Below are 57,671 nucleotides of genomic sequence, written 5' to 3' on the forward strand. Positions count from 1 at the left end.
AGCGATTATTCAGAACAAACCAGATTCGAGGCAACGAATAGAAAAAATGCCAACTGGCCAACGCCGGCAACGCTATGCCGACGTAGGATCGAAGCGCCGCCCGTGCGCTTAAGTCCGCTTGGTCATGCTAGAAAGAGCATATGGTGGATGCCTTGGCACTAAGAGCCGATGAAAGACGCGATAAGCTGCGAAAAGCTTCGGGGAGGGGCAAATACCCTTTGATCCGGAGGTGTCTGAATGGGGAAACCCGCATGAGGAGCCCTCATGCATCCCTGCGCCAATCCATAACGCAGGGAGGGGAACCCGGCGAACTGAAACATCTAAGTAGCCGGAGGAAGAGAAAACAACAAGTGATTCCGTAAGTAGCGGCGAGCGAACACGGAGGAGCCCAAACCGGGGCGCGTGCGCCCCGGGGTTCGGACCGCGGAAGTGATTCGGGAAGGCTAGCAGAACGGCTTTGGGAAAGCCGGCCAGAGAGGGTGAAAGCCCCGTAAGCGAAAGCCTGACAGACACGGCGGTATCCAGAGTACCACGAGACACGAGAAACCTTGTGGGAAGAGGCGGGGACCACCCCGCAAGGCTAAATACTCCTTAGTGACCGATAGCGCATAGTACTGTGAAGGAACGGTGAAAAGAACCCCGGGAGGGGAGTGAAAGAGAACCTGAAACCATATGTTTACAAGCTGTGGAAGGGCCTTACGTGCCCAACCGCGTACTTTTTGTAGAACGGTCCGGCGAGTTACGCCGGCTGGCAAGGTTAAGGGCTAAAGGCCCGGAGCCGAAGGGAAACCAAGTCTGAATAGGGCGAAGGAGTCAGCCGGAGTAGACCCGAAACCGGGTGATCTATCCATGTCCAGGTTGAAGTTGCCGTAAAAGGCAATGGAGGACCGAACCCACATCCGTTGAAAAGGGTGGGGATGAGGTGTGGATAGGGGAGAAATTCCAATCGAACCCGGAGATAGCTGGTTCTCCTCGAAATAGCTTTAGGGCTAGCCTCATACGAGTCTTGCGGAGGTAGAGCACTGAATTTCCTAGGGGGCGTCAAAGCTTACCGAAGAATATCAAACTCCGAATGCCGCGTAGATGATGTATGGGAGTCAGACTGCACGAGATAAGTTGGGCAGTCGAAAGGGAAAGAGCCCAGACCTGCGGCTAAGGCCCCAAAATGTGTGTTAAGTGGAAAAGGATGTGGGATTTCGAAGACAACTAGGATGTTGGCTCAGAAGCAGCCATGCATTCAAAGAGTGCGTAATAGCTCACTAGTCGAGAGGTCCCGCGCCGAAAATGTCCGGGGCTGAAACACACTGCCGAAGCCCGGGGATGTACCAAGTACATCGGTAGAGGAGCATTGGATGCGGGAGGAAGCGGCACCGGAAGGAGCCGTGGACCGCATCGAAGAGAGAATGCCGGAATGAGTAGCGAGAGGAAGGTGGGAATCCTTCCGGCCGAATATCCAAGGTTTCCAGAGTAAAGCTGATCTGCTCTGGGTAAGTCGGGGCCTAAGGCGAGGGCGGGAGCCGTAGCCGATGGACAACAGGTTGAGATTCCTGTACCGCGATATGACAGAACTGTGGGGACACGCGTGGAAAGCATAAGCCGGGAATGGAAAGACCGGCGCAAGCGGGGCAGGGGCTGCATAGGCAAATCCGTGCAGCGTAACCCGAAGCCGTGACGCGTACCGAACTGCAAGTAGGGAAGTATGCGAGCCATGCGTCAAGAAAAGCCGCTATCGCTCATATCGCGCCCGTACCGCAAACCGACACAGGTAGATGAGGAGAGAATCCTAAGGCCGACGGGAGAAGCATTGTCAAGGAACTCGGCAAAATGACTCCGTAACTTCGGGAGAAGGAGTGCCATAGAGATATGGCCGCAGAGAATTGGCCCAAGCAACTGTTTAGCAAAAACACAGGTCTATGCGAAGCCGCAAGGCGAGGTATATGGGCTGACGCCTGCCCGGTGCTGGAAGGTTAAGGGGAGAGGTTAGAGCGATCGAAGCCTTGAACTTAAGCCCCAGTAAACGGCGGCCGTAACTATAACGGTCCTAAGGTAGCGAAATTCCTTGTCGGGTAAGTTCCGACCCGCACGAAAGGCGTAATGATTTGGGCACTGTCTCGACAATGCACCCGGTGAAATTGAAGTACCAGTGAAGATGCTGGTTACCCGCGCCAGGACGGAAAGACCCCATGGAGCTTTACTCCAGCTTGATACTGGGATCCGGTATTGCATGTACAGGATAGGTGGGAGGCTAGGAAGCGGGGACGCCAGTCGCCGCGGAGCCGCTGTTGGGATACCACCCTTGCAGTGCTGGGTTTCTAACCAGCAGCCGTGAACCGGCTGGGGGACAATGTCAGGCGGGGAGTTTGACTGGGGCGGTCGCCTCCGAAAGGGTATCGGAGGCGCTCAAAGGTCCTCTCAGAATGGTCGGAAACCATTCGCAGAGCGCAAAGGCAGAAGAGGGCTTGACTGCGACACCGACGGGTGGAGCAGGTACGAAAGTAGGACTTAGTGATCCGGTGGTATAAAGTGGGATTGCCATCGCTCAACGGATAAAAGCTACCCTGGGGATAACAGGCTTATCACTCCCAAGAGTTCACATCGACGGAGTGGTTTGGCACCTCGATGTCGGCTCATCGCATCCTGGGGCTGAAGTAGGTCCCAAGGGTTGGGCTGTTCGCCCATTAAAGCGGTACGCGAGCTGGGTTCAGAACGTCGTGAGACAGTTCGGTCCCTATCCGGCGCGGGCGTAGGATATTTGAGAGGAGCTGTCCTTAGTACGAGAGGACCGGGATGGACTGGCCGCTGGTGGATCTGTTGCGCCTCCAGGCGCATGGCAGAGTAGCCAAGCCGGGACGGGATAAACGCTGAAGGCATCTAAGCGTGAAGCCCCCCTCGAGATGAGATATCCCTGGCGTTAAGCCAGTAAGACCCCTTGAAGACGACGAGGTAGATAGGATAGAGGTGGAATTGCAGCAATGCATGGAGCTGACTATTACTAATCGGTCGAGGGCATGACCAGAGAGGCTGGAAGGCAGAAAAAGACTCGGAGTTGGAGTTTCGGATGGAAGTATTTCCCGTATGCGGTTTTGAAGGTATATATGAAAAGTCCAGGAGTTAATTTCCTGGACTTTTTTGCTATTTAAAATCTTTTTCAAATTCATCCAATGCAGCCACAAGGAGGGCTGAGGAATATGCCATTGTCGGACCACCTCCAAAAGCCGTGGCAACCGTTGCCGCTTCAAGGATTTCCTGTCTCGTGCACCCTGCTTTTAAAGCATTGTACGCATGTCCTACAATGCAATACTCGCATCTGGAATATACGGATATAGCGATACAGATTAATTCTTTGTTCTTTGAGGAAATGCTCCCTTCGGAAAGCGCGGCTCCGATGAAGCCTGATAAGGAGCCGAATGCTTCTGGATTAGAGTCGCCTAAGGCCTTCATACCGTAATTGGAATCTTCTAATATTGCTCTGACATCTTTCATAATATAAATATCCTCCTGTCTTTTCTATATAACAGTATAATGAAAGATGGAAGTTTTTGTCCAATTGATATATAAAAAGAGAGAAGAGAGATATAGGAGCCATCTATAGCAAGTTCAATATTTAAGAAATATAGTAATATATGGTATAATATTTGTAACTATCTGAGGGAATGAAAGGTATTATACATGAGGGAAGAGAATCACAAGAAAGATGCACGGCTAATTGATCTGGCAGGATCAAAGGGGAAGAACATCTGAAACACTGGCTGAAAAGAGTAATGATAAATTGCGGCAAGAAGCAGTTTGAAAACGCATATCGGAAGCGACTTGAGGATTATATGGCGAACGCGGGCGAGTATGAGTTCGTGTTCTTTAAGAACGACTCAGGCTTATCAGTGATTATTCCGATGAGAATTTCCAGATGTATATCTGGAAAGATGCTGATCCGGAGAAATACTATAACAGTTGTATGATAGAATTTGATACGCCGACTGAAAAAGTATATGAGATGCAGACGCAGAGGCAGTGCTATGAGTAGGCGCTGCCAGCAAGAATAAAACAGAATAAGGAGCACGCGGCAAGATTGCCGCGCGCTTCTTATTCGTTGCCTTAAGATTCCTGCCTAAGTGCTAAGATATGATTGATAAGCAGCGTAGCAATATCATCCTTGCTCATCAGTTCCAGTTCGGTTACGCAATCCGGAGTGATCATGGTGACAATATTGGTGTCGGTCTCAAATCCAGCCCCCTTCACCTTCAGATTATTGGCAATGATCATATCCAGATTCTTCTTCACCAGTTTCTTCTTGGAATTCTCCAGCATATTTTCGGTTTCCATAGAGAATCCACAAAGGAACTGGCCGGGCTTTTTGTTATCACCCAGAAATTTCAGAATATCGTCCGTGCGCTCCAGAGGGATGCTAAGTTCAGCATCCGATTTCTTGACCTTTTCATCTGCAACCTGGGATGGACGGTAATCGGCAACGGCAGCAGCCTTGATGATGATGTCCATATCCCGGCTTCTGGAAGTGACGGCATCAAACATGTCTCTGGCAGAAGTGACAGGAATCACATCGACGAACATCGGCGGCTCTATAGCGGTTTTTCCGGTTACCAGCGTAACCTGCGCCCCCCTTAGCATACAGTCCCTCGCAATGCTGTATCCCATCTTTCCCGAAGAGTGGTTGGTAATGTACCTGACCGGATCAATGGCTTCCCGGGTAGGTCCTGCGGTAACGAGAACCTTTAAGCCCAACATATCTTTGGGGCAGGCACAGCATCTGTAAATGTGCTGGAGGATGAATTCAGGCTCCGGCATCTTCCCGGCTCCGGTATCCCCGCATGCCAGCCTTCCGCTGGCAGGATCTATGATTTCCATACCGTACTTTCTCAACGCTTCCAGGTTGTTCTGGGTCACCGCATTCTCATACATTGCCGTATTCATCGCCGGCACGATGATCTTAGGACATCTGCAGGCCAGGAAGGTAGTCGTCAGCATGTCATCAGCCATGCCATGGGCAATCTTGGCAATCACATTGGCAGTTGCCGGGGCGATTACGGCAACGTCCGCCTTCTGGGCAAGAGCAACATGTTCGACATGGAATTCGAAATTCCTGTCAAATGTGTCGATCACGCAACGGTTGCCAGTGAGCGTCTCAAAAGTAATCGGCGTAATAAAGTTTGTGGCATGCTCGGTCATAAGCACATGGACCTCGGCCCCTGATTTGACCAGCATGCTGGCCAGGCTGGCGCTTTTATATGCGGCAATTCCTCCGGTAACGCCCAGGAGGATCGTTTTTCCTTTTAACATAGTATGTTTCCTTTCTGTATGATTTTCATATTACTATAACTATAACCTGTTTTGGGACGTGTTGCAAGAAGTCCTGTGTGAAAAGGACGGGTGAATAAATATGTACGTCAGCTATATGTGGAAAAGAGTTGCTTAATATTGACCCGGGTGTTATAATTACAACGTAATTGTATTGTATCCTGCACAGCAGGAATGATAACAAGGAGGAATTGAATAATGAAGACAAAGAAACACGACACACGTTGGATGGTCAGTGTTGCACTTATGGCAGCGATTGTCATCGTGCTGGCGAACACGCCGCTGGGGATGATTCAACTGCCGATTATTAAGGCGACAACTGTACACATTCCGGTAATTATCGGAGCGATTCTGTTAGGCCCATCAGCCGGAGCAATCCTGGGCGCCGTATTTGGCGTATGCTCATTGATCAGCAATACGATGGCGCCAACGCTTTTATCCTTTGCATTCTCTCCATTCATGAGTACTACAGGGATACCGGGAGCACTAAAGGCAATCTGGATTTCAGTAGGATGCAGGATCTTGATTGGAGTAGCGGCAGGATGGCTATGGATTTTACTGAGCAAGCTGAAGGTAGGCCAGTTGATAGCGCTTCCAATCGTAGGATTCATCGGGTCAATGGTGAATACGGTGGCGGTTATGGGAAGCATTTACCTGCTATTCGCCCAGGAGTACGCGCAGGCCAGGGAAGTTGGCGTAACCGCGGTATGGGGCCTGATTATGGGAACGGTGACTGCATCAGGAATACCGGAGGCAATCGCGGCGGCAGTGCTGGTACTGGCATTAGGCAAAGTACTGATTCAGGTATTTAAGAAGATGAATATAAGAATGATGAACACCCAACTAGCCAAGTAAGAAGTTAATATAAAAAAATAAGGGGCTGTCGGTTTGTGATATGCTCCCTTCTAGGTAGACAAGTGAAATAATAAAAACTTGTCACTTAGGAGGGAGCATACTTTATGTCAAAGAAGACGATATCTGCTAAAGATAAAATATCTGCGGTTATGCTATATTTTGAGGGAAATGTTTCCCAGCATCAATTGGCAGAACGGTTAGAGGTGAGTCTTGCTACTGTCCAACAATGGATTCGTAATTATGAATCTATGGGGGAAGATGCATTCCTAATGAAACATTATAAACGATATTCAAAAGAACTGAAACTCCAAGCGGTGCAGGAATATTTTATAGACGTAAATGATAAACGAGTGCTGCGGATATGTCGTAAAAAAGATATCAAATCAACTATAAAATACTCAAATAATGGTTGTACAGGACAAGCTGCTAATCCACAGTATATTGCCGAAAACATCCTAAATAGAGAGTTCACAGTGATATGCCAAATGAGAAATGGCTTACTGACGTCACGGAATTTAAATATTATGTCGGACCCGTAGTACACAAAATATACTTGAGCGCTATATTAGATCTATATGAAAAATCCGAATGCACATCCACTTTGCCATAGTGATAGGGGATATCAATATACAAACCGATCATTTCATAATAAACTAGAAAAAGCAGGCATGACACAAAGTATGTCTCGTGTAGGTAAATGCATCGATAACGGTCCTATGGAAGGATTTTGGGGCATTCTCAAACGAGAAAGATATTATGGTAAACGTTTTACTGATAAAGAAACACTTGTAAAAATGATTGAAGATTATATAGATTACTATAACAACAAACGCTTGCAAAGAAATCTTGGAGTTTTAACTCCAATGGAAAAACATGAAATCTACTTGCAAGCCGCATGAAAAACTGCCAGCAGATAATCTACTGGCAGAAAAAATCTTATATTTTTTCATTTGTCTACTTGACGGGAGCAGTTCAGTTCCCGACAGCCCCCCTTTTAATTAAACTGCAAGCTTCAAAATTTCTATAAATTCTTTTACATGCAGTGGTACATAATGTCCTACCGGAGCGGTGTCATTATGTGTAGCTCTGTCTGCCATTTCTTTGAAGTGTGTATCGTCGATTCCCATTTCTGTGAGAGAAGTCTTCAGATTCAGTGACTGGAAGAATTCTTTTAATTTGTCGGCTAAGATGTAAGCCATTTCTTTTTCTGTGTAGTTGTATGGATCTATATCGAAGACACGTTTTGCAAGTTGAGCAAGTTTGTAAGGTTTTACTTCTGCCATGTATTTGCACCATGCTACAAGAACAACTGCCATTCCTTCGCCGTGAGTGATGCCATACTGAGCGCTGATTTCATGCTCGATTCTGTGTGAACCCCAGTCAGCGGCACGTCCGGTATCAAGGATTCCGTTGTGTGCAACGGATGCAAGCCACTGAATCTCAGCACGTGCATCGTAGTTTGCCGGGTCTTTCATCAGACGTTTTGCATTGATGATTGCTGCCTGAATGGCACCTTCGATCATATAATCAGTTGTATCTGTGTGAGCAACGTCAGAGAAATATCTCTCTAACAGGTGGGAAAGGATATCAGCGCATCCGCAGGATGTCTGATATGCCGGAAGCCCCATGGTATATTTCGGGTTCATGATTGCAAATTTCGGGATGATCATGTCATCTTCGAATCCTAATTTCATCAGTCCGTTGGAAACGATCGCTGCATTAGATGTCTCAGAACCACTTGCCGGAAGTGTTGTGATTGCTCCAATCGGAACTGCTGTTTCAGGAGTGGCGGATCCATCAAAGAAATCCCATACATCTCCATCATAAGGAATACCAAGTGCGATAGATTTTGCTGTGTCTACAGAACTTCCGCCGCCGGCAGCGAGTACGAAGTCTGTTTTATGTTCTTTACATACTTTTACAAGATCACGGATCAGTTCGATCTTCGGGTTTGGAACAACTTCTCCACATTCCTGGAAATCAATTCCAAGACGGTCACAAGCATCTTTGATAACATCCCAGATACCAAGTGTTTTAATGAAATCTCCACTGTATACGAACATCAGAGAAGTTACTTTGTATTCTTTTAAAAGATCATACATATTATTTTCAGCTCCGTCACCGAAGAAGATGCGAGCCGGGTTTCTATAGTGAAAGTTTAACATTTGTATTGCCTCCTAAGGGTTTTATACCTGATTAATAGTATTTAGCAATAACAAATGGGAATGTTGCACTGCTGCAATTTATCTTCCCATACATCGGGCAGACGTTTATCTGTGATGATCATATCAATATCCTTCAAATCTGTAATCTTATATTCCGCAGTATCTGAAAACTTTGTATGGTCAGCGACCAGATAATGTTTACGTGATTGAGAGATGAAAGCCTTTCTTACCTGGCTTTCGCTCATATTGTTGTCGAGCAGACCGTGAGTTAAGTCGATGGCTGAGTTGCTGATGAAGCACTTATCTGCAATGTAATAGGATATCGCATCGGTGGTCTGATATCCTGTAAATGAATTGGAACGTTGACGGAATGTGCCGCCAAGTGAAATAAGCTTCAGGTTAGAAGACTGATTGCTAAATAAATTAATAATACGAAGAGAGTTGGTGATAATGATCATCTTCTGATTCCTTTGCACAAGTTCTTTGGCCAGTGTTAGGCAAGTCGTGCTGCAATCAAGGAAAATAGTATCGCCTTCTTTGATGAAGCGATTGATTGCGCAGGCGGCCAGTCTCTCTTTTTCTTGTGAGAAAAAAGTCTCACGTAACTGTACAGGTGCACCTTTGTCATCCGCATCCGGAAGGAATGCTCCGCCGTGGATTCTTTTTAATTTGTTCTGTGATTCCATCTCTTTTAAATCTCTTCGAATGGTTTCTTCACTGCAATTAAGCTTTTGACTCATTGTGGAAATTAAGATGCTTCCATACGTATGAAGCTCTTCTTCCAAATGTTTTTGTCTGTCAATCTTTAACATAACTCATAAATCCTTTCAACACATTTATAGAAAAAATGCATAACTATATTGAACGCAGTTATATAATACCAAAAAATCCCTCATTTTTCAACACTAAAAAATAAAAAACAGTCAAATGTTGTGAAAATGACGGTAAAAGTCAAGAAAAAGCCAAAGAAAGTAAAAAAAATAAACAAAAATATTGTTGACAAATGTGTATAAATGTTGTAATTTGTTGCTATAGCAAAATAACTGAAGGAGGGTAAACTTAATAAAATGTGATTTTGAGGGGAATTTAGGAAAAATGACATTTTATGTTGAATGCAGGAACTAAGCAACAAGACACAATATTAATTACAAGCGGACGTTATTATAATGAAACAAGGAACATTGACCACAGACCACAAGATGATTCAAAGTTTCATTAAAAAGAAAAATAAAAATGTAACGTTAAAAAGGTATGTAAGAAAGGAAGAGTAAAATGGAAAACGCTAACAACAAGAAAGGAAGCTTTATGGGGTTATTACCTCTGGTAATTTTCCTGGTAGTTTATTTTGCAATGGGTATTGGAACTGGAGATTTCTCTAACTTCCCATTAATGATCGGTATTTTCTTGGCATCCGCTATTTCATTATTTATGAAGAGCCCGGTAGCTGAGAAAAAGACATTCACAGAAAAAGTTGTTATGTTCTGTAAAGGTGGTGGAGATGACACATTGATCCTGATGGTAATCATCTACATGCTGGCCGGAGCATTCTACGGAGTAGCAAGCGGAATGCACGCAACAGATACAGTAACAAACATCGGTATTTCAATCCTGCCGGCAAACATGATCCTTCCGGGATTATTCTTAATCGGTTGTGTTTTAAGTTTCTCAATGGGAACATCAATGGGTACTGTAGCAGCCCTGATGCCAATCGCAATTGACATCGCATCTAAAACAGGCGTAAGCGTAGCATTTGTAAGTGGTGTTGTAGTAGGTGGAGCAATGTTCGGTGATAACCTTTCATTCATTTCTGATACAACAATCGCAGCAACAACAACACAGGGAATCGGAAACAAAGAAAAATTCAAAGCAAACATTTTCATGGTTGGACCAGCAGTGCTCATTACAGTAGTAGCACTTGCTCTGTATCCAATCGATGCAACTAAGATTTCTACAGGTGGATCTATCAACCTTGTAAACTTAGTTCCTTACATTTTAATTATCGCATTATCTCTTGCAGGTATGCATGCAGTAATGGCCATGACAATTTCTGTTATTTCAGGAATGATCATCGGAGTTATCCACGGAGACTTCTCGTTTGTAAAATCATTCACAGTTGTACATGATGGTATGACAAGTATGCAGGACATGGCAGTTATCGCTATCTTCGTAGGTGGTCTTGTAGCAATCATGCAGTACTTAGGTGGGATTGACTGGTTACTGAACAAACTGGCTAAAGGAATGAAATCTAAAGTCGGTGCAGAACTTAGTATCGCAGCGCTTGTAAGTTTAGTAGACGTAGCAACAACAAACAACACAATTTCTATCATCGCAGTTGGACCGATCGCAAAAGATATCTCAGAAGAGTTTGACATCGCTCCGGCAAGAACAGCTAGTATTCTTGACCTGTTCTCATCTGCATTCAATGGTTTAACACCATATGCAGGACAGCTTCTGACGGCTGGTGCAATGGCTAAGATTGCTCCGGTAGCTATTATGCCATATGTATGGTATGACATCCTTATGATCATCTTCGGTGTAATCTTCATTGTAATCGGACGGCCGAAATTCAAAGAAAAAGCTGCAAAAGCTTCAAACTAAGAGCGGAAATAAAAGACAGAAATTAAATGTTAGAAAGCAGGAATTTGAAAATGGATAAATATTCAAGGCATTTTTTGCTGAACGTTGATACAGCAAAAGAATATGCAAAAGAAAAAGTTGGATATTTTAAAGATGATGAAACATTAGAGGCAATCGAGATCGGTGATGGTAACATCAACTACGTATTTAAAGTTTGGAATCCGGAGACAGGTAAATCCCTGATCATCAAACAGGCAGATACAGTTCTTCGCTCTTCAGGAAGACCGCTTGATATGCATCGTAATAAAATTGAAGCAGAGATCCTTGGCATTGAAGGAAAATTATCTGAGGGATATGTTCCGGAGATTTATCTTTATGACGAGAATATGTATGCATTATCTATGGAAGATATTTCCGCATACAAGAACCTTCGTACAGAGATGGAAGCAGGAAAGGCTTTCCCGAAACTTGCAGATGATATTGCAACTTTCATGGCGGACACACTGCTTCCGACAACCGATCTGATTCTGGACAGAGCCGAGAAAAAGGAAAAAGTAAAATTATTTACCAACCCGGAACTCTGCGATATTTCAGAAGATCTGGTATTTACAGAGCCATATTATGATTATAAAGGACGTAACATCATCCTGGATCAGAACATGGATTTTGTAAAAGAAAGGCTCTATGGAGACCAGGAACTGCATGCAGAAGTAGGACAGCTTCGCGATGACTTTATGAATCATGCACAGGCATTGATCCACGGAGACTTACATTCTGGTTCTATTTTCGTAAATAAGGAAGGAACAAAAGTCATTGATCCGGAATTCGCATTCTACGGACCAATGGGTTACGATATCGGTAACGTAATCGGAAATCTGTTCTTTGCCTGGGCAAACAAATATTATACAGATTCTGAAAATACAGAATTCCTGACATGGATTGAGAGCACAATCGGAGAAGTTACAGATAAATTCAAAGAGAAGTTCTCAGCAAAATGGGATGCGCTTGTTGAATTCCCACTGTATAAGACAGAAGGATTCAAAAAATATTATACAGATAAAGTAATGGCAGATTCTTTCGGATATGCCGGTACAGAAATCATCCGTCGTGTTGTAGGAGATTCTAAAGTAAAAGAAGTTACTTCTGTTACAAATGTAGATCTTCGTATACCGATGGAAAGAACTTTGATCCAGATCGGTATCAAACTGATCAAGGAAAGAAGAACTCTGAAAGACGGAGCAGCAATCAAAGCTGTTGGTAAAGAGTATTTAAAATAAGTAAATAAAATCACTTTCCGGACCGGTTAAACGTTCCGGAAGGTATCTATTAGAAAAGGAAGATGTATGATGAAAAGATGTGATCAGGATTTGGCTTTCATGCTTCAGTATGAAAATGTAGCATGGTATGAAAATGGAAAAGTAAGAATATTAGACCGTAGAATTTATCCGACAGAGGTTAAATTTGTTGAGTGCACAACCTATAAAGAAGTTGCACAGGCAATCACAGATATGGTTACACAGAGTGCAGGACCGTATACCGCAGCCGGCATGGGAATGGCACTGGCAGCACATGAGGTAGAAGGTAAGATAGAAGAAGAACAGATCAAGTTCTTAACACAGGCTTCTTATGATATCTCACATGCAAGACCGACGACAGCAAATCGTATGGGAATTATTACAGAAGGTTGTCTGAAAGTTGCGAAAGAAGCATTGGCGGAAGGAAAGAGTGCAGTAGAGGCATGTTTCAACAGAACCGTTGATTCTTTGAACAGAAGATATACAACAATGGGAAAAGTCGGAGAGAATCTGGCAGCTTTGTTCCCAAAGAACGGAACCATCCTTACACAGTGCTTTGGAGAAACAATCATCGGTATGATGCTCCGTGCAGCAAGAAAGAACAACAATGATGTAAAAATTTTCTGTGCAGAGACAAGACCATACTTGCAGGGCGCAAGACTGACATCTACATGCTGTGCGCAGATGGGATTTGATACAACGGTTATTACAGATAATATGGTAGCTTATTCTATGCAGCATAAGGGCATCGATCTCTTTACTTCAGCAGCAGACACCATTGCAAGAGACGGCCATATTGCAAATAAGATCGGAACCTTCCAGATTTCCATTTTAGCAAAATATTTCGGAATTCAATATTATGTAACAGGAATCCCAGATAAAGATAAGATGTATGGAAAAGATATCGTTATTGAAGAAAGAAATCCTGCACAGGTACTTTCTTACCGAGGTATCCCGAATACAATTCCGGAGGTCAAAGGAATCTATCCATCATTTGATATAGTACCGCCACATTTGATCAGTGGTGTTGTAACAGATAAAGGTGTTTACGTACCATATCTGTTAAATGATTACTTCAAGGGTGAAGTAAAAGATTTCTATTAAAATAATGTTATAAAAGAGGTATGAGCAATGGTTACATGTATGAATAAAGAAAGAAAATATGGTTCTGTCATTTCCAACGGAAAAGTCTCGGTAGATTGTGATAATCCAGGTTACAGGTGTTCCGGAGGAAGTATCCAAAGATATAGCGCAGAGAGCCTACGATGATTGTCTTGTAAAAAGTAATCTTTCCAAGGAACTTGTATTCGAACCACTTGGGGAGTAGACTTAGTAGGAAATAAAAACGACAGCGAACAGGACAAAAGTAAAAAGGAGAGAATGAAAAAATGAAGTTATTAATCAGAGCACCTTTTATTGAAAGTGAAAGAAAGAGACTGGAAGCTTATTTTGATGAGATCGTATATGCTCCATGGACAACTACCGGTGAACGTTATTATGAAGATGAGATGCTGGAAGTTCTGAAAAAAGAACAGCCGGATGCTCTCATTACAGAACTTGACCGTGTAACAGAAAAAGTATTGAACGGATATGACAAACTGATCTTCATCGGAGATTGTCGTGCAAATCCGGCAAACATCGATGTGGAAGCATGCAAGAAAGCAAATGTACCTGTTCTTTGCACGCCGGCAAGAAATGCGCAGGCTGTAGCAGAGATGCTGTCAGGACTTCTTGTAAGTTATATGCGTAATCTGGTTCCGGCAGTACAGTGGATCAAAGATGGCAAATGGGTAGAAGGAACGACACCTTACTATACATGGATGGGAAATGAGCTTTGCGGAAAGAAAGTCGGATTCGTTGGTTTTGGCGCAGTCGGAAAACATGCTGCAAAGATTCTGGAAGCATATGGATGTGAGATTTCATTCTATGATCCATTTGTAGATTTTGTAAAAGACAGTTACAAGAAATGTGAACTGGAAGAAATCTTTGAAAATTCAGATATTGTATCCATTCATCTTCCGGTACTTGACAGTACAAAAGGAATGATCAATGCAGAGTTATTTGCAAGAATGAAAGAAACAGCTATTTTCGTAAATACAGCAAGAAGTGCGGTTGTGGATAAACCTGCTTTGATGGAAGCATTAAAGACTAAGAAAATCCGTGGAGCAATCCTGGATGTATTGGAAGTAGAGCCTCCGACAGAAGAAGCACTGGAAATCGCAAGACTGGACAATGTACTTTTGACACCACATATCTGTGGAGCAACTTATGAAGTAACCGATCATCAGTCCAGAATTATGACAGACCGTATCGATGCATGGATGAAAGAGAACAAATAAGGAGAAAAGCAGATGGAAACAAATTATCTGGTTGTAGACATGGGAACCGGAAATTCCAGAGTGGGACTTGTCAGTGCCGATGGAACCATCTGGGGAATTCGAAATTACGAGAATCAATATTATAAAGATAAACAGTATGAAGATGCACAGTATTTTCTCCCGGAAGAATGGGAAAACAATCTCTTAGGCGGCTGTAAAGAGCTGCTTAAGGAATTCCCGGAACATCCGGTGCGTGCGATTACTTCATCCGGAGCCAGAGAAAGTATTGTCCTTTATAATAAAGTAGGAAAAGCTTATCTTGGCCTTCCGAATATTGATAATAGAGGCCGTGCATGGATGGCAGAAATCGAAGACCGTACATTCATCTATGAAAAGACAGGCCGTTGGGTAACCGAAGATTTCCCGGCAGCAAAACTGATGGGATACCGGAAAAAGTATCCGGAAGAGTTCGCAGGCATTGCAAAAATCACAAGTTTGAGTGAGTGGATCGGTGAAATGTTTACCGGTAAACTGGTTATCGAGCCGTCACAGGCATGTGAGACACAGTTCTTTGATATTGAGTCAAAAGAATGGTCAGAAAGACTTTGTGGAGATTATGGAATTTCCATGGATATTCTGCCGGAGATCGCAAAAGCCGGGGATAGCCTTGGCAAGATTAAAAAAGAAATGGCAGATGAGCTAGGAATCAGTGAAGATGCAGAATTTATTGTCGGCGGAGCTGATACACAGATCGCATTAAAGAGTGTTGGGATGGGTGTAGGAGATGTTGCGGTTGTATCCGGAACGACTTCACCGGTTGCTACGATTACCGATTATAAATATTACGACAAACAAGAACGTTGCTGGACAGACTCCAACCTTGGAGGAGAAACCTATCAGGTTGAGACCAACCCGGGTGTTACAGGATTAAACTACCAGAAGATGAAGGCATTTTTATTCCCGGATGCCTCTTATGAGGAAATGGAAGAAGAGATGGCAAAACAGACAGAGTATTTATGTACGGCATCTTTTTCATCCTTATATTTCTCAGAGAAACGATCTCTGAAAAAAGGTGGATTTGTGATGAAAGCACCATTTGAAACAACAATGAAACCAATCCATCTGATCTGGGCGGTGGTAGCCGATATTGCATGTTCCATCTATGTACAGTACAGAAGCCTGTGCGAGATGACCGGACATGAAAAAGATTATATTTTAGGATGCGCGGGTGGATTTCAGTCGAAGATGCTATGCCAGCATCTGGCAGATCTGACAGGAAAGAAACTGGTCATCAGAGAAGGTTTCAGCCAGGCATCCATCAATGGCTGTTTGAGAATCTGTAATGCATATTACGGAATTGATTCAGAAACAGAATCGGAGCAGGCAGCAACAATTTATACACCAAAAGAAGACAGCCTGATTCAGGAGTATTATAAAGAATGGTTGAAAAACCGTGAGATGTTAAATCCTTAAAGGGGAGTTAGCATAGATTATGAAAAAGCAATATGAAATTAAGTAAGAAAGAGGGAAAAAACAATGTTAATGCAAGAAGAAAGAGAACAGATTGTAGCATATGGTAAAAAGATGAGCGCTGACAGATTGACATCTGGAACAAGCGGAAACATCAGTATTTATAATGCAGAGAAAGGTCTGATGGCAATCAGCCCATCAGGAATCGGATATTTCGATGTAAAACCGGAAGATGTAGTTATCATGGACCTGGAAGCAAACATCGTAGATGGAGACAAGAAACCATCCAGTGAATGGGCCCTTCATACAGCAATGTACAAAACAAAACCGGAGTGCAGAGCCGTTGTTCATACACACTCTATGTACTGCACAGTATTTGCAACACTTCGTCAGCCACTGAGAGCTGCACACTATGTAATCGCAGATGCTGGTGTAGATGAAGTACCATGTGCTCCATATTGCACATATGGAACACACGAACTTGCAGAAGCTGCTTCTAAGACAATCGGTGACAGCAACGCAGTACTGCTTGCTAACCACGGTATGCTTGCTTGCGGCGGAAACTTAAAGAGCGCATACTCTCTGGCATGCGGAATGGAATTCTGTGCTGAGTTAGAGTATCGTACAAAGACAATCGGTGGTCCTGTATATCTGTCAAAAGAAGAAATGGCAGAAGTACTGGAAAGCTTCAAGAGCTATGGGCAGCCGAAAAAGAAAAACTAATTTATCCGACAATTCACATATAATATAGCAATAACCCCCCATTCCCTTAATAGAGCGGTCTCGGAAACTCTTAAAGCCCGAATTTCCGCTCTTTTTTGGTTCCTTCTTTTTTCTCTTCCTCCATATCTCAGGCAAGCGTTACATTACATTCTTGCGTTTAATGAGGATGAGGAAAAATATATAGGGTTGAAAGAAGCCATGTACTTAGGTTATGAAGTGGCATGTTACTTTCAAAGATGGCAGGTTGTATATGATTAAAACTATGTGAGAAATAGGGTATTTTACTATTATTTGTAATCCTTGCCCGAAGAAACAAACACAATGGAGTTATCCTCCAATTTTGACAGAAAATTAATCTGGATTAACAAAGATTTAACCAGGGAAATAGGAAAGATTTTACAAGAATCATTTAAAGTACATAATGTAGGAAATCATTCAAAAAAAATGAAATGAAAGAAACACAACAAGACAGGAGGGGGTTATGGCCTACGAATATTTATGGTTTGATTTAGGGATGACACTGGTTGAAACATCCAGGAGTATTCGCTATCAGAAAGTTCTGGAAGATTTTCAGATAGTAAAGGAAGAGAAGGAAATTCGGAAAGCATATCACATAACAGATAAGATTTTTATGAGAGAGTACCCACATGTTCTGGGACAAAGTCCGGAGAAGTTTTTCCCGTGGTATCTTGGCGTGTTGAATTATGAACTGAATATCAGAATATCTATTCCGGAAGTTTATGAGGCACTTATGGAAAAGAAAACAAATGAGAGTCAGCAGTGGAAGTGCATCCAGGGTGTAAAGGAAACGTTGGAAAGACTAAAAGAGCAGGGAATGAAATTGGGGTTGATCAGTAATTGGGACTCCACGTGCAGGGAGGTGCTAAAAAATAATGGATTGGATCAGTTACTGGATACAATTGTGATTTCTTCAGAAATAGAAATAGAAAAACCGGATGTGAAGATTTTTGAGTATGCACTGAGTATTTCTGGAGCAGACAGGAAATTATCGTTGTACATTGGAGATAATTATTATGACGACGCCATAGGCTCTGCAAAGGCAGGCATAGATTGTATCCTGGTGAATCCTTATGGGACGCTGGGGATGGAAGAAATCAAAAATATTGAGATTATTCCAAGTGTGGCAGAATTGGAATCAGTTTTAGGGGGTGTTTCAGTTTAACAGCATGGAAGTTGAATTTAAGGAAAAGAGTTTGTGCGAAAGAATTGATCTGGTATATGAGAAGTTGACAGAAGCACAAAAACAAATTGCGATTTATTTAAAAAAGAAATGGGAACAGGCATGTCTGATGTCAGCAAAGAGTCTGAGCGAACAGGTTGATGTAAGTGAGGCAACAGTACATCGTCTGGCGGCAAGTCTGGGGTATGACAGTTTTACAGATATGAAAGAAAAGATGAAAGAGGAACTGCTGATGAACCGGGCGGTCACCAATATGAGTTTTCGGAATCGCGGAATTTCAGAAAACTGGCTGGATGAATGTTTGCAGACAGAGATGGTCAATCTTGTAAATACTTATCAGCTTAACCTAAAGGATAAGATTTCACAGGGAGCAGAAATGCTGCGAAATTCAAGAAGAATTTACGTGATCGGTGATAAGCAGGGACTGGGGACTTCTTCATATTTGGGATTTGTATTAAATTATCTTCTGGGCAATACAGTTCATCTGACCCTGGCCGATGTTTATGAACAGATTGGATTTATGGGATCTGAAGACGTATTGATTGTGATTGGATTTCAAAGATATTGTCCAAGGACTCAAAAGGCAGTGGAGCTTGCCGCAGATAGAAATGTGAGAATTCTGGCTTTTACAGATTGTAATCTGTCACCTTTTGCTCAAAAGGCAGAAATATCCCTATATGCAACGATGGACTCTACCTATTTCTTGGATTCTTATACTGCAGTTGTTTCCATTGCACAGGCACTGATTGCAAGGATCGTCATGAAAGACGAGGAAAGAATCCGAAAGAATGTAGAGGCTACCGAATATGTTTACAGGAGATTCCGGGAATAAGCAGAGGAAGGATGAGAAGATGAAAATCACGATAATCGGATGCCAGGGCGCTTATCCGGACCAAAATCAGGCAACATCCGGGTATTTGATCGAAACCGAGAATGTCCGTGTACTTTTAGATTGTGGATGCGGAGTGATTTCCCAGATACAGAATTATATTTTACTGGAAGAACTGGATGCAGTAGTAATCACACATTATCATCCAGATCACTGTTCGGATCTGGGATGTTTACAATATGCATCTATGATTCTGATGCAGTTTGGAAAACGAAAGAAACCTTTGGCGGTATGGGGACCGGGAGAAAATGAACGGTTATCTTATGAAGAATACTGTACAGGAAACAGTTATTTGGAAGAAGATGTTTTTCAGATTGGAGACTTGGTATTTGCCAGTCAGAAAAATGTGCATGATATCCTGTCTTATGCTATTCGTGTAGAGGATAGAAAGGGGAGTTCTCTTGTATATTCCGGGGATACAGGATATTATGAAGACCTTTCGAAGTTTGCGGAAGGCACGGAACTATTTTTATGTGAATGTTCTTTGTACAACTGGCAGAAAGGGAAGACTCCAGGACATATGTGTGCAGAGGAAACGGGAATGGCCGCGAAAAATGCAAAGGCAAAAAAACTTTGCCTTACGCATTTGCCGCCATATGGAAACCGACAGCAATTATTGGAAGAAGTAGGTCATAAATATCAGGGGGAACTGGTATTAGCCAGTTCTGGTATGATATTTAGACAATAAAGAAACATGCTTCAGAGAAGAGTAAGGAGAAAAGTAAAAAATGAAATCAAAATTAATTTTCAGGATCTTAACAGCAACGATGGCAGGAGTAATGATGGTAACTGCGGCAGGGTGCGCTTCGGGAAATCAGGATAAAGGAACAACAGAAGAGTCTATTGTAAGAATGGCTGTCAGTTCAGAGCCGGATAATCTAAATCCGATGAAATCTTCTGCAACAGATACATCGGCTATGATGATGAATGTGTATGAAGGACTGCTCTCTTTTGATAAGAATGGAAGTTTTATTCCAGCTCTGGCAGAAAGTTATGAAATCACAGATGACGGAATGACTTATGAATTTCAGTTAAAAGAAGGGATTCAATTCCATAGTGGAGATGAATTTAACGCAGAAGATGTAAAATATACATATGAAACATTAGCCGGATTAAATGGAGAATCCCCTTTAAATGAGACACTGGCAAGTGAACTGGTGGCGGTTGAAACCCCGGATGATTATAGCGTGCAGTTAAAATTGAACAAGGTAGATGCTGGTTTTCTTTCTAAATGTACGATTTCAATCCAGCAGGATGGATATACACAGGACAGCACAAATCCGAATGGAACAGGTCCATACAAGTTTAAAGAATATGTACAGGGACAGAAGCTTGTTCTGGAAAAGAACGAGAACTATAAAACGATTGAGACAAGAATGCCGGAAATTGACACTGTAGAATTTAAAATCATGACAGACAGCAATGCGGTTTTGATGGCATTAAAATCAGGAGATTTGGATATCGCATCCGTAGATGCAAGAAACTTTTCTTCTTTAGGGAAAGACTTTACATCGGTAGAAGGACCTCAAAATATGGTGCAGATCTTTGCATTGAATAACAGTGTAGAACCTCTGAATAAAAAAGAAGTGCGTCAGGCAATTAATTATGCGGTGAATAAAGAGGAGATTATCCAGACAGTCATGGAAGGACACGGAACACAGTTGGAAAGTTTTCTGAGTCCAAGTATGAAGAATTACTATAATGATGATATTAAGGGATATGATACAAACATTGGAAAGGCAAAAGAACTTCTTGCAGAAGCTGGTTATCCAACTGGATTTACAATGACGCTTACAGTTCCATCCAACTATCAGACACACATAGACACAGCGCAGATTTTAAAAAGTCAGTTGGAAAAAATTGGGGTTACAGTAGAAATCCAGCTTGTAGAATGGGCACAATGGTTGGAAAACGTTTATAATAATGCACAATATGAATCTACAGTAATTGGACATAGTGGAAAGCTGGATCCACAGGATTTTCTGAACCGTTTTACAACAACATATGAAAAAAATTACTTCAAATACTCTAATGAGGAATACGATGCTAAAATTGCAGAAGCCGCATCTGTAACAGATGAAACAAAAAGAGCGGAAATATACAAAGAATGTCAGCAGAAGTTAGCAGATGATGCCGCAAGCGTATTTATTCAGGATCCAAGCATCAACTATGCAGTTCGTAATACAATCACGGGAATGCAGATCTATCCGGTCACGTTCTTTGATATGGGAAGCCTTCGCATGGCAGAGTAGACAGGAGGGAAGGGTTTTGATATATGCAGTGAGAAAAGCGGGAACATTTGTGATAACGCTGGTGCTAGTATCTATCTTAACTTTCGGTGTGTTTCAAATTCTTCCGGGAGATCCGGTAGATATCATACTAGGTGTGGAAGCAGATCCAATGCAGGCAGCAGCTCTGACAAAGGAGCTGGGTTTGGATAAGCCCATAATGGAGCGATATTTTGATTGGGTATTTGGTGCGGTCAGGGGAGATCTTGGAAATTCCATACGATATCAGGTGCCCGTGGGAGACTTACTGAAAAGCAGTCTGCCAGTCACGGCATCATTGGCCGTACTTTCCATTCTGTTGACAATATTGATTTCTGTACCGGCAGCAGTTTTTCTGGCAAAAAATCATCGGAAAAACTCTGCGATGGTATTGTCTTCGGTAACACAGTTTGGGATTGCGGTTCCATCATTCTGGATTGGTATTTTATTGATTATGCTTTTTGCAGTGCAGTTTCATATTCTTCCATCCGGAGATTACACACCATTTTCAGAAAATCCAATAGAATGGCTGAAATCCCTGATTCTTCCTGCATGCTCAATTGCGGTTGGAACAACAGCAACAATTATCCGATATTTAAAAAATACCATTTTAGACCAAATGGGATTTGACTATGTACGTACAGCGAGAAGTAAAGGGATGACACAAAAACAGGTATTGTTTAAGCATGTGTTGAAAAATGCATTACTTCCGGCAATCACCATCCTGGGAATGATGATTGTGGATGTTCTAGGCGGGAGTGTGATTGTGGAAAATGTATTTAATCTTCCGGGAATCGGACATTTGTTGACATCAGGAGTGGGGAACAGGGATTTTCCATTGGTGCAGGGGCTTGTATTTTATTTGGCCATTACAGTTTTAGTGATTAATCTTTTGGTGGATTTTTTATATACAGTTGTTGATCCAAGAATAAGGGTAGGTGGGTGAGAAAAAATATGAAAAGAAAATACATAAGAAATAAAAATTTTTGTATCGGCCTGGGAATTGTGGTGTTTTTATTTGTGATGATGTTTATCAGCCTGTTTTATACACCATATCCTCCAGATGCAATGGATACTGCCAATGCATTTGCAGTTCCATCAGCAAAACACCTGCTCGGAACAGATAATTTTGGGAGAGATATTTTGAGTCGCTTGATGACAGGATCACAGACTGCATTTTTTGTTGGAATAGGAGCGGTCACGATTGGATTGAGTGCCGGACTCTTACTGGGTTCTGTTTCCGGATATTTTGGAGGATGGATTGATGAAATTGTAATGCGTTTAATGGATACGAAGATGGCATTTCCAGGAGTAATTCTGGCATTAGTTCTGATTACGGTATTTGGAAGTGGTGCATTGAATACTGCTATAGCTCTGGGAATTATGTCTATTCCAAAATTTTGTAGAGTTACGAGAAGTGGATTTATGCAGATCAAACAGTTGGAATATATCAAAGCGGCAAGATCAAGAGGGGCATCGCGCTTCAGAATAATGGTACTACATATTCTTCCTAATATTTCATCATCGTTAATTGTTACTGCAACATTGGGATTCTCCGGAGCAGTATTATCAGAAGCAGGACTTAGTTACCTAGGACTTGGGATTCAGCCGCCTACAGCGAGTTGGGGAAAGATGCTATATGAAGCACAGGCATATTTAATAACAAACCCCTTCTTAGCAGTTGTTCCCGGAATCATGATTACTATTATGGTATTGGGCTTTAATCTGCTTGGGGATGGACTGCGTGATCTTACGGAAAGACAGGGGAACTAAGAAAGGAAAGAAAAGAGATGACGGAGTGCAAAGAGCATATAAGACTGGCTGTAAAAAATCTATCTGTAGAAATTCGTACTGGAGGGAAGGATTGTAAAGTATTGAACCAGATAAGTTTTACAGCGAAACCGGGAGAAATCATCGGGCTGGTAGGAGAATCCGGATGTGGAAAAAGTATGACTTCTCTGGCCATTATGGGACTTCTTCCATCTGGTGCATGTGTTTCCGAAGGGGAAATCCAAATGGAAGGGAAAGACCTGTTATCTTTGAGTGAAGCAGAACTATGCTCAGTCAGAGGCGGAGAAGTTGCAATGATTTTTCAGGAGCCAATGAGTGCATTAAACCCGTTAATTCCGGTAGGAAAACAGATCGAAGAATGCTATCGGCTTCATCATAAAGCTGTATCAGCCATACAGACCAGGGAAATTACGCTGGATATGATGCGAACGGTAGGATTGTCCCGTGTGGAGAGTTTGTATCATGAATTTCCACATCAGTTATCAGGAGGAATGAAGCAGAGAATTGTGATCGCTATGGCATTGATCAATCGTCCTCGGTTGATTATTGCGGATGAGCCAACAACAGCATTGGATGTGACAATTCAGGCACAAATTCTGGAACTGTTGAAAAAAATGAATGTGGAATATGGATGTACAGTTCTGTTTATCTCCCATGATCTGGGTGTGATTCGAACTGTCTGTGATCAGATTGTTGTCATGTATGCCGGAAGGATTGTAGAGCAGGGCAAAACGGAGGAAGTTTTAAAAACACCCGGACATCCTTATACGAGGGGGCTTCTTTCTTCTATTGCGGGAGCGAAGAATAAAGGGGAGGAACTGTACAGTATTCCAGGGTATGTGGAGCCTTTGGAAAAAAGGGAAGAGAACAGATGTCCTTTTGTGAAAAGATGCGAACGAGCACAGGAGGTCTGCCATATTACCTGTCCGGATATGAAGGAAATACAGGGCAGAAAGGTAAGATGTTTCTACGAAGGAGATGGAAGAAGTGAGTAATGTAGAAGTGCTGATCGAAGCAAGAGATCTTTGTAAATATTATCCTGTAAAGGCAAAGAAAATTTTTGAGAAGAATAAAAAAGTACGGGCTGTGGAGAAATTAAATTTGTCCATCAGAAAAGGAAGTACTTTTGGTCTGGTAGGAGAATCCGGATGTGGGAAATCTACAACGGGACAAATGCTTTCTGAAATCGTTTCGGCAACACAGGGAGAGATTTTATATCAGGACAAACCACTCCGTGAAATGAACCGTATGGAAAGAGCCGCTGTAAGAAAAAAAATCCAGATGGTATTTCAGGATCCATATTCTTCCTTAAATCCCAAAAGAACGATTGAATGGACTTTGGAAGAGCCATTGAAAAGTTGTACCAAATTAGGAAAAAAGGAAAGGAAACAAAAGGTACAGGAAATATTGAAAATTGTTGGCCTGGATGAAAGTTATGGGCAGCGTTACCCCGGGGAATTAAGCGGAGGACAAAGACAAAGAGTCAGTATTGCTGCAGCTTTGATCCTGGATCCGGAATTTGTAATAGCAGATGAATCGGTTTCCGCTCTGGATGTATCTGTACAGGCACAGATCCTGAACCTTTTACAGAAACTGCAAAAAGAGAAGGGATTGACCTATTTGTTCATTTCCCATGATTTGAATGTAGTACAGTATATGAGTGATGAGATTGGGGTGATGTATCTGGGGCATCTGGTAGAACTGGGAGATGCACAGGAAGTATGTAGTCATCCGGCGCATCCGTATACAAAAGCACTGCTTTCTGCAATTCCGGAAGTAGAAGGAGTACGAAAAGAAAGAATTGTACTGGAAGGTGAAGTTCCAAGCCCTGCAAATGTTCCCGAAGGATGTCCATTTCATACCAGATGCAAAGAGGCACAGGAACGGTGCAGAAAAGAATATCCAGCTCCAAGAAAAGTAAAGGAAGGGCATGTTGTGTGCTGTCACAATGTAGCAAAGGTGTAAAACAGACATGAAATTAGGTGTAATTTCAGATATTCATTTAGATGTTAACGAACAATATCCAGTAGTAGAATTATTGGCAAAAGAAGCAGAAAGAAGAAAGCTGGAAGGATTGCTCCTGGCAGGAGATATTTCCAATGGTCCAAAGAGCACGCTTCGACACCTGGAACAAATGAAAAAAAGGCTTCCGGTACCATTCTGGTTCGTACCCGGCAATCATGACATGTGGGACCAGGAACAGGAGTATATGGACTCATGGCAAATATATGAAGAATATAAAAAATATGAGGAGTGCCTGTGTGGAAAATCAGTACAGGTTGGAAACAGTATTCTGCTGGGAAATATTGGATGGTATGATTATTCATTTGGAGATGAAGCTTATTCAATAGAAGATTTCCAGAAAAAAAGCCGCAATGGTCGTGTATGGCAGGATAGTATTTGGGTCCGGTGGAATCGTGATGACAGACAACTTGCAAAAGCAATGTGTGAAGAACTGGAAGAGATCATAAAAGAACACAAAGGAAAAAGGACGATCTCCGTTACGCACATGATAGCGCTTCCAGAGTTGAAAGTACCTTTGGAACGAGTGAACTGGGACTATTTTAATGCATTTCTGGGCAGCAGAGAATTGGGAGAGATGTATGAAAGAAATGGTGTGTCATGCGCAGTGATGGGACATGTACACTATAGAAAGCGTATACTGAAAAATCAGGTGGATTATGTCTGTGCCTGCTTAAATTACCATACAGAATGGCAAACGCAGGATCCGGGAGAGGAACTCAGAAAAACGATGCAGGAGATAGAGGCATAAAGAATAGAAAGAAGCATGAAAGGATATTAAGAATAATCCATGTTAATCTGCTTGTGATTTTGAAAGAACATTCGTATATCTATTTAACAATATAGTATTATTTTTAACGTGTATTTCTATATAGATTTGCACGTTTTTCTTTTCTCTCAAAAAACTCTATATAAACACTATAGAACACTTGACAACAGTTTAAAACTGTTATATACTGTTTTGAGAAAAAGGAGGAAGGATATAAAGAATGAAAATTATAATCAATACTTCCTTAATGGTTCCTATCTATGAGCAGATTGTAGACCAGATTAAAATGCTCATACGCAATGGGGAATTAAAGGAAAATGACAATCTTCCATCTGTCCGTGCCTTGGCTAAAGAATTAAAAATAAGTGCTTTAACAGTTAAGAAAGCATACGATAATTTGGAAAGCGAGGGCTTTACTGTAACAGTACATGGTAAAGGAACATATGTAGCGGCTACAAATACAGAACTTCTTCTGGAAGAACAAAAAAAGGAGCTGGAAGCGGATTTAGAGCAGGCTATTCAAAAAGGCAGACGTTGCGGTATTTGTGATGAAGATATAAAAAGTTTATTTGAGTTAATATTGGAGGGGTGATATATGTTAAAAATCGAACATTTAAAAAAGCATTATACTAATTTTTCTCTTGATTGTTCATTAGAACTTTTGTCTGGCTGCGTGACTGGTCTAATCGGACAAAATGGAGCAGGAAAAAGCACGACATTTAAAGCAATATTGGGATTGATTTCAACTGACGGTGGAAACATTGCAATACTTGGAAAAGATATAAAAGATTTTACGGCAAAAGATAAAGAAGAATTGGGCGTTGTATTGTCTGACTCTGGTTTTAGCGGTTATCTGAAAATAAAAGATATTATCCCTGTATTGCAGAATATGTATACAAAATTCGATAAGTCTTTCTTTATTGAACAGGTACAGAAATTTCAATTACCTCTTGATAAGCAGATAAAAGATTTCTCCACTGGAATGAAAGCAAAACTAAAAGTGCTAGTTGCCATTTCACACAACGCAAAACTGCTAATACTAGATGAACCGACATCTGGTTTAGATGTAATTGCAAGGGATGAATTGCTTGAAATGTTGAGAGAATTTATGGAAAAAGATGAAGAACGCTCTATTTTGATTAGTTCTCATATTTCCAGTGATTTAGAGTCGCTGTGCGACAATATCTATATGATACATGATGGTAAAATCATTCTGCATGAAGATACGGACGTACTTCTTAGTGATTATGCTTTGTTAAAAGTGGACGCAAAACAGTATGACAAGTTGGATAAACAGTTTATCTTACGTTCCAGAAAGGAAGCATATGGATATAGTTGTTTGACAAACCAGAAACAGTATTATATGGAGAATTATCCTAAAATCGCGATTGAAAAAGGCACAATAGACGAAGTCATTACTATGATGATAAGGGGGAGCGAACAATGAAAGGATTATTAGTAAAAGATTTTAAATTGATGATGTTGCAGAGAAACTTCTTTTTGCTCATTTTAGTGATTGTAATTGGAATGATGGCATTTACTGATGATGTAGTATTCCCGTTAGGTTTTTTGAGTTTTGTTGTATCACTGTTTACATTAAGTACAATAAGTTATGATGATTTTGATAATGGTAATGCGTTTCTATTCACATTGCCTATCACCCGTAACGATTATGTAATTGAAAAATATTCCCTTGGTTTGCTATTTGGGTGCGTGGCATGGATTTTAGCAACTGTTTTGGGTGTGATAGCAACGGTATTTAAAGGAACATTACCTATTACAGATTTAATGCTGGCTTCATTGATAATTCTGCCTATTATGATTGTTATTCAAGCAATCATGATTCCTTTTCAACTTAAATTTGGTGGTGACAAGGGAAGAATAGCTATGATTGGAGCATTTGGAGCTTTAGCATTAATCGCTCTTGTTATCGTAAAAGGAGCAAAAGCCATTTTCAATATTGATTTAGTTCATTTATTGGACACTTTACCAACTGTAAGTATGGGGATGTTGGTTGTCATTGCGGTCATAGTTGCCTTGGTACTGTTACTAATTTCTATGAAAATTAGTCTTTCGATTATGAACAAAAAGGAATTTTAAAGGGGGAGCTTATGGATTTAACAATATTAGCTGTTGTACTACTATTATGTGGCGGTATTCCTTTAAGAAACAAGATATATAAAGAGCGTAAAAAGAAAAAGGAAGAAAATAAGAAAGATATATAAAGGGGCGATATTATGGAAAAAATTTTATGCATAATTGCTTTAATCGTATTTGTATATTGGGTTTTCATCAAACGTAACAGAAAAAAGTAGTTACTGATATGAAAGGGGAATAAAATTGAAAAATACTTGGCAATGCCCTAAATGTGGGGCAACAGATGTAGTCCGTATTCCTGATAATTCTAGTCGTCATGCCAGCGGAAATAATATATACACAAGCACCCATACTTTGTTTGGAAAAATTCCTGTAATACGTTATGTTTGCTGTGAATGCGGATATGTAGAAAACTGGGTTGAAGCAAAAGAAGAATTACTGGAAATCAAGAAAAAATTTGGATAATTGAAAGGTAGTATTGACAATATGAAAGAATATAAGTATGTGGAAGTGAAATTTGAAGCAAAAGGTGGATTATTCCATTGCATTTCTAAACCAAAAGAAATCATCAGTAAATATGTGAAAGAGGGATATTCTTATGTTGGATTTATGCCAACTTTAATAGACGCACATGGTAGTTTTAGAAGAATTGATTTGATATTTGAAAAATAGAACTCTTGGTTTTAAGGCAGGTGAGAATGGAGTGTTGTCCGGCAAATTAAATGATGTGCTGTTTGCAGACTATACCTATGCTGATGCATGTCTTAAACATCCCGTTTGGAGCGGACAGCCTTCCCGCTGAAGCGTGCAGGCTGTTCCGCTCAAGCGGAATACGCACCAGAGCCTCATACCCCTCAAATAATCGTTATTTTATTACTTTCTGGTTACCTCGATAAAAAATGAATATATACTAAATCTTATTATAGATTTTACAGGCATTACTAGCTAATCAAGTATTAGTAAGCCATTTTTAATTCGATAACATGTTTCGCTTAATTTTGCAAAATCTATGTCATGCGTAACCAATAGTATTGATTTATTCATGGTATCATGCATTTTTTTAAAGATTCCTTCTACATTTCTTTTCGATTGATCATCGAGATTCCCTGTCGGCTCATCTGCCAAAATAAATTCCGGATCATTAAATAAAGCTCTCGCAATAGCCATTCTCTGTTTTTCTCCTCCGGATAATTCTCTTGGATATTTTTTCAAAAGCTTCTCATTTATTTCCAGATAATCTGCCAGCTCCAAAGCTCTGTTTTGTGCCGCATCGCCATTCATTTTATCCAATAATCCAGGTAAAATTATATTATCCAGGGCTGTAAGCTGATCCAACAGAAAATAATCTTGAAAAACAAAACCCATCTTTTTTCTTCTTAAATCCGCCAGTTCATCCTTCCATAATTCTTTTACCTGCACTCCGTTGATGATGATCTCGCCCTCCGACGGAGTTGTCAATAATCCCATGATTTTCAGCAGAGTTGTTTTTCCACATCCAGATCTGCCAATGACAGAGACAAAATCACCCTGATTGATTGTCAGATTGATTTCCTTTAATACCTCTACATATTCGTCCGCCCTACCTGACATTTTATATGTTTTTTTAATATTCTTTAGTTCCTGCTTCATGCCTTATCCCTCCATGTATGGGAAAGTAATTCCTTTATCCGCTTCTTTGATATATTGAGTACCAGCAGTATTTGAATGAAAATATAAATAATCCATAATCCGAATATATATGTTCCAAAATACAACGCTTCTGATATCGAAACCATTCTGACATGGAATGTTATCCCTATCGTTATGATTGAAAGCAAGAGCGATAAAAGCAACGGAACACCAGCAAAATAGTATAACTCTCGATTACTTATAATTTTCGCCTGCTTCTGGTGCATTCCCAGACAGAATAACATATCGAACCTGATCCTTCTTTCGTCCTTTTCAAACTCATTTTTCATAAAGTACAAAATAACAGTACATAATAATGTTAAGATGATCTCTAAAATTAACGCACTTTCCTTTAAAATTCTTTCCATCTTTACATCCCACATTTTATCGTTCTTGCTATAGCAGGGTAGAATCAACTGATCCCAGGAAGAATCCTCCATATGCTTTTCAACAAATTTTTGAAGTTCTGTCTGAAGTCTCTTATGGTATTTTGCATTTTCCTTCAATAAGTATAACCTCGTCGGTCCCTCGGTGCCAGTCAGACTTTGGAAATATCCATCTGAAAACACGACAAGATTCTCTTGTTCTCCGCTTTGGAACACCCCAGTTAAAATCGTTCGTTCTTCTCCTGCAATCATGCGCGGCGGATACACCTTTTCCCTAGACATATAGTTATAAAATCTAACCGGCTGTCCGATTCTTAAATACGGGGTTTTTCGATTCATATACCAGTCTATAGGATGTGCATTTATAGAATAATCTTCCTGATAAACAATATAGACCTCCTTATCATTTAAATTTAATTTTTGGGGCGCCACTCCTAAATTCTGACATAAACTTTTATATGTACGATAGGATATGCCTATGTGCTGTCCTTGCGGCCAAATTACTTTCTGGTAATAATTATTCGCCGCATCGATCCAATCTGTCTTTTCCCCTTGAACCGACGTCACCCTGACCATAGGATAGGAGTGTACCTCCGCTATTCCTTGATTCTTTATTTCTTCAAACCTGTTGGCATCCTCTGGATAGGCCATGCAAACATAATCGTACGGGAATAATGCTTCAGGGTCGGGTGCCGACAAATTTCCTGCCAGTGGCACGACAAGAACGCACAAAAAAACAAAATGGAATAAAAAGATTGCAGCCTGCAGTCCCAGTTCTTTAGCGGCGCCTCTCTGTATTGGAATTTTATCCAGCACTTTTTTTATAGTATCCCTCTGATTCTGCCGGAATAGATTTACCAGTATTCTGGCAGAACAAAGTAAAATAATTCCTCCAATCACAACTCCAAATAATATGTAACTGATGTCTTCCCCGTTTCTCCGCTCCGAATAGCGAAATAAAAAATATGCCAGATATATGAACGAAAAAAACATCAAAAACAGCAGATTTCGCTTAGTTAAGAAAGACTTTCTTTTCGGACACTGCTGTTTGAGCGACATATTTTCCTGAAGCATATCTGCAAATACACGAATGATGACAAATGAGAGAATAATGTACAATACAGCGGAAATAAAATATATTTTTACCCCTGCAAATTTATCTATGGAAAGATTCATCAATCTTTTCATATAAGATTCCATACCTGTGTACATGCCCGTTCCAAGGAGGAATCCCGGTATGATTGAAATTAAAATGATTAGCCCATGTTCGTACCACCAAATTTTTCGACTCAGTTCTTCCCGTATCCCCAAGGTCCATAACAAGACGTTTCTTGTCTGATGACTATTGGAATAATTATAAAAAGCAATGGCTTCCAAAAAAATATATAAAGCCCCTATTACCATTAAAGCGCCTGTTAAAATACCATTCAGCCCCTGCATGGGAAGAAGAGTTTCCGCACTGTAATAATGCTGGAATTGCGTTTTTAATGCATAAAGCGAAAATGCGGATCCTAACAGGATCACATTACCACACAACATAAAAATAATTGCTTTTTTTTGATGAAGTATCTCGTTCTTTATGATCTTCCACAGCATTCGGTCGTACTTTCCAGGGAAATAGAGCCGTCTTTTGCGTTCCGCTTTTTCTAATCGCTCTCGCTTTTTTTGCTCTTCCCACTCACTGGTATATCGATCTACGTCCGCTAAGTAGCGTTCAATCAAAAATTCAATCAAAATAGCAGCTGCATAGATAATAGCAGCCGGCTTAGGAATATATCCGACAAATGCAAAGAAAGAAGTTACATAGACCAATGTGCTAGTCAAAACGAATCCTGTTATAATACGAATCGGTTTTTTGCAAATAAGCAGTATCCCTTTTATAACAGAACAAATTCCCCCCATTACCGGAAATGCTAAAAATACAGTCAGTAAATACGCTGTTCCATCTGTACCTGCTAATTCATTCAGCCTTCCTCTAACAAGAGCGTCTGTATAAAAGTGAATAATCGAATAGTCTGTATGATTTAATTTCAGCCATGGGAAAACAACCATGATACCTGCTACAAATGACAGAATAATACAAACATATCGAAAAATAACTTTTTTCATTTCCTCTTATATGGTGTTTATAAAAGCAAAACACCACACTCCTTTCATTTTTCTTGTTTTGAGCTTTTTACAATTCAGATTCTATAAACATTATTTTCGCTCATAGCTTGGCTATTCAAATCTGTTACTATCTAAGCTGGTACCTCTTAGCTGGAGCCAGCCCTTCTAAAACTACAACACTTCTTTAAACTCAGTCTATGTCAAAAACTATTTCTATTTTAATGATACCTTTTATCAATAATCATTTCGACTCAAACTGTTTAACAATCCGAATATGTGTTGAAAAGATAATTAAATAACTCTATTTTGTGTTTTTTAACTCTATATAATGTCAAAATTTATCTAAGGAACATTATATTACTTTCTCCCATTATTATCAAGCAACTGAGCCACTATACTATCGTCGCTGGGCTTCAAGCATTGGACCATATATGCAAAACTCATTTGATGCCGTATTACTTGCCCCACAGCATGAGGAACAAACTTATAATAGCTGTAATGGAATTCTGCATATGTGTAAAAATCAGTCTAAGCTGATGCTGGAAGATATCGCAAAAACATGTGTGGACCTGGTGGAGGTATTCTGCTTCTGAAATATTCCCAACATATCAAAACGGTCACAGTGAAATTAATCTGGTAAATATATAAATGATTAAGCGGGCAAATATTTCCTGCAGGATAAAATCCACCTTTTTTGCGTGAAAGTTCGTTAATCCTATTGTTTATTTTAACTCCCGGAAGGAACGTTCAATTCCCCACCGTAATCTACACAGTTTTTTGATTTCTTCCATAGGGAAATCCTTTTCATTTAAATTTGTAATGATACATTCCATTGTGTGAGGGTGCAACGCAGAAGGGCATGTGAGCAGTGTTTTTTCAGAGAGGATGAGCTCATGACCGATGGGATGAAGTGAGACGGGCTCAGACAGGATGTGCAGGCTGAGATGTTTTATCCGGAACTATGGAAGGGAAAAAGTAATCGACTTGGTATCGCAGCGGAAACGGTATACAGAGAAGCAAAGGGAGGTCCAACGGTATGCGGAGGCTCTGCATGGATCGCTATCAGGGACTTCCACAGTACGGAAGATCCTTGCCATCCGGGAACAGATTGGGAATATATAATCTTGCCAAAAAGAAAATCCAGTTGTAGATTGAGAAAACAAGTCTAAAGTTATATCTTCTTAGGAGCAGTCTTTTTCATGTCAACTGACAATTTATTTATTTCATCAAAAGTTGGGCATATGGTTGACAAAAACGGCCACTTATGATATAAATGTCTAGTAGTCGTTTTTGCCTGTTTATTAGTAAGTTTTTTTTAACTACATATAGGGGATTGGTCAAGTGGTATGATAGGGGTCTCCAAAACCTTTGGCGGGAGTTCGATTCTCTCATCCCCTGTTGACCGAAGCGTCAGAAACCTTGATTTTCAAGGCATCTGGCGTTTTTCATTTTCTGGATAATTCCAATGTAGTCAAACAGAAATTATCCCTAAAATGAGATGGCATTGTCAATCTGTTTTTCCTTATTTTTCGTTGTTTTGTTGATGAAATAATATAATTTTTTTGTTGTACTGATATCACTGTGTCCCATTTGTTCTGTAATGAATCCCTCGTCTACATCACTGTCTATCAATGTTTTTCCGTAGGTCTTTGGGATATGCAACTAATTACATATTCTGGACAGTCTTTTATTAAAAGTATTTCCTCTGATACGTTTTCCGTTATGCTCAAATAAATACGTTCCTGTTGTATACAGTTCCAGTATTTGATTTAACGTATCCGGTGCAGTAGAGGATATGATTAAATCTCGATTACCAGCGTCTGTTTTAGCGTGTTCTTTTACAGCCACAACCCATTTACTATTTTCGTCTCGGTATTTATCCTCTGTACGTCTGATTTTAATAATACGTCCATGTAAGTCCTCTTTCTTTAAGCGGTAAACTTAAGGCGGAGACAAAAGCAATCCTTTTTCTGTCGGGCATACAAATGAAAGGATTTAGATGATTATGGAGAAAATAATGAATACAAAAATGGAAGGAAATACCTTTACAAAGAAAATCGGTCAGACGGTTTATGTTGTTTGCTATCACTTTAATGAAGAAGCAACGGAAACCATGAAGGAGAAAATTAACCAGATGTTGGCAGCGAAACCCATTATGCCAGTGCATTTGACTGGCGGAATTATGAGTATACGAAGAAGCCACTGGAATTCAGCAACACTGAGGCTGGTTTCATCACATTCAAAGCATGGGTAGATGACATAGCAGAAAAACAAAGAAAAACCGCTGTAATCCCCGGAATGGGGCCAAGCGGACATTACTGGTTTGCGCTGGGGAAATTCCTGAAGGATAGTGGGATGAAGCCTGTACATGTGAATCCACACCATGTCAAGAAGTCAAAAGAACTGGACGACAACAACTCCAATAAGAATGAGCGTAAGGATCCAAAAACAATTGCTGCACTGGTTAATGAAGGGCGCTTTTCTTATCCTTACGTACCAACCGGTATTTATGCGGAGATTAGGAGCTTATCGAACCTTCGCTTCCGACGCAGGAGGAGCTTACGAGAATCAAGAACCGAATCGCCAGATGGCTTGCTATTTACTTTCCTCAATATAAAGACGTTTATGGGGATTTAAAGGCGGCCAGCGGACGGATGGTACTGAAGGAGGCTCCGCTGCCGGAGGATTTTTTCTAATCAGTTGTTGCTAAAATATGATGACTTCCGATGGCTGGCTGCGAAAAAAGTAGCATGGTAATCTCTTCTGTCAGGCTCATTGCGCTGGCAGGAGTATGGGAATCTTGCCCGATGTCCAGTTTACCGGCTCTGTCTGCTTTTAGCCATGTATGGTTCCCTCCGGGATTCCTAATTCTTTAGCGGCTTCAGCGCCACCGATTTCTTTTGCCAGTTTTACTGCCTGCACTTTGTATTCATGGTCATATTTACGTGCCACTTTGAGTGGTTCCTTATTCTCTTGATTTTATTATGAAATCCTTGAGAATAAACTGTCAGCTTTTTTTATACTACACCAATCCGAGAAGATATTGATCCCCACCGTTCCGGCTCCTCATCCTCAGGATGATAAAAAAATAATTATGGCATATTTTTGGAATATATGCCAAAAAATATTGTCAAAAACATGAGAGAATGTTAAAATTAGAACAAGGTATTCCTTAGATGTTCCATAAATGATTAAAAATATTCTCTTAATATTCTTTAAATGTTTTTGGAATAAAACAGGGATTTTTCATCTTAAAAGACAAGGAGGGAAAAGTTTGAAACAGAGAGGTAGCGGATAGAGAAAGAGTAGATTGCGTAGCAAACAAGCCATCAGGAGGTGGCTTCAAAAAATTAAATATAGACACAACATCTAATCAGCTTGCTATTAAAGCATTTGCGGGAAATCCTAGTTGATGTGGCTTTGCGGTTGCTTTTATTATTCCGGGGATAACATCCTGCCCATGAAACGAGGTGTTTTGATGAAGGAAAAACAGACATATCACCTCCGGTTTCAGAAAGGACTTTTTGCCGAACACATCAGAAAAGACATCGTCAAGCTTGAAGTTGGAAACAATATGACAGTTTTGTGTGCGATTCTTCTATGTACCTTTCAGCCGGATATCCGGACGAAAGAGGGAGGTCCCCGGCTCATACCCCGAAGGTAAGATTCAACGAAGATGTTTGCCCAATCGGAACAAGCCGTCTTGTACATTGTGCTACGGAATGGTTAAAGAACAATAAATAATCAAAAGAAGAGAATAAAAGGAGATAAATTATGTCAAATCAGCAGACGCAGCAGGCTCAGCCTCAAGTGGCAATTCCTTTGCCAAAGGGAAAGAAAAATGCCGTTCAGATCGGTTGTATTTGTATGATGCTTTCAGTTTCTATGTATGGTCTTGTATTTTCAACACTTATATCACCAATACTTGAAAGTGTTAATGCTTTAGGATATGTATCATTATTCTCAATTTTCGCAGGTCTTGGAGTCGCGATTATGACTCCAATTGGTGGAAAACTTGGTGACTTAATCGGCAGAAGAAATATCGTTGTGATTCCTGGAATTATTTGTGCAGCATGTGGTATCACATTCGCATTCGTGCGTTCATTGGTACCTCTTATGATTCTACGTCTTCTTATCGGACTTGCTCAGGGAGCTTTCACGGCCGCTCCATACATTCTCGTAGGCCTGATCAACGAGAGAAAAGACGTACCAAAAGCAATGGGTATGCTTGCAACAGCAATTGCTGTCGGGGGATTCGGCGGAAGTATCATCGCAGGTATCTTAACAGATATGGGATTCCTTAAGATTGCGATCATGATGCCGTCGCTCCCTCTTCTTCTTGGTGTAGTATTAATTGGAATGAACATGCCGAATGTGAAGCGTGAAGGTAAAGTTAAGATCGATGTACCAGGTATCATTGCACTCGTGATCACCCTTTGCGGTATCCTCCTTGCCCTGAACTTTGGAACGACAATGGGATGGACAAACCCTATAATCCTTACAGGATTTGTAATCGGCATAATCGCTCTTGCAGTCCTTATTAAAATTGAAAGCAAAGCAGAAGAACCACTTATTCCATTACGTCTGTTCAAAAACAGAAACTACACGGTATTACTTATTGTTGGATTTATATGCTACTTCTATCTGAATGCAATGAATGTTTATGCGCCGATCGGTGCACTGCGAGTAATGAAGGTTTCCACAACTCTTGCAGGAACTCTTCAGATGCCACGAACAATTGTTACAATCCTTCTGCCAACAATCGTTGGTGCATGGGTTGGTAAAAAATCTGGAAATGCGTGGAAAGCTATGGCTCTTGCAACATCACTTGTTGCAATTCCAATGGCTGTTATGGGATTCACAACACCAAACACATCCATTATTGTTTATCTTGTAGCTCTTGGCGTTACAGGTATTGCAGAGAGTTTCCGTTCTGTATCAATTACACCATCTGCGCAGGCTACTCTTCTGCCACGGGATATGGGTGTAGGTACATCCCTTGTAAACTTTGTCAACTCACTTGCAGGAACAATCTGCCCGGCAGTTTGCGGTGTTGCTTACAACATTAATACTGCAGCTGATCCTACAAACGTAGAAAACATACAGAATGGTGTAAATGCGGTATTTCGGCTTGCATCAATCATATTGACAATTGGTTTTGTGGTTGTTATCTTCGTAATAAGACCGCAGATGACAAAGAAAAAAGAAGCCTAATTTTAACAGATAACGATTTCAATAGTCGGCGTATATAGACTGATATGCGGTGGTATAATTATATTCATCGCATATCAGTCTTTCTTTATATCATAAGCGCCGTTGGAATATAGCAGGCTTGCATTATGTTCCTTGATTCTGTAAAATTAGTCAGGAGAGGTGACGAATATGGAAAAAAGAATTGTTGTTATTACCAGTGATTATTTATATACCTTTGTATCAGAAGCTTATAAAGAAATTAATCTGGACTGCGAAGTGGAAATAGTTAAATATGATAACTTTAAAAACCTTGCAAACATCTATAACCACTACAAAGACTCTGCACTGGGATTTATTGTCAGTGGACAGATGGCACATGCGGCAATCCTGAAGGCAATCCCCGACTGTAAAAAACCAATTGCACATTTTCAGGCTGACAATGTATGTCTATATCGTCTGATGCTGAAATATCTTATAAACGCCCAACATCCAGATTCCAAACGTATTATTCTGGATTTTCTTCTTTTAACTCACGACAATGCGAGCATGGATTTTTTCATAAATGGCCTGAATCTTCCATTTGTCCGTAGTACTCTTGAGGAATGGGTTGAAAGAAGTTCTTTGTCTGATCTGACAGCAATTGAGGAAAAAATAAGTAAACAGATTATTGATCTTTGGGATCGGAAGGAAATTGACGGGGCCATCTGTCTCTACAGTTCGATCATTCCGGCCTTAGAATCGCACGGAATCCCTTGCAGCTATCCGTTTCCCAACAAAGAACAGTTAGAAGATATGGCAAAATACATTCTGGCACAATCGGAACTTCATAATTTATATGAAAATTTTCCTTCTGTTATTTCGCTGAAATGCATCGATGATTCTCAGTCTTGTTATTCCTTGATGGATGCTCTTGTTAACATTAAGAATGATTTTGCTCTGGATGTTATTTTCAAAGAAGAACATGAGAATATTCATATGTTTACAAGTGCATCAATCGTAGACTTATTAACCAGTGATCAGACGCAGTGCCACTTAAGTCAAATTTTAAGAAAGAACTATCATATGTCCGTCTCAATTGGTTATGGAATTGGCAGAAATATTGCCGCAGCCAAACTTCATGCGAGTGCTGCATTAAAACAATCGCAACTTTCCGGTTCCAGTTTTATCATAGACAAAGATCAAAAAGTAATAGGCCCTTTAAACACGGATTGCTGTCTGGAGATAAACGGACAGATTTCTCCTGAAATCTCTAAGATAGCAAAACAATGTAAGCTTTCTACTCTTACGATTCAAAAACTGATCACTATTACAAAAATGAATGGAAATACCAGATTGACTACTCAGGAACTTGCCGAACGCTTAGGCGTTTCAATCCGAAATGCAAACCGTATTTTGAAAAATCTCAAAACCGGCGGCATAGCCACTCTTGTATACACACAATCTTCTATTTCGAAAGGCCGCCCTATTAATATATACGAATTGAATTTTTGAGTAAACTTCGAAGACATAAGAAAGTGAAGTTATTCCGAAAGAAACAAGAGTTGAACCTTTTCAAAGAATAGTGTGAGAATAATAAGATATTTTATAGAAAAACTTGACTAAAACAGCAGACACTGTTATATTGTTAACAAGATAAATATTCCATAAATATTCCATAAATAGTCTAAAGTATGCCAAAAATATTTTTAAAATGGAAGATTGAGATGATGGAGTAGAAACAAATACAACAAGGAGGGTAACGGATGAATTATTATGAAAAGGCAATGGAATTGAAAGAAGAGACAATTATGAATCGTAGATACATTCATAAGAATGCGGAAACAGGGTTAGATCTGCCCAGAACAAAAGCATTTGTCATGGAGAAACTCAAAGAGTACGGTCTGGGGCCGAAGGATTGTGGTTATGGAGTTACAGCTACACTTGGAAAAGGTGGGAAGGTTATCCTGCTTCGTGCGGATATGGATGCGCTTCCAATGCCGGAAGAAAGTGGAGAATCCTTTGCGTGTCCTACCGGTACAGAAGCCCATGCATGTGGTCATGATTTTCATGCAGCTATGCTTTTGACCGCGGCTAAGATGCTTAAAGAGAATGAAGATGCCCTGGAAGGTACTGTAAAGTTTATGTTTCAACCGGCAGAAGAAACATTCCAGGGAAGTAAGAACATGATCAAGGAAGGAATTCTTGAGAATCCACCGGTAGATGCTGCGCTTGCATACCATGTATCGCCCGGAAAGATGCCGGTAGGCCTATACATGTTCAACGATAAGGATACAATGATGTATTCTGTGGATGGGTTTAAGATTACGGTTACCGGAAAGGGCTCACACGGTGCATATCCACAGTCCGGTATTGATCCGATTAATATTGGCGTACATGTTCATCTGGCACTTCAGGAATTGATTGCAAGAGAATGTGATCCAACCCATTCCTGTGTGCTTACTGTCGGGCAGTTTCAGGCAGGAACTGCTGCAAATATTATTCCGCAGACTGCAGTTCTTCAAGGAACAATCCGTACAAACAAAGTAGAGGCAAGGGAGTTGCTTGTCCGCAGAATGAAGGAAGTGACAGAGAAAACAACTGCAGTATATGGCGGACGGGCTGAGATTGAGATGATCTCCGAGGTACCTCCTCTGATCTGTGATCCAAAGTTGACGGATGAGGTTATCGGTTATATGAAAGAACTTAAAATTCCAGGATTAAAAGGTTATCCGGGGATTTCTGCAAGTGCATCTGAGGATTTTGCAGTCATTGCCGAAAGGGTTCCAAGTACATTCATGTATCTGTCTGCCGGATATCTGGATGAGCGTGGAGAGTATCCGGCGCATCACCCAAAAACACAATTTAACGAAGATGTATGCCCAATAGGTGCAGCATGCCTGGCTCACTGTGCAACACAATGGCTAAAGAATAATAAGTAGTCGAGTAAAAAGAACATGGAGAGTAAGAAAAATTCTAAGGAGAATATTATTATGACTATCGAACAATCACAATCAGTTGTGGCGATCCCACTGCCAAAGGAAAAGAAAAAAATGGTTCAGATAGGCTGCATCTGTATGATGCTTTCTGTTGCTATGTATGGTTTGGTATTTTCAACGCTGATATCACCGATTCTGGAGAGCATTAATGCTATGGGCTATGTAGGATTGTTCTCTATCTTCATTGCACTTGGAATCTCTATTATGACTCCTATCGGTGGAAAACTTGGTGACTTGATTGGCCGCAGAAATATTGTAGTAATTCCCGGTATTATCTGTGCAGTGGCTGGTGCTGCTTTCGCATTTGTACGATCTTTGATTCCATTGATGATTCTACTCTTGATCGTCAGTCTTGCACAGGGGGGATTTACGGCGGCTCCATATATTATAGTCGGACTGATTAATGAGAGAAAAGATGTTCCGAAGGCAATGGGGATGCTGGCAACGGCAATTGCAGTCGGCGGTTTCGGGGGAAGTATCATTGCAGGAATTCTGACGGATATGGGGCTTCTAACCGTGGCGATTCTGATGCCGGAAATTCCGTTAATTATTGGCATTGTACTTATTGGCCTCAATATGCCGAATCAAAAACGTGAAGGCAAGGTTAGCATTGATGTTCCTGGTATTATTGCGTTGATTGTGACACTTTGCAGCATTCTTCTTGCATTAAACTTTGGCTCTTCTGTAGGATGGACAAGCCCGGCTATTATTGCAGGATTCGTGATTGGGATTATCTCGCTCGTTGTACTGGTTAAGATTGAAGGAAGAGCGGATGAGCCTTTGATTCCATTGAATTTGTTTAAAAACAGGAATTATTCAGTATTATTGATCGTTGGATTTATCTGTTATTTCTATCAGAATGCAATGAACGTATATGCGCCTATTGGAGCGATGCAGGTTATAGGAACCTCTACAAGTGTAGCAGGAGCACTTCAGATGCCGCGTACGATTGTGACAATCATTCTTCCAACGATAGCTGGCGCATGGGTTGGAAAGAAGGCAGGCAACTCATGGAAGGCTATGATTATAGGGACTGGGCTTGTCAGCATCCCTATGGTGCTAATGGCATTCACCAGACCAGGTACCTCTATTATGATCTACTTTGTGGCACTTGCTATTACAGGTATTGCAGAAAGTTTTCGGTCTGTATCTATCACTCCAGCGGCACAGGCGACTCTGAATCCAAAGGATATGGGGGTAGGCACGTCCCTTGTAAACTTTGTAAATTCACTTGCGGGTACGATTGCTGCAGCGGTATTTGCAGTCGCTTATAATATGAACACAACAGCAGATCCGACGAATACAAGTTATATTCAAAATGGTGTCAATGCGGTATTCTGGGTGGCAGCTATTGTTTCAGCAGTTGGTCTTGTAATTGTCCTTTTAGTAATTAAGCCGCAAATGAGTAAAAAAACTGAATTATAACAATGAAAGATAAATGGCAGAAAAGATGTGAATTTATCCTTCCGTCTTACCGAATATTAGAAATGATTTCCTGGATGTGGTCATAGCGGGTAAGAGCCGGAAGATGGGACAAATATTGGGGGATGCTATCCTCCTAAAGAATACTTTGCTCGGCAGGAATAAAGAAAGTACGCAGACACTCCGAAGGTAAGCAGTTTGGCAACGGGTACCGCCGGCCATACGCCGTTTACTCCGTTGAGCGCGGGAAGGATGAGCAGGTAATTCATGCCAGAGAACAGGAAACTAAAGGAAAAAAGTAAAAATCCGGGCACGGCAATGTCATATACTATAGTTTCTGAACCGGCGAAAAGCGCCACCAGCCGCGGGCCAAAGAGCAGTGAAGCAAGGAATATGCCGGCGGAACTGGCGGCGATGAATCTCAGGCAGATCCTATAGAGATTCTTTAGCCGCAGGCGGCATCGGGCGCCATAGTTAAAACTGATTACAGGCGCGACGCCATTTTCACCGGTCCCACGGCATCGGAGAATATCCGGTGCAGATGGTATTTTGAATATCCCACCGATTTGGCGATAGAGGATAAGGTCAATTTCTCGCTCAAAAGTTCTTCTATATAATTGATGACTGATATAATGTTTTCTACTTTGTTCATCCATGCAACCTTCCTTATTAGTAAGATTATAGACAATTATTAAGCCGATGTTTTAATAGATGTTGCGGTTTTTCCTACATAAATATTGAAAAAGAGTAATAATCTTCCATGCTTGTCTATATAATAATACTACATAGCCGCGATAAGGAAAGAGTAATTCCGTACGGCCGAATAATATGGCAAAGAGGAGAGTTGTGGGATGGCAAGATGCAAGAAATCGTATGAGGACCAATTAAAGGCAGTGGAAGAACAGATAGCAAAGGCACAGGAGAAACTCAATCATCTCAAAGAACAGCGTGAAAATATCCTGTCGAAAAAACGAGAGGAAGAGTTGGCGGAACTATACCAGGTGCTTCAGGAAAATGAACTTACGGTAGATGACGTGTTAGGCATGCTTCAGGAAAGCGAGGCGCAGACAGCATAAGTCGGGGAACGGGGCAAGAGAGTCAAATCTTTTGCCCCGTTATTGTATATTCATGTAAAAACTATCAATGATGTAAATTTGACATCCCAGCCTATTGTCTTTACAATGAAGATATAAAAAGTACTAAAGAGAGTGAAAGAGAAGATGAAAAAACAGAAGAAGAATCCATTATATAAAAGTTTCCGCTATGCATTCGAAGGAATCATCGCAGGGATTAAAAAGGAGCGGAACATGAAGATCCACTGTACGGCCATGGTTCTGGTCATTGCAGCGGGAATCATCTTGAAACTTTCCGTAACAGAGTGGTGCATCTGCCTTGTGCTCTTTGGAATGATACTTGCGCTGGAAATGGTCAATACTGCCATAGAGGCAGTGGTTGACCTGGTAACGGAAGAGTACAGGCCTTTGGCGAAACTGGCTAAGGATACGGCAGCAGGCGCTGTCCTGATCGCGTCCATAATGGCAGCAGGGGCGGGAATCCTGATCTTCCTTCCCAAGGTCCTGAGACTTGTGGGAGCGCTTTGATTTGCGGGGATGCATATATGTATAAAATGGTGTAGAATAATGGAGAACAAGCAAACAGGTTTTATTAACAGAAGACAGAAAGGGGAAATGCAGCATGGAGAAACTGGGAGATGGCGTAAAGAAGGTACTGCTGGCTGGCATTGGCGCAGTGGCCGTGACAGCCGAGAAGTCAAGGGAACTACTGGATGAGATGGTAAAAAAGGGAGAACTTACCGTAGAGCAAGGAAAGGTTCTCAATGAGGAACTGAAGCATAACATCAAGAAGACGGTGAAGGAAAATGTCAATGTATCGGTCAAGCTTTCTTCTGCCGAGGAACTGGAAGAACTGGTAAGCCAGATGACGCCAGAAATGCTTGCCAGGCTGAAAGAGCAGATTGCAAGAAAAGAGGCAGAAGTTAAAGCCGATTTAAACGAAGAAGTTGACGGAGCAAGGGATGAGTAAAAAGGAATCAGGCGAATACGGTGCCCGATTAAGAGAGATGACCTCTGTACTGCACAAGCATGGCATAACCAGAGGGGTGACTCCGGAAAAACTTCGGATGATACTGGAAGATCTGGGACCAACTTTTATTAAACTGGGCCAGATTATGTCTATGCATTCGGACATCCTGCCCAAACGGTATTGTGATGAATTGATGCGGCTACAGTCTGAAGTGACGCCGATGCCCTTTGAGGAAGTGACGGAAGTAATCGAGGGAGCATATGGCTGCCCATGGAAGGAAATATTTCTCGAGATTGAAGACACGCCTCTTGGGTCAGCCTCTATTGCACAGGTGCACAAAGCCGTACTGGGCAATGGATGCAAAGTGGTGGTGAAGGTTCAGCGAAAGGGAATCTATGAGACGATGGCAAGGGATATCAGCCTCCTCCACAAAGCAGTAAAGCTTCTGCCGCCGGTCAGCCTCAAAGGCGTAGTGGATCTGGACATGGTTCTGGACGAACTGTGGGCGGTGACGCGCGAGGAGATGAATTTCCTGACAGAAGCAGCAAATATGGAAGAGTTTGCCCGTAGAAATGAAGGAATTGCCTACATCGGCACCCCTGTGCTCTATCAGGAGTATACTACGCTCCACGTGCTGGTCATGGAGTATATTGAAGGATATAGGCTGGATGAAAATGAAGCGCTTATCGATGATGGATATGATTTGAAAGAGATTGGCAGCAAGCTGATAGACAATTATATCAAGCAGGTGATGGAAGATGGGTTCTTCCATGCGGATCCTCATTCGGGCAACGTTAAGATACGGGATGGGAAGATCATCTGGATTGACATGGGCATGATGGGGCGCCTCACCGAGCGAGACCGCGAACTGATTGGAAATGCGGTGCAGGGAATCGCGTTAAATGATATCGGGATGATACAAGAAGCGGTGCTCGCACTGGGAGAATTCAAAGAGAAGCCGGATCAGAACAGGCTATATAAGGATATTGACGGCCTACTTCTTAAGTATGGCAACGTTGATATGGGAAAGATTAACGTGGCAGAGGTCATGATGGATCTCATGGACGTCATGAAGGAAAATAAGATTGCCATGCCCCATGGCCTGACGATGCTTGCCAGAGGCCTGACGCATATGGAAGGTGTTCTTGCAAGCCTGTCGCCGGATATCAATATGGTGGAGATTGCTTCCGCTCATATGGCTGGCGAAGTCTTAAGGAATAAGGACTGGAAGAAGGAAGCAAAGGCTGGAGGAAAGAGCCTCTATCGGTCATTGAAGAAGGCCTTGGATATTCCGGCGCTGACGGCGGATATCATGCATGGCTACTTAAAAGGACAGACAAGGATCAATCTGGATCTGCATGCGGCGGATGATCTGGCCTTGCTTCTTAGGCGTCTGGTCCGCAATATCGTGATGGGGCTATGGGTAATGGCGCTGCTGATCAGTTCCAGCATCATATGTACGACGGATATGTCGCCTAAAATCTGGGGGATTCCTGCGCTGGGAGCCTTTGGCTACCTGATGGCCTTTGGGATTGTCGTGTACGTATTTATAAAACATATTTTTTCGAAAAAATAAAGGATGCAGGGGAAGGATATGCCCCTGCATCCTTTTTGGCAAGCGGATCATTACTGGCAGTATTTTTCCATATCTTCTACGAAGCCTGCAATCTGGGCAGGGTTATAAGGAATATCCAGGGTAAAATCGCTGAATGCGCGTATCTTCTGAAAATACAGATTCGTATCAGGCTCCTCATGGCCGTTTCTGCACATGTGGTACATGGTAACGCAGTCTGTTGTCTTGGTATCTGTACATTCCTTGCAGATCCATTTTCCCAGATAATAATATCTTCCCTCAATATCATATAAGAATCCAGGGATAGCAAAGGAATAATGTGAAAAATGTGGATAACAATAGGCAACGATAGGGGACGGGGCATTTTTAAAAGTGCCCCGTCCCCTATCGCGATTATGTATAAAAAAGCAAGTGAGTATTTGTGCAATATTATCAAAAAAGAAAATAATTGTTGAAAATTGTTGACATATGTTACAAAAGAGCATACTATGAGACAAAAGTAATGCAAAAGTAATAAATATATTACAAATGTAACGAAGAGGAGGACGGTTAATGGACAATATGTCAAACAATGAAAACAATCAGGGCGGCTCATTAGGTCTTTGGACTTGTGTGGCAATGATCGCAGGAGGTATGGTCGGAAGTGCAATCTTCTCATTGTCAGGCTTAACAATGACGGCCGCAGGACCATCAGCAATTCTTACATGGGCAATTGCGGCGGTAATCATGTTATGTTACGGATTGATTTGTGCAGAACTTTCAACAAGATTTCCGAAATCAGGAGGAGTGTTCGTATTTCCTTCTAAGGCACTTGGAAAAACAGAAAAGGAAGGACGTTTGTGGGGATGGATTTCTACATGGGGATATATTAATGCAAATATTGTTGCTATTGCATTTGCAGCGATTTATGTAGGAACATATTTAAGCGTTGGATTCCCGATATTTGAAGGGAAACAGGTTCCGCTGGCAATTGTTTCTATACTTTTTATTTTTGTTTTAAACAGTGTAAAATTCTCACTTGCAGGAAAGGTCAACAACTTATTAGTATTAGGGCTTGTAATAGCAATGGCTGTTTACATTGGCGTTGCATTTACAACAGGAGCATGGGATGGAGCTACATTAACACCGTTCTTCACACAAGGTTCTGCAGGAAGCACAGGTTTTCTTGCGATGGTACCTACAGCAATGGTTGGATATGGCTCTATCGTAGCAATGGCATTCATGGTTTCTGAAGTTAAGAATCCAAACAAGAATGTGCCAAAATCTATCCTTATTGCGTTGATTCTTGTAGTATCTTTATACGTTGGAATTATCTTAGCTACAGTTGGTATGGTATCAGCAGAATATCTTATGGAAAATCCGGGAATGCAGTTTATTCCGTTATATGCAGCAGCGTTTACAAAACTTGCATCTATTCCATGGATATCTAAAGTAATTTCTATTGCTGCCTTGTTTGCACTTTTAACAACAATGCTTACTGTTACCTCTCTTACTTCAAGAGCTGTACAAGCAACTGCAGAAAAAGGACTTATGCCTGCAAAACTGGCAGAGAACAACAAAGCTGGCGTACCGGTATATGCGACAATTTTAATTATGGCTCCATGTTTAGTAATTTCTTGCTTCCCACAGTTAACATCTACAATCGTAAGCTTTGCAGCATTATTTGCAACAGTGACAATCACGATTAATGTTGTTTCACTTCTTGTAGCAAGAAAGAAATTTGATTTACCGGAAGGTGCGTTCCATGCTCCGGGCGGAAAAGTACTTCCAATTGTTGCTCTTGTATTGATCGTTCTGTGCTATATTCCTGATATCATCGGCGGTGGCTGGAAAATCTGGGCATATACAATTGTATGGTATGTTGTGGGATTGATTTATTACAAAGTAAGAAATGGAAAAAACAAATAGAATATAACATAAGAGGAGAAGAGTAATGGGAAAGAAAATGCAGGATACATGTGTAGCATACGGATATTTTGATGGTATGCATAAAGGACATATAAACGTAGCGAAAAAGACGGTAGAGACCGCAAAGGAAAAGGGACTTACATCTGTAGTTGTAAGTTGTAAAAAAGTCGGAGAGGTTCTCTCAACTGAAGAAGAAAAAGAATATTTATTCAAGGAAACAGGCGTACAGGAATTTGTATGCCGGGATTATGAGGAAATGGCGGAAGAAGATTTCATAAAAAATGTACTGGTAGAAGAATATGGTGCAAAAGTAATCGTACTGGGTGAGAATCATTCAAATGTTGCAAAAGTAAAAGAGGCAGCCAAAGTGTGTGGCGCAGAAGTTGTAATATGTGAGGCAGCGAAGGCACAAGATGGAACTGTGATTACTACAGAGGCTGTAAGAACAGCGTTTGACGCTAGCGATTTTGACAAGATTTTAGAACTTTGCGGACATCCATATATCATGATTGGAAGTGTAGAACATGGTAAGGCACTTGGAAGAACAGTTGGAATGCCGACAGCAAATTTAGGTGTTGCGGATGATAAGTTAAAACCACCGAGTGGAGTATATGCAACAAGTGTCAAGATTGATGATGGGGTTTTCAAAGCAATGACAAACATTGGTAAGAGACCATCTGTTGACAACTATGATTATGTGACAATTGAAGCATTTATCCTGGATTTTGCAAGAGATATCTATGGCAAGAAGATTATTCTCGGAGTACGTCAGTTTGTAAGAGGCGTTCAGAAATTTGATAATCTTGAGCAGGTGCAAAAACAGGTACAGAAGGATATTGAGAAAGTACGTGAAGTACTTTAATCTGTAGCAATGTAGTAATGATATAACAGAACATATAATAACAGGAGCCGAAAATGATTTTTCCGGTTCCTGTTTTTTTAACTTATACATATTTCAGCAGATCTTCCGGTGAATTCAGTACAACATCGGTTTTTATAGAGGCAGAATCCTGACATCCCCAGGAAGCGAGTCCAAAATCAATGCCCGCGTGATGAGCGCATTCGCTGTCGGAAAAAGTATCACCGATAAAAAGTGTGGATGTTGGATTGGCATGGAACCGGTTAATACATTCAAGGAGCGGCCGTGGGTCCGGTTTGTGGAATGGTGTGTCGTCTTCGCAGATAATATGTTCAAAGCATGGATAAATAGAATAATTTACAAAGGAACGCCCTAACTGAATGCGTGTTTTGGAGGTTACAATTCCAAGACGAGTGCCTTTTTTATGTAGATTAAAGATTGTTTTTTCCATGTTAGGGAACAGAGATACTTTGTTGAGGGCTTCCATATAGTAGGTCTGACCGATATGTGCCGCTTCTTTCCACCTGTCGCCGGCAAATTTCTGGAGGGTGATGTAGCTTGGGGCGGCAAGAGCGGAATGCAATTCTTCATAACTGTAATCTTTCCCGATAGTAGCCAATAAGGCATTGCGAAGTGAATACAGTATTGCGGGAGCACTGTCCGTCAGGGTTCCGTCAATATCAAAGATGATTGTTGAATAGGGCATTTTATCTGGCCTCCTTTCTCAGATTAAGAGGATAAGGATCTTGATTAATTAAAAAATAGCATAGAAGAAATATCTGGTCAAGAAAAAAGCACTAAAAAAGAAGATGTGTATTTGTGCAATGTTATAAAAAAGAAAATAAATGTCACAAGACATTGACATATGTAACAAAAAGCTATACAATGAGACAAAATTAAACAAAAGTAATATACACATTACAAATGTAACAGAAAGGAAAGAAGAATATGAACACAACAGCAAGAATGAACCACATTTTTAATGAAGATGGAAAAACATTTATTTTGGCAATGGATCATGCGCAGAACTTTAATACATTACCAGCGCTTGCAAATCCAAAAAAATTAGTAAGGGAAATCGCAGCAGCAGGAGCTGACTCTTTCTTATCTACTGTAGGTATGGCAGAACACTTAACAGATTCTTTCCTTGGAAAAGGTATCATCGTAAGAGCAGAAGGCGGTGTTTCTTTCCTGGGAGACAAATCTAAACCAATGCAGATTACAGTAAACGCAGAGGATATTGTACGTATGGGGGCAGATGCAGTTATCACAATGAGTTTCCCGGGATCTAAATTTGAAAATGAAATTTTAAGCAACCTTACACGTGTATGTATGGATATGCACAGATGGGGCGTGCCCGTAGTTGCAGAAGCACTTCCAAGAGGATTCGAGCCCGCAGAAGATTCAAGAACACCAGAAAACCTCACATTTGCATGTCGTCAGAGTGTAGAACTTGGAGCAGATATCGTTAAAACTAACTACACAGGAGATCAGGACAGCTTTAAGACATTAGTAGATTCTACATATAAACCGGTTGTTATCTTAGGCGGAGCTAAGAAAGTTCCAGTTGAAGAACTTCTCCGTGAGATCAAAGATGCCCTTGAAGTAGGCGGTGCAGGAATCGCAATGGGAAGAAATATCTGGGGACATGAGAACCCAGTAGGATACACGGCAGCAATTGCAAAATTAATTCACGAAGATTGCAGTGTTGAAGCAGCTATGAAAGAGATGAACAAACTTTACTAAGATTAACAACGTAGAGGGAAACAAAGAAATATAAAAGGAGAATGAAAAATGGAAACATTTAAAGTAGCGGTTCTCGAAGAAGAAAGAAAGATTGGATATCACGAAGTGGAGAAAAAACAGCCAAAGGACAAACAGGTACTTATCAAAGTAGATTCTTGTGCGATTTGTACTTTGGAACAGAGAGTATATCTGGGAGTCATGAATAGATATCCGTTTGCAGGAGGACATGAAGCAGCCGGAGTTGTAGAGGCTGTTGGTAAAAAAGTAGCAGGTGTAAAACCAGGAGATAAAGTAGCAGTAAGACTTTTGAACTCTTGCGGAGAATGTTACTACTGCAGAAACGGTCATGAAAACCAGTGCGTAAAATCATTTATTGCTGAGACACAGGAATGTGCAATGGGGCCAGGTGGACTTTCTGAGTACATGATGGTAAGCGCTGATGATGTATATAAAGTAGCAGATGATGCAGATTTATCACACATCTCTATCACAGAGCCACTGGCATGTTGTGTACACAGTATCGAAAATGGAAAAATCGAGTTAGGTAACGATGTTGTAGTAATCGGTATTGGTATTATGGGAGCACTTCACATCCAGCTTGCAAAATTAAAAGGTGCAAGAGTTATTGCATGCGAGCTTGACGAAAAGAGACTGGAAGTTGCTAAGAAAATGGGTGCAGATATTCTTATAAACTCTGGAAAAGTTGATGCAGTAGAGGAAGTTAAAAAACTGACAGATGGAAGAGGGGCAGATGCAGTATTCTGTACAGTTCCGGTAGCAGCATTAGCAGATCAGGCTGTGCAGATGACAGGAAAACTTGGAAGAACAGTATTCTATACATCATTCCATCCAGACAAACCGATTGAAATAAGCCCTAATAAAGTACATTCCTCAGAGCAGGTTATTACAGGAACAGTGAATCCATCAAAAAAAGACTTTTTAGCAGCAACAAGACTGTTATCTGCAAAAATCGTAGATGTATCAGAACTGATTTCAGACAGAATGTCTTTGGATGATCTGGAAGCAGCATTTGAAAAAGCTATTTTACCAGACACATACAGAATCGTAGTACAGCCTGAATAATTGAAATTTTTGACGATAAAAGTCAAAAACTACTCAAGTTGGGTTGCGTAAAGGGTGGCTTGAGAAGTACAATAAATCTATCAAAGGTCGGAAATGAGATATAAAGATACGGAGGTAGATTTATGCGACGCAAAAGCATAACTGAAGAACAAAAAAATGAATACCGCAGAGTGGCGTACTATTATTATAAAGAAGGGCTTACACAAGAGGAAATTGCCAAACGAATGAAAATGTCAAGGCAGCGGGTGAACAGAATAATAAGCAGTTGTATAGACTTAGGCATTGTGACAATCAATATAGAAGGATTGGACAACAGTAATCTCGAGCTAGAAACCAAACTAGAGGATAAATATGGACTGAAAGAAGTACGGATTATTAATGAAACGGCGGATGAACAAAAGATACAGGAACTAGGTATTGAAGGGGGAAAATATCTCAGAAGTATTCTGAAAGATAATGATATCATCGGATTCAGCAGGGGGAGGAATACATCAGCATTGGTTGATTTTCTGCCGGAAGATGTAGAGTATCCTCACAATATAACAGTGACTCAGTTAATGGGAAGTGCCATAGAAACAAATGAAAATACAGCAGTTGATGAGACGGTATATCATTTTGCAGCAAAGCTGCACGCAAAGGCATCCCGTTTATATGCACCGATCATATTAAGCAATGAAGAGTTGAGGGATTCTTTCATACAGGAGCCGTATTTTGAAAAAAGCTATGAAGTTATAAAAAAATGTGATATTGCCGTGGTGGGAATAGGAACCGCCTCCAGTCAATGGAAGCATATGATTTCTCTTTATGACATTGCGGATAAGGAACAGACAGAATGGGCGAAAGATGTTGCCGGAGAGGTGTGCACACATTTTTATAACAGTGAAGGAGCAGCAATTGAGCCGCCTTTCAGAAACCGGATTATTTCGATTCTGCTGGATGATTATATGAAAATTCCGGTAAGGATAGGAGTAGCGGGTGGAAAGGACAAGACAGAGGCTATTGCTGCTGCAATAAAAGGTGATTATATCAACGTATTAATAACTGACTTACAGACAGCCAGACAATTAATGGAATAGGGAGAGGAGGAATATTATATTACATGTCCCCTTTACAGTAATGTAATCTATAGGACGCATGTCAAACAATGAAAACAATCAGGGTGGTTCATTAGGACTTTGGACTTGTGTAGCAATGATTGCGGGAGGTATGATCGGAAGCTCAATCTTCTCATTGTCAGGGTTAACAATAACGGCCGCAGGTCCTGGAGCAATTCTTACGTGGGCACTTGCTGCAGCAATCATGTTATGTTATGGACTGGTTTGTGCAGAACTTTCAACAAGATTCCCAAAATCAGGGGGAGTATTCGTATTCCCGTCTAAAGCTCTTGGGAAAACAGAGGAACAGGGCCGTCTGTGGGGATGGTTCTCTACATGGGGATATATTAACTCTAACATTGTTGCAATTTCATTTGCAGCGATTTATGTAGGAACATATTTGAGTGTAGGGTTCCCGATATTTGAAGGAAAACAGATTCCGCTGGCAATCATTTCTATTCTTTTTATTTATGCATTAAACAGTGTAAAGTTCGCACTTGCAGGAAAAGTCAACAACTTATTAGTATTAGGTCTTGCACTGACAATGATTATTTATATCGTTGTTGCATTTGTAAGCGGAGCGTGGGATGGAGCTACATTAACACCGTTCTTCACACAGGGATCAGCCGGAACGACAGGTTTCCTTGCGATGGTGCCTACAGCTATGACAGGGTATGGCTCTATTGTAGCGATGGCATTCATGGTTTCCGAAGTTAGAAATCCGAATAGAAACGTACCGAAGTCCGTACTCATCGCAATGATTATTGTATTGTGCCTGTACCTTGGAATTATCTTATCTACAGTTGGTATGGTATCCGCCGGATTCCTTATGGAAAATCCCGGAATGCAGTTTATTCCATTATATGCGGCAGCATTTACAAAGCTTGCATCTATCCCCTGGATATCTAAACTGATTTCTATCGCAGCTTTACTTGCGCTTTTAACGACAATGCTTACTGTTATGTCTCTTAGTTCAAGAGCTGTACAAGCAGTAGCAGAAAAGGGATTTATGCCTGCAAAATTAGCAGAAAATAATAAAGCAGGTGTACCTTTATATGGAGCTACATTAATCACAGTTCCATGTCTGATAATTGCTTGCTTCCCACAGTTTACATCTACAATCGTAAGTTTTGGAGCATTATTTGCAGCAGTAACAATCAGTATTAATATTATTTCGCTTATCGTGGCAAGAAAGAAATTTGATTTACCTGAGGGGGCATTCCACGCACCAGGTGGAAAAGTACTTCCGGTTGTTGCTCTTGGATTAATTATTCTGTGCTATATTCCTGATATTATCGGCGGCGGATGGGTTATCTGGGCATATTCTATCGCGTGGTATGCTTGTGGATTAATTTACTATAAAGTAAGAAATAGTAAGCGTAATTCGTAAAGGACAGCTATAGTAAGAAGAATAAGAACAGACATTGCAATTAGGATCTCGGAAGGTAATTCCAGATCCTAATTTTTTAAAAGAAGGGAGACACGAGTATGAATCCATATAGTTATGTAAAAAACGAACCATATAAATTATATATTAACGGGGAATTTATTATTCCGGAAAAAGAAGAAACATTCGATGTTATTAATCCGGTCACAAATGAACCTTTTGCCAAAACTTACAAAGCCGGAAAAGGCGAGGTGGAGATGGCAGTAAAGGCGGCAAGAGAAGCTTATGATAACGGACCATGGGGGAAAATGTCTGCAAAAGACAGAAGTAAATTACTCTTAAAAGCCGGAAAGATCTTAGAGAGAAGATTAGAAGAATTTGCATGTATAGAGACTTTGGAATGCGGTAAACTTTTCGGAAGTGTTATGAATTACGAAGGAGCAATGTGTGTAGACGCATTTGAATATTTTGCAGGAAAAACCCGTTGTATCGAAGGAAAAGTCGTTCCGATCGATCATAATACTATCAACTTTGTGCAATGGTATCCACACGGCGTTGTGGGAGAAATCCTTCCGTGGAACGGACCATTTATGATGGGGTGTCATAAAATCTGTGCGATTCTGGCAGCAGGTAATACAGCAATTGTAAAACCATCTTCATGGGCATCACTTAGTATGTTGCTGTTAGCAGAAGTATTTGATGAGGCTGGATTCCCGAAAGGAGTTGTCAATGTACTTTCAGGTTCAGGTGCTGTTATCGGAAATACATTGGTAGAAAGTCCAGATGTAGATATGGTAGCTATGACTGGCGGTACTGACACCGGTAAAAGTATTATCGGATCTTCTAAAGATACTGTAAAAGAAATTGCATTAGAACTTGGCGGAAAGAGCCCTAATATCGTATTCGGCGATGTTGATGTAGATGATGTTGTAAAATGGGCAAGATGGGCATTTACCCTTAATTCTGGCCAGGTATGTGTATCCGGTACACGTCTGATTCTTCATAGAAGTATCTATGAAGAGTTTCTTGCCAAATTAAAAATAGAAGCAGAAAGAATGGTTCCGGGTGATGGGTTTGATCCAAAGACTACGCTTAGCACGCTGATACATAAAGACCATGCATCAACTGTATGGGATTACATCCAGAAAGGAAAAGACGAAGGTGCAAGGCTGATCTGCGGCGGAGAGCCATATGAAGATGAAAACCTGAAAAAAGGAAACTTTGTTCCGGTAACTGTATTTGCAGATGTAACAACAGATATGACAATCTTCCAGGAGGAAATCTTCGGACCGGTACTTTGTGTAACGCCATTTGATACAGAGGAAGAAGCGATCGCAATTGCAAACTCTACAAAATACGGTCTTGCAGGGGGAGTATTTACAAAGGATATCAAGAAAGGCCTCAGAGTAGCACAGGCTATCGATGGTGGACAGATTTATGTAAATTCTTACTTCAGCAAAGGAATGATCGAATCACCAGGTACTGGATGGAGAGAAAGTGGACTTGGGGTTGCAGGTATTCAGAAATATATGATTTCAAAGACAATTTTCGTGGACACAGAAGACGGAAGTGTACCATATTAAAAATACAGGAGGCGCGTTATGGCTAAGTTAAGAGCAGTTTATTATATTAATCAGTTCTATGCCGGTATGGGCGGCGAAGAGATGGCTGATACAGGATTACATATCCTGGAAGAGAAAAAAGGTCCTGCACTTGGCATGGAACCAATGTGGAAAGGCGAAATGGAAATTGTAAAGGTATTAGTGTGTGGAGATAATTTTATCAATACAGATACTAAATTTGAGGAAGTTCTTCCAACAATTAAAGCGGAGATCCAGGCAAGTGACCCGGATGTATTCATAGCAGGACCGGCATTTAATGCAGGCCGTTACGGAGTTGCATGTGCGAAAATGTGTGATTACGTGAAAAAAGAGCTTGGAATTCCAAGTGTGACAGGTATGTGGTGGGAAAACCCGGCGGTTGGTATGTATGGGAAAGATAACTACATCATTTCTACAACAGAGACTGCAAGTGGAATGAGAAAGTCTCTTCCAAAAGTAGCGGCTCTGGCATTAAAACTGGCAAAGAAAGAAGAAATCAAAGCAGCAAGATTTGAAGGATATCTCCCAACAGGGCATCGTTACAATGAATATCATGAAAAAACAGGTGCAAGACGTGTAACAGAAATCTTATTAGATAAGTTGTATAATCGTCCATACAAGACAGAAGTACCGCTTAGAGGATTCGAACAGGTACTACCGGCAGCTAAGGTTGAGAATCTTGCAGATACAACCATCGCACTTTTTACAACTGGTGGTCTTGTACCAGTAGGCAACCCGGATAAATTAAAACAAGCCTTCTCTGTAAATTATGGAAAATACAGCATTGAGGGACTTGATGAACTGAAAAAAGGTGTTTATGAGTCTATCCATGGCGGATATGATACAACAGACGCAAGTAATGATCCACATCGTCTGATTCCACTTGATGTTATGAGAGATTTAGAAGCAGAAGGAAAGATCAAATCTGTATTTGATTACTTCTATACAACTTGCGGAGTTGGTACCAACGTAGAGACAAGTAAAGAGATGGGGCGCAAACTTGCAGAAGATCTGAAGAAATCTGGTGTAAGTGCGGCAATCTTCACTTCTACTTGAGGCACTTGTACTCGTTGCTGTGCAACGATGGCTAAAGAGCTTGACAGGGCTGGTATACCAGTTGCTCATATTACAGCATTTACGTCAATCGCTCTCAGTGTTGGTTCTAACAGAATTGTATTTGGCGGAGACTTTACTTCCCCAAGTGGTAATCCGGACCTTCCAATTGACAGAGAAAAAGCATACAGAAGAAGAATCATTGATAAATGTTTAGAGGTTCTGACACAGGATGTAGCTGAGCCGACATTATTTACAGTAGATAATGAAAAGGAGAGTGAGTAACATGAAGAAAATGAGTAAAACATTGACTCGTCAGTATTTTGACATTAAAGATGCAAGGTTCGCAGATAAGACATCTCTGGAAAATGGCGTGTTATCAATCTCCAAAGAGGAATTAAAAGCAGAGGTCCAGTCCTTGATGAAAGCTGTAAAATCTGTAGATTTTGAAATTGTAAAACCGGGTGAAAATACGCGTATTATTCATTTGCTGGATACTCTGCAGCCGATGATTAAGATTGAAGGCGAAGGACAGCAGTATTCTGGATATTTTAGTGATCCACATATGGTAGGCGAAGGAACAACAAATCTTTTAAAAGGATTTGCAGTAATGGAAAGTGCTGCTCTCCCATGGGATGAGTCGAGTGCAAGTTCTGGTCTTCTCTACCCAAGAGATGCCATTATAGATATGCAGGGACCAATCGCTGATGTCACACCATTTTCCAAGACAATCAACCTTGTAATCGTATATGAATTAGAAGAAGGAAAATCTTCTATCGAGTATGATACAGATATTCGTAACATTGGAATCAAGATATCTACTTATCTGGCTGCTGTAACAAAAGATATGGAACCAGACAGTAAAGAAGATTTCTCTATTGATGAAGTGAACCCGGATCTTCCGAATGTAGTATTCGTGTGGAATTCTCAGAACCAGGGGCCATATTCCAATACGTTTATCTATGGACATCCGATTGATAACCTTGTACCGACACTGTTCCACCCAAACGAGCTGATGGACGGATGCGTAGTAAGCGGTAACTATGTGTGGCCGGCATTCAAGGTTCCGACATACTTGTATGTAAACAGCCCGATTCTGCTTGAGTTATACAAAGAACATGGTAAAACAATCAACTTCCGTGGAGTAATCTTCGGCAGAAGCCATAACCCATCCAACTGGCACAAAACAAGATGTGCGCAGATAGCAGTCAAGATTGCACAGTACCTGGACGCAGACGGACTTATTATGGCATGGGAGGGCGGCGGAAATGCTGCAGTAGATGGTATGCTTACAATCCAGTGTGCGGAGAAGCACGGAATCAAAGCATCTACGATTACTTTTGAGTTCGGCGGAGTAGATGGTACAGAGGGTATTCTTCTTGTAGATGATGTACCGGAAGCTGATGCTGTTATCAGCGGGGGTTCTATTGAAAAACCATTTACAATTCCAGATGTTGACCGTGTTGTCGGCGGAGATGTACTTCGCCTTAATAAAGAATCCGGTGGATTCTTCCCACCGTCTGACAAAGCGTTAAAATTTGAACAGACGACACACCTGTATACAGGAGGAAATCAGGCAGGGGCAAGTACCCTGTTTGCAGAACAGTACTAGAAACAATAGGGGTGGGTGTAGGAGCATCAAGAGTACAAGATTGGATGGATTTGAGAGTAATAAGGGACTTGTACTCTTGGCAGCAACGAACCGTCCGGAGATTCTAGACCCGGCACTTCTTAGACTGGGACGTGAAGAAAGACCGTGTCATGAATCAGGAAGAACGTATTGCTATGACACCAGTGGAGACGGCAGAAGATATAAAATCTT

52 protein-coding genes, 1 tRNA gene, 1 rRNA gene and 3 pseudogenes are annotated in these 57,671 nt (G+C 41.0%); 45 read left to right on the plus strand and 12 right to left on the minus strand.

Annotated features, from left to right (window positions below; genetic code table 11):
• The first annotated feature begins 120 nt into the window (after window positions 1-120).
• A 23S ribosomal RNA gene (locus HDCHBGLK_RS11185) occupies window positions 121-3,016 on the plus strand.
• A 116-nt stretch (window positions 3,017-3,132) separates the two neighbouring features.
• On the opposite strand, the gene HDCHBGLK_RS11190 is transcribed toward HDCHBGLK_RS11185, so the two are convergent.
• Together HDCHBGLK_RS11190 and coaBC are read right to left on the minus strand one after the other, a co-directional pair.
• A complete protein-coding gene (locus tag HDCHBGLK_RS11190) occupies window positions 3,133-3,483 on the minus strand; it encodes a carboxymuconolactone decarboxylase family protein (protein ID WP_004608030.1) in 351 nt (116 codons plus the stop codon).
• Between the two features lie 609 nt (window positions 3,484-4,092).
• Window positions 4,093-5,292 carry a bifunctional phosphopantothenoylcysteine decarboxylase/phosphopantothenate--cysteine ligase CoaBC gene (gene coaBC, locus HDCHBGLK_RS11195; RefSeq protein WP_004608033.1) on the minus strand — a complete coding sequence of 400 codons (1,200 nt, stop codon included), beginning with the start codon at window positions 5,290-5,292 and terminating at the stop codon, window positions 4,093-4,095.
• 216 nt (window positions 5,293-5,508) lie between these two features.
• Between coaBC and HDCHBGLK_RS11200 the strand changes: the two genes are divergently transcribed.
• The 3 genes from HDCHBGLK_RS11200 (at window position 5,509) to HDCHBGLK_RS11215 (ending at window position 7,064) form a co-directional block, all read left to right on the plus strand.
• Entirely contained in the window at window positions 5,509-6,165 is a 657-nt protein-coding gene (locus HDCHBGLK_RS11200) for an ECF transporter S component (protein WP_004608034.1), read from the plus strand.
• 104 nt (window positions 6,166-6,269) lie between these two features.
• Window positions 6,270-6,704, plus strand: a complete 435-nt coding sequence (locus tag HDCHBGLK_RS19145; RefSeq protein WP_202030741.1) for a transposase — start codon at window positions 6,270-6,272, stop codon at window positions 6,702-6,704.
• Window positions 6,705-6,833: 129 nt separating this feature from the next.
• Window positions 6,834-7,064: an IS3 family transposase gene (locus HDCHBGLK_RS11215; RefSeq protein ID WP_233440661.1), complete on the plus strand. Its 231-nt coding sequence runs from the start codon at window positions 6,834-6,836 to the stop codon at window positions 7,062-7,064.
• Between the two features lie 99 nt (window positions 7,065-7,163).
• Here the strand turns inward: HDCHBGLK_RS11215 and HDCHBGLK_RS11220 are convergent, their stop codons facing one another.
• Complete coding sequence (locus tag HDCHBGLK_RS11220) at window positions 7,164-8,330, minus strand: iron-containing alcohol dehydrogenase (protein ID WP_004607090.1); 1,167 nt, start codon at window positions 8,328-8,330, stop codon at window positions 7,164-7,166.
• 41 nt (window positions 8,331-8,371) lie between these two features.
• Window positions 8,372-9,142 (minus strand): DeoR/GlpR family DNA-binding transcription regulator, encoded by a 771-nt coding sequence (locus HDCHBGLK_RS11225; RefSeq protein WP_004607089.1) that lies wholly within the window; start codon window positions 9,140-9,142, stop codon window positions 8,372-8,374.
• Window positions 9,143-9,602: 460 nt separating this feature from the next.
• On the opposite strand from HDCHBGLK_RS11225, the gene HDCHBGLK_RS11230 reads away from it, so the two are divergent.
• The 20 genes from HDCHBGLK_RS11230 to HDCHBGLK_RS11325 all read left to right on the plus strand — a co-directional run bounded on the left by HDCHBGLK_RS11230 (window position 9,603) and on the right by HDCHBGLK_RS11325 (window position 28,421).
• Entirely contained in the window at window positions 9,603-10,928 is a 1,326-nt protein-coding gene (locus HDCHBGLK_RS11230) for a Na+/H+ antiporter NhaC family protein (RefSeq protein ID WP_004607088.1), read from the plus strand.
• 50 nt (window positions 10,929-10,978) lie between these two features.
• The gene (gene mtnK / locus HDCHBGLK_RS11235; protein ID WP_009248145.1) at window positions 10,979-12,184 is read left to right on the plus strand and encodes an S-methyl-5-thioribose kinase; all 1,206 of its coding nucleotides are present in this window, start codon (window positions 10,979-10,981) and stop codon (window positions 12,182-12,184) included.
• A gap of 66 nt (window positions 12,185-12,250) precedes the next feature.
• Window positions 12,251-13,306, plus strand: a complete 1,056-nt coding sequence (locus tag HDCHBGLK_RS11240; RefSeq protein WP_004607086.1) for an S-methyl-5-thioribose-1-phosphate isomerase — start codon at window positions 12,251-12,253, stop codon at window positions 13,304-13,306.
• Window positions 13,307-13,590: 284 nt separating this feature from the next.
• Complete coding sequence (locus HDCHBGLK_RS11245; RefSeq protein WP_004607084.1) at window positions 13,591-14,541, plus strand: 2-hydroxyacid dehydrogenase; 951 nt, start codon at window positions 13,591-13,593, stop codon at window positions 14,539-14,541.
• 12 nt (window positions 14,542-14,553) lie between these two features.
• Complete coding sequence (locus tag HDCHBGLK_RS11250) at window positions 14,554-15,993, plus strand: FGGY-family carbohydrate kinase (protein WP_004607083.1); 1,440 nt, start codon at window positions 14,554-14,556, stop codon at window positions 15,991-15,993.
• Between the two features lie 63 nt (window positions 15,994-16,056).
• Complete coding sequence (locus HDCHBGLK_RS11255; protein ID WP_004607082.1) at window positions 16,057-16,713, plus strand: L-fuculose-phosphate aldolase; 657 nt, start codon at window positions 16,057-16,059, stop codon at window positions 16,711-16,713.
• A 481-nt stretch (window positions 16,714-17,194) separates the two neighbouring features.
• Window positions 17,195-17,896 (plus strand): HAD family hydrolase, encoded by a 702-nt coding sequence (locus HDCHBGLK_RS11260; RefSeq protein WP_004607080.1) that lies wholly within the window; start codon window positions 17,195-17,197, stop codon window positions 17,894-17,896.
• Window positions 17,897-17,927: 31 nt separating this feature from the next.
• Window positions 17,928-18,746, plus strand: coding sequence for a MurR/RpiR family transcriptional regulator (locus tag HDCHBGLK_RS11265; RefSeq protein WP_130574661.1), 819 nt, complete (start codon window positions 17,928-17,930; stop codon window positions 18,744-18,746).
• Between the two features lie 19 nt (window positions 18,747-18,765).
• Window positions 18,766-19,491, plus strand: a complete 726-nt coding sequence (locus tag HDCHBGLK_RS11270) for an MBL fold metallo-hydrolase (RefSeq protein ID WP_233440662.1) — start codon at window positions 18,766-18,768, stop codon at window positions 19,489-19,491.
• A gap of 40 nt (window positions 19,492-19,531) precedes the next feature.
• Window positions 19,532-21,055, plus strand: coding sequence for an ABC transporter substrate-binding protein (locus HDCHBGLK_RS11275; RefSeq protein ID WP_004607077.1), 1,524 nt, complete (start codon window positions 19,532-19,534; stop codon window positions 21,053-21,055).
• Between the two features lie 16 nt (window positions 21,056-21,071).
• Window positions 21,072-22,016 (plus strand): ABC transporter permease, encoded by a 945-nt coding sequence (locus HDCHBGLK_RS11280; RefSeq protein WP_039909710.1) that lies wholly within the window; start codon window positions 21,072-21,074, stop codon window positions 22,014-22,016.
• A gap of 8 nt (window positions 22,017-22,024) precedes the next feature.
• The gene (locus HDCHBGLK_RS11285; RefSeq protein WP_004607075.1) at window positions 22,025-22,843 is read left to right on the plus strand and encodes an ABC transporter permease; all 819 of its coding nucleotides are present in this window, start codon (window positions 22,025-22,027) and stop codon (window positions 22,841-22,843) included.
• 17 nt (window positions 22,844-22,860) lie between these two features.
• Window positions 22,861-23,856 (plus strand): ABC transporter ATP-binding protein, encoded by a 996-nt coding sequence (locus tag HDCHBGLK_RS11290; RefSeq protein ID WP_004607074.1) that lies wholly within the window; start codon window positions 22,861-22,863, stop codon window positions 23,854-23,856.
• Window positions 23,840-24,826 carry an ABC transporter ATP-binding protein gene (locus tag HDCHBGLK_RS11295; protein ID WP_004607073.1) on the plus strand — a complete coding sequence of 329 codons (987 nt, stop codon included), beginning with the start codon at window positions 23,840-23,842 and terminating at the stop codon, window positions 24,824-24,826. Before HDCHBGLK_RS11290 ends, HDCHBGLK_RS11295 begins: the two co-directional genes overlap by 17 nt.
• 7 nt (window positions 24,827-24,833) lie before the next feature.
• The gene (locus HDCHBGLK_RS11300; protein ID WP_004607072.1) at window positions 24,834-25,634 is read left to right on the plus strand and encodes a metallophosphoesterase; all 801 of its coding nucleotides are present in this window, start codon (window positions 24,834-24,836) and stop codon (window positions 25,632-25,634) included.
• A gap of 238 nt (window positions 25,635-25,872) precedes the next feature.
• Complete coding sequence (locus HDCHBGLK_RS11305; RefSeq protein ID WP_004607071.1) at window positions 25,873-26,244, plus strand: GntR family transcriptional regulator; 372 nt, start codon at window positions 25,873-25,875, stop codon at window positions 26,242-26,244.
• A gap of 3 nt (window positions 26,245-26,247) precedes the next feature.
• The gene (locus HDCHBGLK_RS11310) at window positions 26,248-27,099 is read left to right on the plus strand and encodes an ATP-binding cassette domain-containing protein (RefSeq protein ID WP_004607070.1); all 852 of its coding nucleotides are present in this window, start codon (window positions 26,248-26,250) and stop codon (window positions 27,097-27,099) included.
• Complete coding sequence (locus HDCHBGLK_RS11315) at window positions 27,096-27,752, plus strand: ABC-2 transporter permease (RefSeq protein ID WP_004607069.1); 657 nt, start codon at window positions 27,096-27,098, stop codon at window positions 27,750-27,752. The genes HDCHBGLK_RS11310 and HDCHBGLK_RS11315 overlap by 4 nt, the downstream gene beginning before the upstream one ends.
• Before the next feature lie 240 nt (window positions 27,753-27,992).
• On the plus strand, window positions 27,993-28,214 hold the full coding sequence (locus HDCHBGLK_RS11320; RefSeq protein WP_082210538.1) for a zinc ribbon domain-containing protein: 222 nt from the start codon (window positions 27,993-27,995) through the stop codon (window positions 28,212-28,214).
• 21 nt (window positions 28,215-28,235) lie between these two features.
• Window positions 28,236-28,421: a DUF4177 domain-containing protein gene (locus HDCHBGLK_RS11325; RefSeq protein ID WP_004607068.1), complete on the plus strand. Its 186-nt coding sequence runs from the start codon at window positions 28,236-28,238 to the stop codon at window positions 28,419-28,421.
• A gap of 273 nt (window positions 28,422-28,694) precedes the next feature.
• On the opposite strand, the gene HDCHBGLK_RS11330 is transcribed toward HDCHBGLK_RS11325, so the two are convergent.
• The 3 genes from HDCHBGLK_RS11330 to HDCHBGLK_RS20020 form a co-directional block, all read right to left on the minus strand.
• The gene (locus tag HDCHBGLK_RS11330; RefSeq protein ID WP_004607066.1) at window positions 28,695-29,378 is read right to left on the minus strand and encodes an ABC transporter ATP-binding protein; all 684 of its coding nucleotides are present in this window, start codon (window positions 29,376-29,378) and stop codon (window positions 28,695-28,697) included.
• On the minus strand, window positions 29,375-31,912 hold the full coding sequence (locus HDCHBGLK_RS11335; RefSeq protein WP_004607065.1) for a hypothetical protein: 2,538 nt from the start codon (window positions 31,910-31,912) through the stop codon (window positions 29,375-29,377). Before HDCHBGLK_RS11335 ends, HDCHBGLK_RS11330 begins: the two co-directional genes overlap by 4 nt.
• A gap of 722 nt (window positions 31,913-32,634) precedes the next feature.
• Window positions 32,635-32,865, minus strand: a complete 231-nt coding sequence (locus tag HDCHBGLK_RS20020) for a transposase (protein ID WP_334295440.1) — start codon at window positions 32,863-32,865, stop codon at window positions 32,635-32,637.
• Between the two features lie 374 nt (window positions 32,866-33,239).
• Between HDCHBGLK_RS20020 and HDCHBGLK_RS11345 the strand changes: the two genes are divergently transcribed.
• The 3 genes and pseudogenes from HDCHBGLK_RS11345 to HDCHBGLK_RS11360 form a co-directional block, all read left to right on the plus strand.
• Window positions 33,240-33,310: transfer RNA gene (locus tag HDCHBGLK_RS11345), tRNA-Trp, on the plus strand.
• A 631-nt stretch (window positions 33,311-33,941) separates the two neighbouring features.
• Window positions 33,942-34,010, plus strand: a pseudogene (locus tag HDCHBGLK_RS20025) (transposon-encoded TnpW family protein); the annotation flags it as partial.
• 35 nt (window positions 34,011-34,045) lie between these two features.
• Window positions 34,046-34,599 (plus strand): annotated as a pseudogene (locus tag HDCHBGLK_RS11360) (IS110 family transposase); the annotation flags it as partial.
• A 663-nt stretch (window positions 34,600-35,262) separates the two neighbouring features.
• Here HDCHBGLK_RS11360 and HDCHBGLK_RS20030 read toward each other — a convergent pair.
• The gene (locus HDCHBGLK_RS20030) at window positions 35,263-35,409 is read right to left on the minus strand and encodes a transposase (RefSeq protein WP_270284029.1); all 147 of its coding nucleotides are present in this window, start codon (window positions 35,407-35,409) and stop codon (window positions 35,263-35,265) included.
• Between the two features lie 277 nt (window positions 35,410-35,686).
• Here HDCHBGLK_RS20030 and HDCHBGLK_RS11375 point away from each other — a divergent pair, with 277 nt between their 5' ends.
• The 4 genes from HDCHBGLK_RS11375 (at window position 35,687) to HDCHBGLK_RS11390 (ending at window position 41,505) form a co-directional block, all read left to right on the plus strand.
• Window positions 35,687-37,126: an MFS transporter gene (locus tag HDCHBGLK_RS11375; protein WP_004607058.1), complete on the plus strand. Its 1,440-nt coding sequence runs from the start codon at window positions 35,687-35,689 to the stop codon at window positions 37,124-37,126.
• A 168-nt stretch (window positions 37,127-37,294) separates the two neighbouring features.
• Window positions 37,295-38,596 carry a winged helix-turn-helix transcriptional regulator gene (locus HDCHBGLK_RS11380; protein WP_004607057.1) on the plus strand — a complete coding sequence of 434 codons (1,302 nt, stop codon included), beginning with the start codon at window positions 37,295-37,297 and terminating at the stop codon, window positions 38,594-38,596.
• Window positions 38,597-38,847: 251 nt separating this feature from the next.
• A complete protein-coding gene (locus tag HDCHBGLK_RS11385) occupies window positions 38,848-40,023 on the plus strand; it encodes a M20 family metallopeptidase (protein ID WP_004607056.1) in 1,176 nt (391 codons plus the stop codon).
• A 51-nt stretch (window positions 40,024-40,074) separates the two neighbouring features.
• Window positions 40,075-41,505, plus strand: a complete 1,431-nt coding sequence (locus HDCHBGLK_RS11390; protein ID WP_009248131.1) for an MFS transporter — start codon at window positions 40,075-40,077, stop codon at window positions 41,503-41,505.
• A gap of 125 nt (window positions 41,506-41,630) precedes the next feature.
• On the opposite strand, the gene HDCHBGLK_RS20035 is transcribed toward HDCHBGLK_RS11390, so the two are convergent.
• Both HDCHBGLK_RS20035 and HDCHBGLK_RS19420 read right to left on the minus strand, forming a co-directional pair.
• A complete protein-coding gene (locus HDCHBGLK_RS20035) occupies window positions 41,631-42,059 on the minus strand; it encodes an MATE family efflux transporter (protein WP_334295441.1) in 429 nt (142 codons plus the stop codon).
• The gene (locus HDCHBGLK_RS19420) at window positions 41,987-42,154 is read right to left on the minus strand and encodes a hypothetical protein (protein ID WP_330362638.1); all 168 of its coding nucleotides are present in this window, start codon (window positions 42,152-42,154) and stop codon (window positions 41,987-41,989) included. The genes HDCHBGLK_RS20035 and HDCHBGLK_RS19420 overlap by 73 nt, the downstream gene beginning before the upstream one ends.
• 199 nt (window positions 42,155-42,353) lie before the next feature.
• Here HDCHBGLK_RS19420 and HDCHBGLK_RS11400 point away from each other — a divergent pair, with 199 nt between their 5' ends.
• The 4 genes from HDCHBGLK_RS11400 to HDCHBGLK_RS11415 all read left to right on the plus strand — a co-directional run bounded on the left by HDCHBGLK_RS11400 (window position 42,354) and on the right by HDCHBGLK_RS11415 (window position 45,121).
• Window positions 42,354-42,578, plus strand: coding sequence for a hypothetical protein (locus HDCHBGLK_RS11400; RefSeq protein WP_004607053.1), 225 nt, complete (start codon window positions 42,354-42,356; stop codon window positions 42,576-42,578).
• 144 nt (window positions 42,579-42,722) lie between these two features.
• On the plus strand, window positions 42,723-43,103 hold the full coding sequence (locus HDCHBGLK_RS11405; RefSeq protein ID WP_039909707.1) for a diacylglycerol kinase family protein: 381 nt from the start codon (window positions 42,723-42,725) through the stop codon (window positions 43,101-43,103).
• A 94-nt stretch (window positions 43,104-43,197) separates the two neighbouring features.
• The gene (locus tag HDCHBGLK_RS11410) at window positions 43,198-43,545 is read left to right on the plus strand and encodes a phasin family protein (protein WP_004607051.1); all 348 of its coding nucleotides are present in this window, start codon (window positions 43,198-43,200) and stop codon (window positions 43,543-43,545) included.
• Entirely contained in the window at window positions 43,538-45,121 is a 1,584-nt protein-coding gene (locus tag HDCHBGLK_RS11415; protein WP_004607050.1) for an ABC1 kinase family protein, read from the plus strand. Before HDCHBGLK_RS11410 ends, HDCHBGLK_RS11415 begins: the two co-directional genes overlap by 8 nt.
• Window positions 45,122-45,171: 50 nt before the next feature.
• On the opposite strand, the gene HDCHBGLK_RS19425 is transcribed toward HDCHBGLK_RS11415, so the two are convergent.
• Window positions 45,172-45,324, minus strand: a complete 153-nt coding sequence (locus HDCHBGLK_RS19425) for a hypothetical protein (RefSeq protein WP_233440663.1) — start codon at window positions 45,322-45,324, stop codon at window positions 45,172-45,174.
• A 346-nt stretch (window positions 45,325-45,670) separates the two neighbouring features.
• Between HDCHBGLK_RS19425 and HDCHBGLK_RS11425 the strand changes: the two genes are divergently transcribed.
• Together HDCHBGLK_RS11425 and HDCHBGLK_RS11430 are read left to right on the plus strand one after the other, a co-directional pair.
• Entirely contained in the window at window positions 45,671-47,026 is a 1,356-nt protein-coding gene (locus HDCHBGLK_RS11425; RefSeq protein WP_004607048.1) for an APC family permease, read from the plus strand.
• A gap of 25 nt (window positions 47,027-47,051) precedes the next feature.
• Entirely contained in the window at window positions 47,052-47,888 is an 837-nt protein-coding gene (locus HDCHBGLK_RS11430) for a riboflavin kinase (protein WP_004607047.1), read from the plus strand.
• 82 nt (window positions 47,889-47,970) lie between these two features.
• Here HDCHBGLK_RS11430 and HDCHBGLK_RS11435 read toward each other — a convergent pair whose 3' ends face one another.
• The gene (locus HDCHBGLK_RS11435; protein WP_004607046.1) at window positions 47,971-48,591 is read right to left on the minus strand and encodes an HAD family hydrolase; all 621 of its coding nucleotides are present in this window, start codon (window positions 48,589-48,591) and stop codon (window positions 47,971-47,973) included.
• Between the two features lie 242 nt (window positions 48,592-48,833).
• Between HDCHBGLK_RS11435 and HDCHBGLK_RS11440 the strand changes: the two genes are divergently transcribed.
• The 8 genes and pseudogenes from HDCHBGLK_RS11440 to HDCHBGLK_RS20210 form a co-directional block, all read left to right on the plus strand.
• Window positions 48,834-49,631, plus strand: coding sequence for a class I fructose-bisphosphate aldolase (locus tag HDCHBGLK_RS11440; RefSeq protein ID WP_004607045.1), 798 nt, complete (start codon window positions 48,834-48,836; stop codon window positions 49,629-49,631).
• Between the two features lie 48 nt (window positions 49,632-49,679).
• Window positions 49,680-50,714: a zinc-dependent alcohol dehydrogenase gene (locus HDCHBGLK_RS11445; RefSeq protein ID WP_004607044.1), complete on the plus strand. Its 1,035-nt coding sequence runs from the start codon at window positions 49,680-49,682 to the stop codon at window positions 50,712-50,714.
• Window positions 50,715-50,836: 122 nt separating this feature from the next.
• A complete protein-coding gene (locus HDCHBGLK_RS11450) occupies window positions 50,837-51,790 on the plus strand; it encodes a sugar-binding transcriptional regulator (RefSeq protein WP_004607043.1) in 954 nt (317 codons plus the stop codon).
• A 58-nt stretch (window positions 51,791-51,848) separates the two neighbouring features.
• Window positions 51,849-53,198, plus strand: coding sequence for an APC family permease (locus tag HDCHBGLK_RS11455; RefSeq protein WP_004607042.1), 1,350 nt, complete (start codon window positions 51,849-51,851; stop codon window positions 53,196-53,198).
• Window positions 53,199-53,296: 98 nt separating this feature from the next.
• On the plus strand, window positions 53,297-54,778 hold the full coding sequence (locus HDCHBGLK_RS11460; RefSeq protein WP_004607041.1) for an aldehyde dehydrogenase family protein: 1,482 nt from the start codon (window positions 53,297-53,299) through the stop codon (window positions 54,776-54,778).
• 81 nt (window positions 54,779-54,859) lie between these two features.
• Window positions 54,860-56,134, plus strand: a complete 1,275-nt coding sequence (locus tag HDCHBGLK_RS11465; RefSeq protein ID WP_230104871.1) for a glycine/betaine/sarcosine/D-proline family reductase selenoprotein B — start codon at window positions 54,860-54,862, stop codon at window positions 56,132-56,134.
• Window position 56,135: 1 nt separating this feature from the next.
• A complete protein-coding gene (locus tag HDCHBGLK_RS11470; protein ID WP_039909706.1) occupies window positions 56,136-57,461 on the plus strand; it encodes a glycine/sarcosine/betaine reductase component B subunit in 1,326 nt (441 codons plus the stop codon).
• A 40-nt stretch (window positions 57,462-57,501) separates the two neighbouring features.
• Window positions 57,502-57,603, plus strand: a pseudogene (locus tag HDCHBGLK_RS20210) (AAA family ATPase); the annotation flags it as partial.
• Window positions 57,604-57,671 lie beyond the last annotated feature (68 nt).

The organism is [Clostridium] scindens ATCC 35704 (assembly GCF_004295125.1).
Lineage (GTDB): Bacteria > Bacillota > Clostridia > Lachnospirales > Lachnospiraceae > Clostridium_AP > Clostridium_AP scindens.

Excerpts from the sequence above, each read along its gene's own strand:
- HDCHBGLK_RS11225 (WP_004607089.1), bottom strand. The coding sequence starts at position 9,142 with ATGTTAAAGATTGACAGACAAAAACATTTGGAAGAAGAGCTTCATACG.
- HDCHBGLK_RS11400 (WP_004607053.1), top strand. The coding sequence starts at position 42,354 with ATGGCAAGATGCAAGAAATCGTATGAGGACCAATTAAAGGCAGTGGAA.
- HDCHBGLK_RS11190 (WP_004608030.1), bottom strand. The coding sequence starts at position 3,483 with ATGAAAGATGTCAGAGCAATATTAGAAGATTCCAATTACGGTATGAAG.
- HDCHBGLK_RS11240 (WP_004607086.1), top strand. The coding sequence starts at position 12,251 with ATGATGAAAAGATGTGATCAGGATTTGGCTTTCATGCTTCAGTATGAA.
- HDCHBGLK_RS20030 (WP_270284029.1), bottom strand. The coding sequence starts at position 35,409 with ATGTCTGTTTTTCCTTCATCAAAACACCTCGTTTCATGGGCAGGATGT.
- HDCHBGLK_RS11295 (WP_004607073.1), top strand. The coding sequence starts at position 23,840 with ATGGAAGAAGTGAGTAATGTAGAAGTGCTGATCGAAGCAAGAGATCTT.
- HDCHBGLK_RS11255 (WP_004607082.1), top strand. The coding sequence starts at position 16,057 with ATGTTAATGCAAGAAGAAAGAGAACAGATTGTAGCATATGGTAAAAAG.
- HDCHBGLK_RS11290 (WP_004607074.1), top strand. The coding sequence starts at position 22,861 with ATGACGGAGTGCAAAGAGCATATAAGACTGGCTGTAAAAAATCTATCT.
- HDCHBGLK_RS11270 (WP_233440662.1), top strand. The coding sequence starts at position 18,766 with ATGAAAATCACGATAATCGGATGCCAGGGCGCTTATCCGGACCAAAAT.
- HDCHBGLK_RS11470 (WP_039909706.1), top strand. The coding sequence starts at position 56,136 with ATGAAGAAAATGAGTAAAACATTGACTCGTCAGTATTTTGACATTAAA.
- HDCHBGLK_RS11305 (WP_004607071.1), top strand. The coding sequence starts at position 25,873 with ATGAAAATTATAATCAATACTTCCTTAATGGTTCCTATCTATGAGCAG.
- HDCHBGLK_RS11325 (WP_004607068.1), top strand. The coding sequence starts at position 28,236 with ATGAAAGAATATAAGTATGTGGAAGTGAAATTTGAAGCAAAAGGTGGA.
- HDCHBGLK_RS11330 (WP_004607066.1), bottom strand. The coding sequence starts at position 29,378 with ATGAAGCAGGAACTAAAGAATATTAAAAAAACATATAAAATGTCAGGT.
- HDCHBGLK_RS19145 (WP_202030741.1), top strand. The coding sequence starts at position 6,270 with ATGTCAAAGAAGACGATATCTGCTAAAGATAAAATATCTGCGGTTATG.
- HDCHBGLK_RS11245 (WP_004607084.1), top strand. The coding sequence starts at position 13,591 with ATGAAGTTATTAATCAGAGCACCTTTTATTGAAAGTGAAAGAAAGAGA.
- HDCHBGLK_RS11260 (WP_004607080.1), top strand. The coding sequence starts at position 17,195 with ATGGCCTACGAATATTTATGGTTTGATTTAGGGATGACACTGGTTGAA.
- HDCHBGLK_RS11390 (WP_009248131.1), top strand. The coding sequence starts at position 40,075 with ATGACTATCGAACAATCACAATCAGTTGTGGCGATCCCACTGCCAAAG.
- HDCHBGLK_RS11220 (WP_004607090.1), bottom strand. The coding sequence starts at position 8,330 with ATGTTAAACTTTCACTATAGAAACCCGGCTCGCATCTTCTTCGGTGAC.
- HDCHBGLK_RS11300 (WP_004607072.1), top strand. The coding sequence starts at position 24,834 with ATGAAATTAGGTGTAATTTCAGATATTCATTTAGATGTTAACGAACAA.
- HDCHBGLK_RS11310 (WP_004607070.1), top strand. The coding sequence starts at position 26,248 with ATGTTAAAAATCGAACATTTAAAAAAGCATTATACTAATTTTTCTCTT.
- mtnK (WP_009248145.1), top strand. The coding sequence starts at position 10,979 with ATGGATAAATATTCAAGGCATTTTTTGCTGAACGTTGATACAGCAAAA.
- HDCHBGLK_RS11385 (WP_004607056.1), top strand. The coding sequence starts at position 38,848 with ATGAATTATTATGAAAAGGCAATGGAATTGAAAGAAGAGACAATTATG.
- HDCHBGLK_RS19425 (WP_233440663.1), bottom strand. The coding sequence starts at position 45,324 with ATGTACCACATGTGCAGAAACGGCCATGAGGAGCCTGATACGAATCTG.
- HDCHBGLK_RS11455 (WP_004607042.1), top strand. The coding sequence starts at position 51,849 with ATGTCAAACAATGAAAACAATCAGGGTGGTTCATTAGGACTTTGGACT.
- HDCHBGLK_RS11410 (WP_004607051.1), top strand. The coding sequence starts at position 43,198 with ATGGAGAAACTGGGAGATGGCGTAAAGAAGGTACTGCTGGCTGGCATT.
- HDCHBGLK_RS11215 (WP_233440661.1), top strand. The coding sequence starts at position 6,834 with ATGACACAAAGTATGTCTCGTGTAGGTAAATGCATCGATAACGGTCCT.
- HDCHBGLK_RS11440 (WP_004607045.1), top strand. The coding sequence starts at position 48,834 with ATGAACACAACAGCAAGAATGAACCACATTTTTAATGAAGATGGAAAA.
- HDCHBGLK_RS11435 (WP_004607046.1), bottom strand. The coding sequence starts at position 48,591 with ATGCCCTATTCAACAATCATCTTTGATATTGACGGAACCCTGACGGAC.
- HDCHBGLK_RS11230 (WP_004607088.1), top strand. The coding sequence starts at position 9,603 with ATGGAAAACGCTAACAACAAGAAAGGAAGCTTTATGGGGTTATTACCT.
- HDCHBGLK_RS11450 (WP_004607043.1), top strand. The coding sequence starts at position 50,837 with ATGCGACGCAAAAGCATAACTGAAGAACAAAAAAATGAATACCGCAGA.
- HDCHBGLK_RS11200 (WP_004608034.1), top strand. The coding sequence starts at position 5,509 with ATGAAGACAAAGAAACACGACACACGTTGGATGGTCAGTGTTGCACTT.
- HDCHBGLK_RS11430 (WP_004607047.1), top strand. The coding sequence starts at position 47,052 with ATGGGAAAGAAAATGCAGGATACATGTGTAGCATACGGATATTTTGAT.
- HDCHBGLK_RS11460 (WP_004607041.1), top strand. The coding sequence starts at position 53,297 with ATGAATCCATATAGTTATGTAAAAAACGAACCATATAAATTATATATT.
- HDCHBGLK_RS11380 (WP_004607057.1), top strand. The coding sequence starts at position 37,295 with ATGGAAAAAAGAATTGTTGTTATTACCAGTGATTATTTATATACCTTT.
- HDCHBGLK_RS11250 (WP_004607083.1), top strand. The coding sequence starts at position 14,554 with ATGGAAACAAATTATCTGGTTGTAGACATGGGAACCGGAAATTCCAGA.
- HDCHBGLK_RS11445 (WP_004607044.1), top strand. The coding sequence starts at position 49,680 with ATGGAAACATTTAAAGTAGCGGTTCTCGAAGAAGAAAGAAAGATTGGA.
- HDCHBGLK_RS11425 (WP_004607048.1), top strand. The coding sequence starts at position 45,671 with ATGGACAATATGTCAAACAATGAAAACAATCAGGGCGGCTCATTAGGT.
- coaBC (WP_004608033.1), bottom strand. The coding sequence starts at position 5,292 with ATGTTAAAAGGAAAAACGATCCTCCTGGGCGTTACCGGAGGAATTGCC.
- HDCHBGLK_RS11315 (WP_004607069.1), top strand. The coding sequence starts at position 27,096 with ATGAAAGGATTATTAGTAAAAGATTTTAAATTGATGATGTTGCAGAGA.
- HDCHBGLK_RS11415 (WP_004607050.1), top strand. The coding sequence starts at position 43,538 with ATGAGTAAAAAGGAATCAGGCGAATACGGTGCCCGATTAAGAGAGATG.
- HDCHBGLK_RS11335 (WP_004607065.1), bottom strand. The coding sequence starts at position 31,912 with ATGAAAAAAGTTATTTTTCGATATGTTTGTATTATTCTGTCATTTGTA.
- HDCHBGLK_RS11375 (WP_004607058.1), top strand. The coding sequence starts at position 35,687 with ATGTCAAATCAGCAGACGCAGCAGGCTCAGCCTCAAGTGGCAATTCCT.
- HDCHBGLK_RS19420 (WP_330362638.1), bottom strand. The coding sequence starts at position 42,154 with ATGAACAAAGTAGAAAACATTATATCAGTCATCAATTATATAGAAGAA.
- HDCHBGLK_RS11405 (WP_039909707.1), top strand. The coding sequence starts at position 42,723 with ATGAAAAAACAGAAGAAGAATCCATTATATAAAAGTTTCCGCTATGCA.
- HDCHBGLK_RS11275 (WP_004607077.1), top strand. The coding sequence starts at position 19,532 with ATGAAATCAAAATTAATTTTCAGGATCTTAACAGCAACGATGGCAGGA.
- HDCHBGLK_RS11285 (WP_004607075.1), top strand. The coding sequence starts at position 22,025 with ATGAAAAGAAAATACATAAGAAATAAAAATTTTTGTATCGGCCTGGGA.